Below are 55,267 nucleotides of genomic sequence, written 5' to 3'. Positions count from 1 at the left end.
GCCATCGAGGGCCACTCCGAGCACCCGATTGCCCAGGCCATCCACCGCCACGCCAGCAACCAGACGTCGGGACCCGCCCCCGCGGTCGAGGAGTTCACCAACCAGCCCGGGCGCGGCGTGCAGGCCGTCGTCGACGGGCACCTCACCCTGGCCGGCAACCACGCCCTGATGGAGGCCAATGGCATCGAGCTGCCGAGCGAGCTGGACAGCGCCTTCGAGGCCGGATCTGAGCTCGGCCGCACCGTCATCCTGGTGGCCTGGGACGGCAGGGCCCGCGGCGCCATCGCCGTCAGCGACACGATCAAGCCCACCAGCAAGCGGGCCATCTCGGAGCTGAAGAAGATGGGACTTCGCACCGTCATGCTCACCGGCGACAACGAGCGCGCGGCCCATGCCATGGCCGACGGCCTGGACATCGACGAGGTGCATGCCGGGGTGCTGCCCGCCGACAAGGTACGCGTTGTGGAACAGGCGCAGCAGGGCGGCGGCTCGGCCAATGACCAGGTGGCCATGGTGGGTGACGGTGTGAACGACGCCGCGGCCCTCACCCGGGCAGACCTGGGCATTGCGATGGGCTCGGGCACGGATGCGGCGATCGCCGCGAGCGACATCACGCTGATGCGCTCCGACCTGATGCTCGCCGTCGACTCGATCCGCCTGAGCCGCAAGACCCTGGCGACGATCAAGTCGAACCTGTTCTGGGCCTTCTTCTACAACGTGGTGGCGATCCCCTTCGCCGCAGCGGGTTACATGAATCCGATGTTCGCCGGTGTCGCGATGGCCTTCAGTTCTGTCTTCGTGGTGCTCAACAGCCTGCGGCTACGTGCCTTCCGGCCTCTGGCGGTCCACTGACGAACTCTCACCCCCCCGGTATGGTGGACAAGTCAACTACCCTCACCTGCCCGTCGGCCCGCGTCACCCGGACAATCACCCATTCCTGGCAGGTGGCTGAGGCAATGGGTGACACGATGGATTCAGCGGAGCCTCGAAATTACTCGGGGGAGTGGCGAGCCTCCGGGACAAGGCCGGAAGTCGGCGCCTCGGGCGCTCGGCTTCCGGCCTTTGGGCGTCCCGGGTTGGCCGGGGGCTAGCCGAGCACAGCACGAGGGCCGCAGCTCCACTGGAGCTGCGGCCCTCGTCACGTGCTCGTCCGGGCGGGGCGCCGGAGCCTCACCGGCCGTAGACCGCCTTGGCCCGCTCCAGCGCCGCCACATAGCCTGCACGCTCATAGGCGTCGGCCGGGACATCGGTCGGAACGGCCAGCAGGCCGCGGGCCTGCTCCAGCGTCATCTGCTTGCGGTCCAGCCAGGCCGCCAGGCCACGGTTCAGCTCCCGGGCGTAGCCGGCGCCGTGGCGTACCAGGGCCGAGGTGGTCATCACCACGTCGGCGCCAGCCAGCAGGTACTTCACCACGTCGTCGCTGGTCTCCACACCGGTGGTGGCGGCCAGCGAGGAGGTCACCCGTCCGCGCAGTGCGGCGATCCAGGTGCGAGGCAGGCGTGCCTCCGACGGCGAGGACAGCTCCACCCCCGGCACCACCTCGAGGCTCTCGATGTCCACCTCGGGCTGCAGGAAGCGGTTGAACAGCACCAGGCCGTCCGCCCCCGCCTCGCTGAGGCGCACCGCGGTGTGGCCGAAGGAGCTGAAATAGGGTGACAGCTTCACCGCCACCGGCACGTCGACGACGTCCTTGACCGCCTGCAGGATCTCCAGGTGACGGTCCTCGATCTCGCTGCCCGAGACCGAGACCTCACCGGGCACCAGGTAGATGTTCAGTTCGATCGCGGCAGCGCCCGCATCCTGCATCCGGCGCGCCACCCCGGTCCAGCCGCCGTGCGTGGCGCCGTTCACCGAGGCGATCAGCGGCACGTCCAGCGCGTTCGCGCCCTTCTCCAGCAGCTCCAGGTAGCGGCTGGTGATGCCACCGGTGTTGGACGCCTGCGTGGGGAAGTAGCTCATCGCCTCCGAGAAGCTCTCCTCGTGCAGCTCCTGGATGGCCTCCTGGCGGGCGGCCTCGTGGCGCAGCTGCTCCTCGAACAGCGAGTACATCACCACGGCACCCACCCCGGCCTCGGCCAGCGCCTGCATGCCCTCCACACTCTGCGAGAGAGGGCCGGCCGAGGCCACCACCGGGCTGGAGAGCTCCAGTCCCAGGTAGCGGGTGGTCAGGTCGACGTCGGAGTGCCGGTCGGCGGGGTCCGGCTCGACGACCGAGCCCGATCCCTGTTCCTGGATCGGCACGATGCCGGGGCGCAGCAGGTCGGTGGCATTGGAGCCGGCAGCCGATTTCGCGGCGGCCGAGGCCATGGCGGCCCGCAGCGCCTCACTCATCTGCGGGGACTGGTTCTGGGGCATCTCAGAGGTCCTTCCGGGCGTCGTCGGCGAACTCCTCGGCATGGCGGGTGGCCATCCGCTCGTACTCGGTCCAACGCCGCTCCACCTGTTCCTGCGCCAGCGTGGTCAGTCGCTCGGCCTCGACCGGGTCGGCATTGGCCAGCATCTTGAAGCGCAGCTCGGCGGCGTGGTACTCCTTCAAGGTCAATCGTGGCCGCGGCGAGTCGAGCAGGAAGGGATTGCCCCCGTCCTGGCGCACCACCGGGTTGTAGCGCACCAGCGGCCAGTGACCGGAGTTGACCGCCTTGTACTGCTGGTCCAGGCCCTTGCGCATGTCGAGCCCGTGGGCGATGCAGTGGCTGTAGGCGATGATCAGGCTGGGGCCGTCATAGGCCTCCGCCTCACGGAAGGCCTTCAGCGTCTGCTGCGGATCGGCACCCATCGCCACCCGGGCGACGTAGACATTGCCATAGGCGATCGCCTGCATGGCCATGTCCTTCTTGTGGGTCAGCTTGCCGCCCGAGGCGAACTTCGCCACGGCACCCATCGGTGTCGACTTCGACGACTGGCCGCCGGTGTTGGAGTAGACCTCTGTGTCCAGCACCAGGATGTTCACATTGCGGCCGCTGGCCAGCACGTGGTCGACACCCCCGGAGCCGATGTCATAGGCCCAGCCGTCGCCGCCCACGATCCACACAGAGCGGCGCAGCAGGTGATCCGCGACGCTGCGGAGATCGTCGGCCACCGGCCCCTCCAGGTGGGCCAGCTTCTCGTTGAGCCGCTGCAGGCGCTCAGCCTGGCGGGCCAGCTCGTTCTCGCGCGCCTGCGGGGCCTCCAGCAGGCCGTCGACCAGCTCGTCGTCGCCGATCTCGGAACGCAACTGCTCCAGGCGGGTGCGGGCCAGGTTGGTCTGGAAGTCCGCCGCCAGGCGCAGGCCCAGGCCGAACTCGGCATTGTCCTCGAAGAGCGAGTTGGACCAGGCCGGGCCACGGCCCTGGGCATTCTTCGCCCACGGGGTGGTCGGCAGGTTGCCGCCATAGATCGACGAGCAGCCCGTGGCATTCGCGACGGTGGCACGGTCACCGAAGAGCTGGGTGAGCAGCTTCAGGTAGGGCGTCTCGCCACAACCGGAGCAGGCCCCGGAGAACTCGAAGAGTGGCTCCAGGAACTGGGTGCCGCGCACGGTGCCGAAGTCGACGCGGGAACGGTTGTTCAGCGGGATGGTCTCGAAGAACTCGACGTTCTCCTTCTCCTTGGTGCGGTCCAGCACCGTCTCCAGGTTGATCGCCTTGCGGGTGGGCTGGCCGATCGGGGTGACCGGGCAGGCCTCCACGCACAGTCCGCAGCCCGTGCAGTCCTCGGCATAGACCTGCAGGGTGTAGCCGGTCTGCGGCAGGCCCGCAGCGTCCAGCGCCACCGACTCGAAGCCGTCCGGGGCGCCCTCCAGCTTGCTGGGGTCGTAGTACTTGGCGCGCAGGACGGCGTGCGGGCAGACGAAGGAGCAGTTGCCGCACTGGATGCAGGCCTCCGGGTCCCAGACCGCGATCAGGTCGGAGACATTGCGCTTCTCGTAACGGGTGGTGCCCGACGGGTAGGAACCGTCGACGGGCAGGGCGGAGACGGGAAGGTCGTCACCCTTGCCTGCCAGCATCGGCGCAGTGACCTTCTGCACGAAGCGGGGCGCGTCGTGTGGGACGGGGTGCAGCAGGCCGTGCTGGCTGGAGACCTGCTGGGGGATCTCGAGGTGCACCAGGTGCTCGACCGAGGCATCGACCGCCTTGTGGTTCTTGGCGACGATCTCCATCGACTTCTTCGAGTAGGTCTTGGTGATGGCCTTCTTGATCTTCTCGATCGCCTTCTCCCGGGGAAGCACACCCGAGATGGCGAAGAAGCAGGTCTGCAGCACCGTGTTGGTGCGCCCGCCCAGCCCGACGGCCCTGGCCACCTGATTGGCGTCGATGACGTGGACGTCGATGTCCAGGTCGATGATGCGTTGCTGCATCGGGGCCGGCAGGTGGTCCCAGACCTCCTCGGCGGGATGGGGCGAGTTGATCAGCAGGGTGGTGCCGGGCCGGGCGTACTCGAGCACGTCGACACGCTCCAGGATCGACCAGTGGTGGCAACCGATGAAGCCCGCCTTGCTCACCAGGTAGGGCGCCTTGATCGGATTGGGCCCGAAGCGCAGGTGGCTGACCGTGCGCGAGCCGGACTTCTTCGAGTCGTAGACGAAGTAGCCCTGCGCGTAGGTCTCGGGGTCGGAGCCGAGGATCTTGATGGTGTTCTTGTTGGCGCCGACAGTGCCGTCGGAGCCCATGCCGTAGAAGACCGCGCGCAGGGTCTTGGAGTCCTCGATGTCGAGGTCGGCGTCGTAGTCCAGGCTCAGGTGCATCACATCGTCGGTGATGCCGACGGTGAAGCGGGGGCGGGGACGCTCCGCCGCGAGCTCCTCGAAGATGCCGGCCACCATGCCGGGGGTGAACTCCTTGCTGGAGATGCCGTAGCGGCCGCCGATGACGGTCGGCATCCCGGCGCGGCGACCGTCGGCGACGGCCTCGCCGAGGGCGGAGACGATGTCGAGGAAGAGCGGCTCGCCGCCGGCGCCGGGCTCCTTGGTGCGGTCGAGCACCGCGATCCGGCGGGCCGTGGAGGGGATGGCCTCCAGCACTGCCTGGGTGGGGAAGGGGCGGTACAGGCGCATCTGCACCATGCCGACCTTCTCGCCCTGCGCGACCAGGTGGTCGATGGTCTGCTCGACGGTCTGGGCGCCCGATCCCATCACCACCACGACGCGCTCGGCATCGGGGGCGCCGTGGTACTCCACCAGGTGGTACTGGCGGCCGGTCTTCTCGGCGAAGGTGTCCATCACCTTCTGCACGACCGCCGGCGCCCAGCTGTAGAAGGGATTGGCGGTCTCGCGGCTCTGGAAGTGGGTGTCCGGGTTCTGGGCGGTGCCGCGGATGAAGGGATGGGCCGGGCTCAGGGCGCGGGCCCGATGCTCCTGCACCAGCTTCTCCGAGACCATCGAGCGCAGCACGTCATTGCTCAGCCGCTCCAGCGTGTTGAGCTCGTGGCTGGTGCGGAAGCCGTCGAAGAAGTGCACGAAGGGGATGCGGGTGTGCATCGTCGAGACCTGGCTGATCAGCGCCATGTCGTGCGCCTCCTGCACCGAGGCCGAGCTGAGCAGGGCACAGCCGGTCTGGCGCACCGCCATCACGTCCTGGTGGTCGCCGAAGATGCTCAGGCCTTGGGTGGCCAGGGATCGCGCGGCGACGTGGAAGACGGTGCTGGTCAGCTCGCCGGCGATCTTGTACATGTTGGGGATCATCAGCAGCAGACCCTGGCTGGCGGTGAAGGTGGTGCACATGGCACCGCCCTGCAGGGCGCCGTGCATGGCACCGGCGGCTCCCGCCTCGGACTGCATCTCGATGACGGTGGGCACCTGGCCGAAGATGTTCTCGCGGCCGTGGCTGGCCCAATCGTCGGCCAGTTCGGCCATCGTTGAGCTGGGGGTGATCGGGTAGATGCTGCACAGCTCGTTGAGCCGGTAGGCGACGTCGGCCGCCGCCTCGTTGCCGTCGACGATCAGGCGCTCACCGGGCTCGATCGGCGGCGGCTCGTGGCCGCCGACCTCGGCGAGGATGCCGTGGGTGCTCTCGGGGATCGGCGGGGCCAGGGTGGCGCCGTCCTCCACGCGGGAGGTGGCCGAGAGCATGGCGGGGCTGGCGATGTAGGCGTGCTGGTCGCGCACCGGCTCCTGCGGGAAGGGCTGCTGGTTTCGGGTGGTGGTGGACATCAGTTCCCCTCCGGGATCATCTCGATGGCGTGCACGGGGCACTGGTCGTAGCAGCTGGCGCAGCCGGTGCACTTCTCGTAGTCGAAGCGGTAGCGATGGCCCTCGCCGAGCTTGATCACCGCATCCTCGGGGCAGGCACCCAGGCAGCCGTCGCACTCGAAGCAGTTGCCGCAGCTCAGGCACCGCTGCGCCTCGAACAGGGCCTGGTCGGCGTCGAGGCCGCCCACCACCTCGTCGAAGTCGAAACGCTGCTCGACGGCCAGCTCGGGCTGCTCGCGCTGGGTGTGGTCGTCGCCGAAGTACCACAGGTGCAGGTCATCGAAGGTGACCACCGGGTGCTTGACCCGCTGCCTCGGCGTGGCCCGGTTGAGCCAGCCGTCGATCTGGGCCGCGGCCTTCTTGCCGTGCCCGACGCCGATGGTGACGGTGCGGTCGCTGGGCACCGCGTCGCCGCCGGCGAAGATGCCGGGGACGTCGGTCATCAGGGTCTTGGGGTCGACGTTGACGACGTCGCCGGTGAAGCTCATGCCGGGGATGCCGTGCAGGAAGCCGGTGTCGGCCTCCTGGCCGATGGCGAGGATGACGGTGTCGGCCTCGAGCTTCTCGAACTGGCCAGTGCCGCGGGCCTTGCCGTTCTCGTCCAGCTCCATGATCTCGACGGTCAGGTCGGCCTCGTCCATCGAGCTGATGGTGCGCAGCCAGTTCATCTTGACGCCCTCGCGCTCGGCCTCGACGGCCTCCAGCTCGTGGGCCGGCATCTGGTCCTTGGTGCGGCGGTAGACGATCACCGACTCCTCCGCACCCAGTCGACGGGCGACGCGGGCGGCGTCCATGGCGGTGTTGCCGGCGCCGTAGACGGCCACCTTGCGGCCCAGCACGGGACGCTCGCCGCTGGCGACGTCGCGCAGGAAGCTGACGGCATCCACCATGCGGCTGGCGTCCTGGTTGGGGATGTCGACACGCTTGGACAGGTGGGCGCCGACGGCCACGAAGACGGCATCGAAGCCGCCCTGGGTCTGCTCGGCCAACAGGTCGGTGACGGTGTGGTTGAGGGTGATCGTGACGCCCATCTCCACCAGTCGCGCCACCTCGGCGTCGAGGACGTCGCGGGGCAGGCGGTACTCCGGGATGCCCCAGCGCATCATGCCGCCGGGCTTGTCGCCGGAGTCGCGGATCTCCACCTGGTGGCCCAGACGGGTCAGGTGGTAGGCGGCGGACAGGCCCGAGGGTCCGGCGCCGATGACCAGCACCTTGTGCCCGGTGGAGTGGCGCGGCTTCTCGAACTGCCAGCCGTGCTTGATGCCCTCGTCGCCCAGGAAGCGCTCCACCGAGTGGATGCTCACCGCACCGTCCAGCTCCACGCGATTGCAGGCCACCTCACAGGGGTGGTAGCAGACGCGGCCGTGGATGGCGGGGAAGGGGTTGTCACGGGTCAGCTGGCGCCAGGCGGCCTCGGCCTTGCCGTGCTTGATCAGACGCAGCCATTCCTGGATGTTCTCCCCGGCGGGGCAGCCGGCATTGCAGGGCGGTAGCAGGTCGACGTAGATCGGCATCCGGCTGCGCACCGGCCCGACGCGGCTGGTGCCGGTGGCCAGATCGGGCAGCTCGGTGATGTCACCGCGGGTCTTGGCCGTGACGACGGGGCTGCTGGCTGCAGGCTGGGCCGCGGTGGCCTCGCCTCGGGGGTCGGATCCTGGCTGCTCCATGCTCAATCCCTCCACGCGGGACGCATCCGGTCGCGCCCACTACAGCCGATAGTAACCACGCTGGGGGCCGGAAAAATGGCCAGGGTTGCCCCAAGCCGCCAAGGCAGGGCATCGCCGCAAGCCAACGTGGGATCAGGTGTCGGCCCCGGGGCGCCACATCCTGAACATGGGCCGGTGGAACCAGGTGGGTCCGCAATCCACCTCCAGGGCGCCTGGCAGGCGTCCGTCCAGGTCGTCGTCGACGAAGCCGTGGCGGCGGTAGAAGGCCTCCGCGCGGGGGTTCTCGCGCATGATCCACAGCCAGGCGGCCAGCGGCTCGTCGCTGCCGGGCCGGGCCAGCGCCGTGGCGAGCATCCGTGGCCCCAGGCCGGAGCCGTGGGTGCGGGCGCGTGTGTAGAGGTGGTCCAGGTTGAAGCCCACCGGGGGCTCGGGATTGCTGAAGTACTCCAGCTCCCACGGAGCGACGCCCGGGCCGGAGGCGGCCACGCCCACCACCTCACCGTCGAGCTCGGCCAACCAGTGGCGCCGCACGGGTTGCCTATCGGCGGCCTCGGCCTGCTCGGCCTCGACGAGCTGGACCACCAGCTCGTCCACCTCTGCCCGGAAGCGGTCGCGGCGCTGCTGGGCGAAGGCCGGCGGCATGATGTGGGCATAGGTCTCGGCCAGGCACTCGATGTGGCACTGGGTCATGTAGGGCGCATCCGCCACCGTGGCGGGGCGGATGATGGCTTCACTCATCCGGGGACTGCTCCAGTGCTGCCTCCAGTCGCTCCAGCTTGCCGGTCAGCTCGCCGGTGTGGCCGGGACGGATGTCGGCCTTGAGCACCAGCGCGACCCGGCTGCCGTACTCGCCGACAGCCTCGGTGGCGCGGCGCACCACCTCCATGCACTCCTCCCAACTGCCCTCGATCGTGGTGAACATCGAGTCGGTGCGGTTGGGCAGGCCCGACTCGCGCACGATCCGCACCGCCGCGGCGACGGCATCGTGCACGGAGGCATCGGGATTCTCCCGGCCCCTGGGGCCGGTTCCGGACGGGGCGACACTGAAGGCAACGAGCATGGACCCAGACTAGGCGCGGTGCGCGCCGTGGCAGGGCCGGTCCGGTTCGAGGGGAGCCGGTTCAGTCCGTGCGCGGCCGCAGGCCCATCACGCGCGCCCGGTCGATGGCCTCCTCGCGGTTGGCCACCCCGAGCTTCTTGTAGACCCGACGAAGGTGCGTCTTGAGGGTGTTCAACGAGATGAACAATTCCTCGGCCGTCTCCCCCAGCGTCTTGCTGGCATCCAGGTGCTCCAGGACGTGGCGCTCCGCAGTGGTCAGCGGCACCTCCTGCCGGCTGGCGACGGCCACCGTCGTGTGCCGCGCCTGGGGCGTGTTCAGTCCCAGCCGTTCGGCCAGGACACCGGCGCGCTGGAAGGCGCGCAGCGCCTCGTCGGGGCGGTGCAGCTCGTCGGCCGCCACCCCGAAGATCATCAACGAGTAGAGGGTGTCCTTGGGGTGCTCCAGCTGCACCTGGCCCTCGGCCAGCGGCCGCAGCATCTCGTGGGCCGCGCGTGCGTCACCCCGGGCCAGGAAGATTCGTGCCTGCAGCACCACCAGTCGGCTGCCCATCTCGGGCAGGTCGAGGTGCATCAGCTGCTGGTACTCGTGCTCGGCCAGGGCCACGTCGCCCAAGGTGATCGCGGCGTCGACGGCCGAGACGCCCACCAGCATCGCATGCATCTCGGTGGCCTGGGTGGCCGCCTCGTCGCGGAAGGCCTCCACCAGGCGCAAGGCCTGGGCGGGGTCACCCTGCATCACCGCCACGGCGCAGCGCACGTGGGTGCGGAAGGCGTCGTTCTCCCGCAGCAGTTCGGCATGCTGGTCCAGGGTGTCCAGCCAGCGACGGGCCGAGGCCAGGTCGCCGGTGTCCACTGCGGTCAGCGCCAGCCCCAGGATGGCGAACTCGTCGAGTGAGTCGGTGCTGAAGACGGTGTCGGAGCCGGTCAGGATGGCCTCGTCGGCCAGCCGGTGCGAGGAGTCCACCGCGCCCTGCTCGGCATTGAGGTAGCTCAGGGCTGACAGACAGCAGACCGTCGCCCACGGCACGTTCACCACCCGCGCCAGTCCGAGGCCGGCCAGCAGCTGCTCATTGGCCTCGGCGAGGCGGCCGTGGTGCAGAAGGTAGAGGCCGTACTCGGTGTGCACCGCCGCGAGCAGTGCGTGGTCGAGTTCGTGGATTCCCCGGGCGTCCAGCGAGCCGGCGATCTCCAGCGCGAGTGAGACATCCACCTCGCAGGGATAGCCGACCTTGCGCACCATGCCCAGGGCCAGGGCCACGTAACCCAGGCGTCCGGTGTCATTGCGCTCCACCAGTAGCTGGGGGTCGATCGCGTTCATCTGCGCCACCATCGTCTGCGGGGTGGCCATGCCACGCGAGATCGAGCGCACGATGTCGATCTCCCAGCCCGGCGGCAGCAGCTCCACCAGCTCGGGCATGGAGTGCACCAGGTCGGGGCGGTCCATGTTGATGGTGATGAACTCGCCGGCGATCATCCAGGCCAGGTCAAGCAACCCGGCCTGCATGGCCAGGCCCATCGCCTCCATCGGGCGCTGGCGGTTGCGCAACCACAGGCTGGCGCGTTCGATCAGGTGGGCATGCTCCTCGGGGCGCTCCCGGGCCAGCTGGCGGCCCAGGTGGGCGCGCAGCAAGGGGTTTAGCCGGATGGTGTTCGCATCGTCCCAGGTGATCGGCACCCCGTGGGCCTGGAGCCGGCTCAACTGGGCCGCCGCGTCGCCGCGGCCGGTCATCCAGGCGGCAGCCAGGGGATCGAGGGTGGGCAGGGGGGAGAGCTCCTGCAGCAGGGCGATGTCCTGTTCATCCAGCCCGGACAGCACCTCGTCGACGAGGTAGCTGTCGGCAAGGCGCACCGCCGAGGAGCTGTGGGCCCAGGTGAGGGTTTCGCCGGTGAGCATCTGCACCACAGCCGGCCAGCCACCAGAGCTCTCCATGATGGTGTCGAGCGCGAACTCGGGCAGGTCGGGATTGTCGGGGGTCAGCAGCTGCGCCACCTCGTCGCGGGTCAGTGCCAGCTGGTCGGTCTCGATGTTGACCAGCAGGCCCCGGGCGGCCAGCGACCCGAGCGGGGCGTCGGGGCGGGAGCGCCCGGCGAAGACCAGCCGGATCGAGGGGTCACGTTCGGCGAGTTCCAGGGCGCGGGAGACGAAGGTGGAGTCGGCCAGCAGCTTGGGGCGCGCCACCACCAGCACGCGCAGCTCGGATGGGTTCCGGGCGGGCTCGACCTCGTCGAGCTCTTGTGGGGCGGCGATCCAGCGGGACTCGAGCTCCGGGTGTGCCTCCAGCCAAGCATGGACCAGGCGTTTCTTGCCGTGGCCGGCGGGCCCGGAGACGACGGCGACCCGGGTGCGCAGGACGCGGTCGAGCGCGTCGAGCAGGCGCGGCGGGGTCACGAACGGTCGCGCGTCGTCGCGTGCCTCCCCGTTCCCGCCTGTGTCCATGTTCGTCCCCGGCCGTCGTGTCTGAGCTCGGTTCCGACCCGTGGGAGCCCCGATGCTTCCGAACAGGCTAGCCCGGCGCTGGGGTTGATGTCACCCGTCGGGTCACCCGCTGGACAGGATCGGGTCACCCACTGCCGCGTGTGTGCCAAGGGGCATTGGGTCTGATGTCCAGAAGGGCCCTGGCACGAGCTCCCTGGCGTTGGGGCCGGATACCATGCAGGCATGGCAATCCTTGGTGAACTTGAACTCCAGATCATGGAGATCCTCTGGCAGCAGGAGGAAGTGCTGTCGGTCAGGGATGTTCACGAGGCACTCCTGCAGGACCGCCCGCTGGCCTACACCACGGTGATGACGGTGCTCGACCGGCTCGCCAAGAAGGGGATCGTCTCCCGTGAACGCGGCGGCCGGGCCTGGCTCTACCGGTCCGTCGACTCCCGCGCCGACCTGGTGCTGGAGCAGATGGTGGGGGCCCTGATGCAGTCGGAGGGGTCGGGCGACGAGGTGCTACGGCGCTTCGTCAAGGCCCTCGACGAGCACCAGCGGACTGTGGTGGGCGCCGAGCTGGAGGCCAGCTGAGGTTCCTCAGTCCTCCAGGGTCCGGTAGTGGCCGCGCACGTGGTGCAGCGGCTGGGGATCGGCATCGGTGACGGCCTCCACGACGCGCAGTACCAGGGCCTGGCTCCAGCCCAGCTCGGTGCTGTGCTCGAGCTCCAGCGCGGCCCAGTTGCCCACCTCGTCGAGGCGGGGGCCGTGGTTGGTCTGGGTCCACCCCTTGCCACGGAAGGCGCCGCCGGGCGCCGGGGCCAGGCCTGCGAAGACATCGGCGAGGTAACGGTGCGGCCCCTCCAACAGGTGTAGGACCGCGCGCCCGGTCTGGCCGATCCGCTCGGCCAGGTCGCTGTCCGGGTCCACCATCGCCACCACCTGCCACTGGGGTCCATCCACCAGCAGTAGTGAACTGACCGTCCAGCCCGCACGGGCACGTCCCTCGCCGGCCGTGAGCAGGCAGACCCGGCCTCCGAGGCGTCCGCGCAGGGCACGTGCCTGGTCGCGTTGGTCGTCTGCGAAGGGATGGCTGGCGTGGATCGTCACGAGGCCCATTGTGCCAAGGAGTGCGTGCCCGACGGTTGGTTCGCGTCCCCGGTGGGCCAGCTGGCTGAGCAAATGATGAATTTGTTCTCAGCTTTTCCTCATGAGAGCGTGGGACCTCCACCCCCATCCCAGAAGGATCCGCGTGACCCCGATCCACCCCCTCCTTGCCCTTCCGACCGTCGGCGGACTGCTGCTCGCCGGCGGTCTCGCCACTCCGGCCCAGGCCGCGGGCGACGTCACCGAGGCACAGCTGCGCCAGGTCTTCGGCGCCCGCGTCGACTCGAACCCGCGCGTCGCCAAGAACCTGCCGGAACTGAACCGCCAGATGCGCAAGGCCAGCATCACCACGCCGCAGCGCAAGGCCGCCTTCCTGGCGACCCTGGTCAACGAGAGCCGGGTGGACCCGTCGGCCAGCGAGCGCGGTTCCCGTGCCCGCTACAAGGGCCGTGGCTACATGCAGCTCACCGGCGCCTGGAACTACGGCGCCGCCGGCAGGGCCATCGGTGTGAACCTGCGCAGCAATCCCGCCGCGGCAGCCACTCCGCGTCACTCCGCGGCCATCGCCACCTGGTACTGGACCACGGCCCGTCCCACCAGCAACAAGGCCGCCGATCGCTTCGACATGGGCCGCATCAGCCGCAATGTCGGCTACGCCGCCAGTGCCCGCGAGGACGCCGAGCGCTGCGCCGACTTCAAGCGCGCCTACCAGGCCTTCAGCGGGAAGAAGGCGCCTTCGTCGACCATCTGCTACCGCCACTGAGGCCGTCGAGCCCCTGGGGTCGAGCACCATCGAGGTGCCTCGAGCACACTGGAGGCCACTCGAGCACGTACGAGGGGCGTCGGGCACACACTGCAACGTGTGCCCGACGCCCCCTGCGTGTGCCTCAGGCCTCCACCGGCGCCGCGAACTGGGCCTGGTAGAGGTCGTGGTAGTGCCCCTTGGCCTCCAGCAGCTCGCGATGGGTGCCCTGTTCGACGATCGCGCCGTCCTCCATCACCAGGATCAGGTCGGCGTCGCGGATCGTGCTCAGCCGGTGCGCGATCACGAAGCTGGTCCGGTCGGTGCGCAGGTTGTTCATTGCCTGCTGCACCAGCACCTCGGTACGGGTGTCCACCGAGCTGGTGGCCTCGTCGAGAATCAGGATCGACGGCTCCGAGAGGAAGGCGCGGGCGATCGTGATCAGCTGTTTCTCGCCCACCGACACGTTCGAGCCCTCCTCGTCGATGACGGTGTCATAGCCGTCGGGCAGCGAGTGGACGAAGCGGTCGACATAGGCGGCCTTCGCGGCCTCGACGACCTCCTGCTCGGTGGCGCCCGGACGGCCATAGGCGATGTTCTCCCGGATGGTGCCGCCGAAGAGCCAGGTGTCCTGCAGCACCATGCCCATCTGGCCGCGCAGCTCGCCACGGGGGACGGTGGCGATGTCGACGCCGTCGATGGTGATCCTGCCGCCCTGCAGTTCGTAGAAGCGCATCAGCAGGTTGACCAGCGTCGTCTTGCCGGCACCGGTCGGCCCGACGATCGCAACCGTCTGGCCCGGCTCGGCCACCAGGTCCAACCCGTCGATCAGGGGACGTTCCGGCAGGTAGCGGAAACTCACGTCGTCGAAGACCACCCGACCGGCCAGCGGCGTGGGCAGCAAACCGGCCGCCTCGGCGGACTGCTCCGGCGCATCCAGCACCTGGAAGACGCGCTCGGCCGAGGCGACGCCCGACTGCAGCAGGTTCGACATGCTGGCCACCTGGGTGACCGGCTGGGTGAACATGCGGGAGTACTGGATGAAGGCGGTCACGTCGCCCAGGCGCATCGAGCCGCTGGCCACCTTGAGCCCGCCCAGGACTGCGATGGCCACATAGTTCAGGTTCCCGACGAAGAACATGACCGGCATGATGATGCCGCTGATGAACTGGGCGCCGAAGGCGCTTCGGTAGAGCCCGTCGTTGTGCTCGGCGAAGACCTCCTCCACCTCGCGCTGGCGGCCGAAGGTCTTGACCAGCGCATGGCCCGAGTAGGCCTCCTCGATGTGCCCGTTCAGCTCGCCGGTGGACTTCCACATCTGGGCGAAGAGCTTCTGCGAGCGCTTGCCGATGAAGCCGGCGAGCACCCCCGAGATGGGGATGATCAACAGCGTCACCAGGGCCAGCTGCCAGCTCACCCAGAACATCATCACCAGTACGCCCGCCAGCGTCAGCAGGGCATTGAGCAGCTGCGAGAGGGTCTGCTGCAGCGTCTGGGAGACATTGTCGATGTCATTGGTGACGCGGCTGAGCAGCTCACCGCGCGGCTGCTTGTCGAAATAGCTCAGCGGCAGTCGGTCGAGCTTGGCGCTGACCTCCTGGCGCATCCGGTAGATCGAGCGCTGCACGACGCCGTTGAGCAGCCAGCCCTGGGCGAGGCCGAGCAGGGAGCTGCCGACGAACAGGCCCAGGGCCAGCAGCAGCACACGGCCCAGGTGGTCGTAGTCGATGCCCTGGCCGATCACGACGCCCATCGTCTGCACCATGTCGGCCATGTCGCCCTGCCCGGCGGCGCGCATCTGGGCGATGACCGCCTCGGTCGGGGTGCCGGCCGGGACCCGCTGGCCCAATTGCTGGCCCAGCACACCGGCGAAGATGACGTCGGTGGCACGGCCCAGGATCTTGGGTCCCGCCACATTGGCGGCCACGCCGACGGCGGCCATCACCACCACCGAACCGATCAGGCGACGCTCGGGGCGCAGGTGGCCGAGCAGCCGACGCAGCGAGACGCCGAAGTTCACCGGCTTCTCGACCGTTCCACCCATGGCCATCGGGCCGTGGCCGTGGGCGCGGCCGGGGCCGTGCTTGGGCCGCGCCGGGGCGCTCTGTTCGTCCACGGCGGCCGCGGCGGCCTGGTCGGCATTGAGGGTGACGGCACCCTCGACCGCCTGGGGCAGCGGGCCCTCGGGCTCGGACATGGCGTGGCGGGGCGCGTCGAACTCAGCGTGACGGGGCACGTCGGGCATGGCGTGGCGCGGGGTGACGGGTTCGTTGCTGCTCATGCTGCCTCCTCGGCGCTCAGCTGGGAGTCGACGATCTCGACATAGGTGGGGCAGTTTGCCAGGAGCTCGTCATGGGTGCCGCGGCCCACAATGTGGCCGTCCTCCAGCACCAGGATCTGGTCGGCGCCGCGGATGGTGGAGACCCGCTGGGCGACCACGAGCACCGAGGCGTCTGCCACCTCGCGGGCCAGGGCGGCGCGCAGACGGGCGTCGGTGGCGACGTCGAGGGCGCTGAAGGAGTCGTCGAAGACGTAGATGCCGGGCTTCTTGACCAGCGCGCGGGCGATGGACAGTCGCTGTCGCTGCCCACCCGAGACATTGGTGCCGCCCTGGCTGACCGGGGCGTCGAGCTGGCCGTCCATGGCCCGGACGAAGTCCTCGGCCTGGGCGGTGCGCAGCGCCTCCCACAGCTCCTCGTCGGTGGCATCGGGCTTGCCATAGCGAAGGTTCGAGGCGACGGTGCCGGTGAACAGGTAGGGCTTCTGCGGCACCAGGCCGATCCGGGCCCACAGCGTGTCAGGGTCGAGCTCGCGCACGTCGACGCCGTCGACCAGCACCTGGCCGCCGGTGGCGTCGAACAGGCGCGGCACCAGGTTCACCAGGGTGGACTTGCCCGAACCGGTGGAGCCGATGATGGCGGTGGTGCGGCCCGGCTCCAGGGTGAAGTTGATCCCGCCCAGCACCGGGGACTCGGCGCCCGGGTAGGTGAACTCGACGTCGCGCATCTCCAGGGTGCCGCGGCCGGCCAGCTCGGTGACGCCCTCGGCCGGCGGCAGGACAGTGCTGTCGGTGGTGAGCACCTCCATGATGCGCCGGGCGCAGACAGCGGCGCGGGGCACGAAGAAGACCATCATCGTGGCCATCATCACGCTCATCAGGATCTGCATCAGGTAGGTGAGGAAGGCGGTCAGCTGGCCCACCTGGATGTGCCCGTCGGAGATGCGGTGCCCGCCGAACCACATGACGCCGATCGAACCCAGGTTCATGATCAGGGTCACGAAGGGGAAGAGGCTGGCCATGTGGCGCCCGACGCTGGTGGTGGTGCGGGTGAGGCTGGCATTGGCCTGGTCGAAGCGACGCGACTCGTGGGGCTCACGGACGAAGGCCCGCACCACGCGGATGCCGGTGATCTGCTCGCGCAGCACCCGGTTCAGGGTGTCGATGCGGGTCTGCTGCTGGGCGAACAGCGGGGTGACCCGGGCGATGATGATGCCGATGCCGATGCCCAGGGCCACGACGGCCGCCAGGATCAGCCAGCTCATGCCGGCGTCCTCGCGCACGGCCATGAAGACGCCGCCAACCATGGTGATCGGGGCGCTGATCATCATCACACAGGTCATCAGCACCAGCTGCTGCACCTGCTGCACGTCATTGGTGGTGCGGGTCAGCAGGGAGGGGGCGCCGAAGTGGCTGAGCTCCTGGGAGCTGAAGGCCAGGACCCGGTGGAAGACGGCATCGCGCACGTCACGCCCGAAGCCCATGGCAGCGCGGGCACCGAACCAGACGGCCGCCACCTGGGCCAGCACCTGCACCAGGCTGACGCCCAGCATCCAGTTGCCGTGGCTCCAGATGTAGCCGGTGTCGCCCTTGGCGATGCCCTGGTCGATGATCCGGGCATTCAGGTTGGGCAGGTAGAGCGAGGCGATCGTCGCCACCAGCTGCAGCAGCAGGACGGTGCCCACCAGCCCCAGGTAGGGCTTGATGTAGGTGTTGATGACTTTGATCAGCACGGGGATTCCTTGTCAGACGTGCATCGTGCGGGGGCCAGGCCGCCCAGCAGCAGCTCGGCGAGTTCTCGGGGGGTGGAACTCGGGTGGTGGGTGACGTGCGGGTGGGCGGTGGCGAAGGCCATCGAGCCCACCAGGGCCGCGGCCTCGTCCAGACCGCAGGCCAGGGCGTTGGCATCGGCGGCCAGGACGCGCGCGATGGCCTCCTGGAGCTGGCGCGAGTGCGCCTCGCTGCGCGCCTTGGCATCCGGGGAGTGGTGATGCCCGGGGCTGGTGAGCCCGTCGGCATCGGGCATCTGGAAGAGCGCAGTGAAGACGGCGCTCACGTCGTCGATGGCGCGCTGCATCCGTTCCAGGACCCGGGACACCCTGTCCACCAGGGGCAGCGAGCAATCGATGGCGTCCAGGTCCTCGCAGACATCGGTGGGGTCCATGGCGTCGCTGATCACGGCCTGCATGAGTTCGCGCTTGGTGTCGAAGATGCGAAAGAGGGTGCCCTCGGCAATTCCGGCAGCTTCGGCGACCTGCCGGGTGGTGAAGGTGCCTCCCCGTTCCAGCAGCAGGGGGCGGGCGGCGCGCAGGATGGCGGCCCGTCGCTGGTCCGGGGGGAGGGCTGGTGCTCGGGGTGTCACGGGCCAAAGGTAGTGAGTGAGCACTCACTCACCCAACTGGTCGTGGGGGATTTCCCAGCTGGTTGCCAGCAAGCCGATGCCCGGAGGTCAAGCAGCTCCTGAGCTCTGGGGCCAGACGGGCGAGTCGGCTCGTCATGCCGCGGCCGGCATGGTGAGCATCGTCACCATGCATGACTGAATCTCCCCGCGGTTGCGCCCCTTGGTGGACCCGAGGCCGCGGGCACAGGCCACCGAGCTCGAGCACGTCGCGGAAGTGGCGGCAGACGCCTTCATGGACGACCTGCCGGACGGGTGCAGCGTATGAGCAGCCTGCCGCCGGTCTTCTCGGCGATCGCACGCCAGCAGGGTCGCGGGGGATGGATCGACCTGGTCGAGCGGGACGGCCAAGTGGTCGGGGCCGCCCTGTGGAGCAACGGCAAGCCCTAGGACATGGGCCTGAGGGAGGTGCTCGACCCCGGCCTGCTGCGGCTGCTGGCCACCTGCGGGCTGCGCAGCGCCCTGCACCTGTGGGCGCAGGAACTGGAGATCACCCGGATGCACGAGCGCATGATCACCGGCGATCACCGCTATCTCGTGGTGCTGACCGTCCGCCCGAGCCACCAGGACCAGGGCGTGGCCTCCGAGCTCCTGCCCATCGGTCTGGGCAAGTGTGACGAACTGGGCATGCCCGCCTACCTGAAGACCAATGTGGAGGACAACGTGGCGCTCTACAGACGCCGGGACTTCGAGGTGGTCGAACAGGCCGACAACCATGGCTTCCCCACGTGGGGGATGGTGCGCCAGCCTGCGCGAGCCTGAGCGCGCGATCGCCGGGCAGGGATGAGGGGTGGTGCTGCGTACTGGAAACCGTCAGTTGGTGAATTCCGGTGCCGCCTCGTCGCGGCCGTCCTGGTCGTCGCGCGCCTGCGGGTCGTCGGACAGCTCGGGATTGCGGCCCTCGATGGTGTGCTCGGCGACGCGGTCGTGGCCGTTCTCCTGGTCGAGCCGGAAGGCAGTCTCGTCACCGGGACGGCGCTCGGCCGGTCGGTGGGACGGGTCGGCCGTCACGTCGTCGATTTCCGAGTGGTGGCCGGAACGGTCGCGCGGGTCGTCATCGCGGGCACCATCCTCGACGACGTATTCGGTCTCGACCACCTCGCGCTCGACGACGGTGTGCTCGACCCGGTCCTGGTGCGGGCGGTCGTCGCGGGCCAGGTCATCACGGGCCAGGTCATCACGGGCCAGGTCATCACGGGCGGGGTCCTGGCGGACGGTCTCGCGGATGATGACGTCGTCCTCCTGCACCTGCTGGCGGTCGCCGGTGACCACCCGCTGGTCCTCGGTCGCGGGCTGGCCGTCGACGCCGTGACGCTCCCGGTCGACCTGGTCGCCTTCCTCGACGACGCCTGCCTGGAGTCGGTCATTGTCACCATAGGGATTGACACTCATGGGTCCTCCTCAATTGGGCGGGCACCTGGTGCGCCCGCGCCGTGGGCCGATCACGTGTCGTGCTGAGGCCCACGCTAGGCAGCGGCCGAGGGCGGTGCCAAGGGCTTACGTGCTGGGCGAACAGGCCGCCATCCGGGCAGGCCGGCCTCGTCGCCGGTCAGGATAGGATCGAGCGGTGAGTGAGAAGATCCAAGACACTGCCGCCAACGCCCCCCAGGGGCCGTCCGTCTCGGAGCAGATGCAGGTGCGACGCGACAAGCGGTCCAGAATGCTCGAGCAGGGCAAGCAGGCCTACCCGGCCGACCTGCGCCGCAGCCACAGCCTGGCGGAGGTGCGCCAGGGTTGGGGTCACCTCGAGGCCGGTCAGGAGACCGACGAGGTCGTGACCATCGGCGGTCGCGTGGTCTTCATCCGCAACACCGGCAAGCTGGCCTTCGCCACGCTGCAGGATGGCTTCACCCACGACGACTCCGGCGAGCGCCTGCAGGTGATGCTGAGCCTCGCCGAGGTCGGCGAGCAGGGCCTGGCCGACTGGAAGGCGGAGGCCGACCTGGGCGACTTCGTCTGGGTGAAGGGCCGCGTGATCAGCTCCCGCCGCGGCGAGCTGTCGGTGATGGCCTGCGAGTGGCGGATGGCCTCCAAGGCCCTGCGCCCGCTCCCCACGCTCCACAAGGAGCTCAGCGAGGAGGCGCGCGTGCGACAGCGCTATGCCGACCTGGTGGTGCGCGAGGAGGCGCGCGAGATGGTGCGCACCCGTGCCGCGATCACCCAGGCCGTGCGGCGGGTCCTCGACGGCCAGGGCTTCCTCGAGGTGGAGACCCCCACCCTCCAGCTGGTGCACGGCGGCGCGGCCGCCCGCCCCTTCAGGACCCACCTCAATGCCTTCGACATCGACATGACGCTGCGCATCGCCCTCGAGCTCTACCTCAAGCGCGCCATGGTCGGTGGTGCGGACCGCGTCTACGAGATGGGCCGCATCTTCCGCAACGAGGGCATCGACTCCTCGCACTCGGCCGAGTTCACCATGCTCGAGGCGTACATGAGCTGGGGCGACCAGTTCACCATCGCCCAGGTGATCAAGGACGTCATCATGGCGGCCGCCGAGGCCACCGGCATCCACCAGATCGAAACCCCCGCCGGCACCATCGACCTGGACGGCGAGTGGAAGTGGCTCAGCTTCTACCCGGGCCTGTCGGAGGCGATCGGCGAGACCATCACCGTCCAGACCCCCGCCGAGCGGCTGGTGGAGCTGCTGGAGGAGCGCGAGATCGACCACGACCCGAAGTGGCCCGCTGGCAAGCTGGCGATGGAGCTCTTCGGCGAGGTCGTCGAGCCGACGCTGGTCAACCCCACCTTCGTGTGCGACTACCCGGCCATCGCCCAGCCGCTGGCCCGCCCGCACCGCAGCGAGCCCGGTCTGATCGAGGCCTGGGACCTCATCATCGGTGGCATGGAACGCGGCACCGGCTTCAGCGAGCTCATCGACCCGGTGGTGCAGCGCGAGGTGCTCACCGAGCAGTCACTGCTGGCCGCCGGTGGTGACCCCGAGGCGATGCAGCTCGACGAGGACTTCCTCGATGCGCTGGAGTTCGGCTGCCCGCCCATGGGGGGCCTCGGCCTGGGCATCGACCGCCTGGTGATGCTGTTCACCAATGCCGGCATCCGCGAGACGATCCTCTTCCCGCTGCTCAAGCCCCAGGGCTGAGGGTCCAGGCTGGCCGGGCGATCATTGCCCGGCCGGCTGGGCCGTTGAGGTGGTGGAAACTACTTCCACTGCGTGGCGATGCCGAAGGCAGCTGCCATCAGACCCATGCCGATCAGGATGTTCCAGTTGCCGAGCTCCCGCATGCCGGGCACCAGGTGGCCGGCCACGTAGAAGACCACCAGCCAGGCCACGCCCAGCAGGCCGATGATGCTGAAGGCCCACGGCACCCAGTTCACGCCCCCGGAGGGCGCGGCCAGTCGCTTGTCCTCGCGCCGCTGGGCGGCAAGCTCCTGCCGGTTCGCGGACTTCTTCTTGGCGGCGGTGTGCTGGCGGACCTTGGACTCGGGCAAGACACTTCTCCTGGTGGCGTCGAACGGCCGGGAGGTCGGCCGCTACGGGTAGCCTAGTCGACGCGCACCCACAGCCCCCGCGACGAGTCCGGTGCACCTGCCGGGCGACAGATGACGGGGCGGCGCACCCACGGGAGGACGCGATGGCAGCCGGCCAGGCCTGGCGACGGGCCGCCTCACGCGTGCGTCATGCCCGGCTGCGCCAGGCCAACCGCCCGATCAACCGCGCAACCCGGCTGGCCTCGATGCTGGTGGTGGTCAGCGCGGGCCTCATGATGGCCACCAGCGCCAACACCAGCGGCGGCACTGACCTGCGGCCCACCCGCAATGACGACCTGAACGCCCTCGTGCGCGCCCAGGCCGGGCGCAATGCGGAGCTGACCGAGCGCGTCGGCACCCTGCGGGAACAGGTGGACCTGGCCTCGGTTCCCGGGTCGGGGGACCAGCAGGTCACTGCCCGGCTCGACGAGGCCAGCCAGCTGGCCGGACTCACCCCCGTGAAGGGCCCGGCGGTCAGCGTCGAGCTCACCGACGCCCCCTTGAGCGTGAAGCCCGCCGGTGTGGACGAGGACCTGCTGGTGGTGCACCAGCAGGACATCCAGACCGTCGTCAATGCCCTGTGGGCGGGCGGGGCCGAGGCCATGACCATCCAGGGACAGCGCGTCACCTCGCTGACCGGCATCAAGTGCGTCGGCAACACGGTGGTGCTGCGCGGCGTGCCCTATGCCCCGCCCTATGTGGTGACCGCGATCGGCGACCAGGACCGCCTGGAGAAGGCACTGGCCGCAACGCCGGCCATTGGCGTCTACCAGCAGTACGTCGAGGCCTATGGGCTGGGCTGGAAGCAGCAGCGCCTCCGCGAGGTGACCATGCCCGGTTACAGCGGCGCGCTGGAACTGCACAGCGCCAGCACGGGGGGCTGAGCGGCCGACGCTGGCTCGATGGTCCCAGCCCGGGGACGCCGGGCAGTTCCCGCCGTGGCGTGCGGAAGAATGGGCCCATGGCCCGCATCCTCGTCGTCGACAACTACGACTCCTTCGTGCACAACATCGTGCAGTACCTGGCCCAGATCGGTGCCGAGGTGGAGGTCTGGCGCAATGACGATCCACGCTTCCGCCCGGAGGGCGTCTTCACCACCGACTGGGCCGACGGCTTCGACGGGGTCCTGCTCTCACCCGGTCCGGGCACGCCCGAGGCCGCCGGGGTCTGCATCGACGTGGTGCGGAACCTTGCCGGGCGGGTGCCGCTGTTCGGCGTCTGCCTGGGGCTGCAGGCGATGGCGGTGGCCTTCGGCGGCACCGTCGACCGCGCCCCGGAGTTGCTGCACGGCAAGGTGAGCGAGGTCTTCCACGAGCGGCAGGGCGTCTTCGCCGACCTGGACAGTCCGGTGTGCTGCACCCGCTACCACTCGCTGGCGATCGTGCCCGAGACGCTGCCCGACTGCCTGGAGGTGACCGCCCGCACCGCCACCGGCGTGATCATGGCGGTGCGGCACCGGGAGCTGGCGGTCGAGAGCGTGCAGTTCCACCCCGAGAGCGTCCTCACCGAGGGCGGCCACCAGATGCTGGGCCGGTGGCTCGCCGAGTGCGGCGACCTCGAGGCGCCCACACGCGCCGCCGGGCTCAGCCCACTGATGAACGTGGGCTGAGCCCGGCGTCTCGCGCAGTCACGTCCCAGGGCCGCAGTCCGGGGATCAGGGCGTCTGGGTGGGGGACGGCTCGGCGGTCTGGGTCGGCTCGTAGCGCCCCACGCCGATGGTCACCGTCGAACCCCGCTCTGCCTGGCCGCCAGCCGGGCTCTGGTCGACGACCTTGCCCTCCAGGTTCGGGTCGTTCACCGTCGAGCCGGAGACGGCCACGGTGAAGCCCGCGTCCTGCAGGGTCTTGGTGGCCACGGCGAGGGCCTGGTCGGTCACATTGGGCACCGGCAGGCTCTCCGAGGTCTCCTGGGCCGTCGGCGAGGCGGAGGCAGTGGCCGAGGGAGTCTGGGTGGGCTCCGGATCCCGGTAGCGGCCGACGATCAGCTGGACGGTGCTGCCACGCTCCACCCGCTTGCCGCCGGCCGGATTCTGCTCCAGCACCCGGCCGTCCTTGCCGGGCTCGGTGGTCTCGCGCTCGTTGACGGCCACCTCGAGTCCCAGTGTCTCCAGGGCAGAACGGGCCTCGTCCTGCGCCTGGTCGACGACCTTGGGCACGCGGACCTTGCCGGTGGCCAGGTAGACCTTGATGCCCTGCTTGGCCGACAGCACCACCTCGGCGCCGGAGGCCGGGTTGGAGGTGACCACCTCGCCCTTGTCCAGGTCGGGATGGTCGGCCTCCGCCTCGGCGGTGGCGTCGGCGAAAGTGATCCCGCTGCTCGCGAAGCCGGCGTCGACCAGCCGCTGGCGGGCCTGGTCACGCGAGAGCCCCACCAGGTCCGGCACCGTGACCGTCTTGGGACCGTCATTGATGGTGATCGTCACCGTCGAGCCCCTGCGGGCCTCCTTGCCGCCGGGCGGGTCCTGGTCGGTCACCTGGTTCTCGGTGGCGGCATCCCCGTTCACGTGCTGGGAGGTGACGCCGAAGCCCGCAGCCTTGAGGTCCGCGGTGGCGGCCTGCTCGTTCTGGCCCACCACCACCGGCACGGCCGCCATCTCGGGGTCGTCATTGGGGGTCAGCCACGCCCACAGCGTGAACCCGATCAGGGCCGCCAGCGCCAGTCCGAGGATGACCAGCACCCAGCCGACCAGGCTGCGGCGCCGGGGCTGCTCGTCCTCGACGGCAGTCAGTCCGGCCGTCTCGTCATCGACGGCCACAGCAGAGGGCGGGCTGACCGCGGTGCTGCCGCTGGCAGCCGACTCCGGCACCACGGCGGTCGCGGCCGTCGGCGGGCCGACCGGCGGCACCGGGGCCGGCAGCGGTGCGGTGACCTGCTGGCCGGCGAGCAGACGGGCGATGTCGTCACGCATCTCCCGGGCGCTCTGGTAGCGCTCGTCCGGGTCCTTGGCCAGGCTCTTGAGCACGATGGCGTCCATGGACGGCGTCAGCTGCGGGTCGAGCTGGCTCGGCGGCGCCGGAGCCTCGCGCACGTGCTGGTAGGCGACGCTCACCGGGGAGTCGCCGATGAAGGGCGGACGGCCCACCAGCAGCTCGTAGAGCAGGCAGCCGGCCGAGTAGATGTCGCTGCGGGCGTCGACGGTCTCGCCGCGGGCCTGCTCGGGCGACAGGTACTGGGCGGTGCCGATCACGGCGGCCGTCTGGGTCATGGTGGCCGAGGTGTCGGCGACGGCGCGGGCGATGCCGAAGTCCATCACCTTCACCTGGCCGCTGGGGGTCAGCATCACATTGGCAGGCTTGATGTCGCGGTGGACGATGCCGGCGCGATGGCTGTGGCCCAGGGCGTCCAGGACGCCACGGCTGAGCTCGAAGGCCTGCTCGGGCGGCAGGGCGGTGTGGGTCTGCAGGAGCTCACGCAGGGTGTCGCCCTCCACCAGCTCCATCACGATCCACGGCACGGCGATGGTGGTGCGGTCGTCGATCTCCTCGCCGGTGTCATAGGTGGAGACAATGTTCGGGTGGTTCAGGCCGGCCGCGGCCTGCGCCTCGCGACGGAAGCGCGCCTGGAAGGTGGGGTCCGTGGCCAGGTCGACGCGCAGTCGCTTGACGGCCACGTCGCGCCCGAGCCGGATGTCACGGGCGCGCCACACCTCGGCCATTCCGCCACGGCCGATGACCTCGTCGAGCTGGTACCGGCCTCCCAGGAGGGGACGATCCTGCGTCATCGCGAGCATCCTTTCGGTGGGACTGCGCCCTCGTGCGTCGCCGGCGGGGGCGCAGTCCATTCTTGGGGTCGAATCTGGCAGCTGGACGGTGTCTTGGCAACAGTCTGCGCGTGGCTCATCGCATGGACTCCACGACGGAGGCCAGCACCGGGCCGCCCAGGCGGCCACCGGCGATCTCGCTGCGCTGGATGCCGGCGTCCTCGATGAAGACCGCGATGGCCAGGTCAGGGTCCTTCGAGAAGCCGACGAACCAGGCATAGGGCGGGCGCTCGGGCGAGGTCTGCGCGGTGCCGGTCTTGCCACCCACCTCGACGCCGCTGATCGCGGCCCGCTGGCCAGTACCCTGCTCGACGACGTTGACCATCATCTGCTGCAGCTGCCGCGCATTGTCGGCACTCATGGCCCGGCCCAGGCGCTTGCCGTTGTTGCCGCTGAGCGTGGACAGGTCGGGATTGCGCACCTGCTCCACCAGGTAGGGCTGCATGACGCGTCCGTCATTGGCGATCGCGGCCGCGACGACGGCCATCTGCACCGGGGTGGCGGCGACGTCGAACTGGCCGATGGCACTCATCGCCGTCTGGGCGCGGTCAGGGCTGGCGGGGAAGCGGCTGGTGACGGGGTTGAGGTCGCCCTCCAGCGAGGAGTCGAAGCCGAACTTTTCGGCCTGGGCACGCAGCGCGTCGTCGCCCAGCTGCAGGCCGAGGTTGGCGAAGGCGGTGTTGCAGCTGACCTGCAGCGCCTTGTCGATGGTGGAGCTGCTGCCGCCGCAGTCGACCTCATTGGTCAGCTTCGTGCGGGTGTTGGGCAGGGTGAGCGAGGCGGGGGAGGAGACCGTGGACTGCGCTGTCATCCCCGACTCGAGGGCCGCGGCGGCGGTGACCAGCTTGAAGGTGGAGCCGGGCGGGTAGACCTCTCGGGTGGCGCGATTGGTCAGTGGGCGCGAGGGATCGGCGTTCAGCTTGGTCCAGGCCTTGCGGGCGCTGGCCAGGTCGGTGGTGGCCAGGCTGTTGGGGTCATGGCTGGGGCTGCTGACCATGGCCTTGACCGCGCCGGTCTTCCAGTCCAGGGCCACGACGGCGCCGGTGCGCTTGCCCAGCGCCTCGGCGGCGGCGCGCTGGGCGCGCGGGTCCAGGGTGGTCTGCAGCGAGGCCCCCTCTGGCTGGCTGCCGGTGAGGGTGTTCATGGCGCGGCGGAAGACCTGGCTGTCGTCGGTGCCGGCGAGCTGGGTGTTGTACTGCTGCTCCAGTCCGGAGCGGGCGAAGTCATAGGAGTACCAGCCGGTGGCGTGGGCGTAGAGCGGCCCGTCGGAATAGGTGCGGCTGTACTTGAAGCGTCCCTCGGAAGCCTTGGACTGGGCGATGGCCTTGTCGCCCACCATGATCGCGCCGCGCTTCATCGCGTACTCGGCATCGCGGGTGCGACGGTTGCGCGGGTCGGCATCGAGCTGGGCGTCGCGCACGACCGCCAGGTAGCTGGCATTGAGCAGCAGCGCCAGGAACATCACGGCGGTCACCATGGCGAGGCGACGGATCGGGCGGTTCATGCCTGCCCCCTGACTGCCGGGATCTCGATGGTGTCCTCGTTCTGCAGCTCCGCGCGAACCGTGCTGTGCGGGGTGACCGGTGGGCGTCGGGCCTGGTGGCTGATCACCAGCAGGATGGCGATGATCACCCAGTTGGCCACCATGGAGCTTCCGCCCTGGCTCATGAAGGGGGTGGTCAGGCCGGTCAGCGGCAGCAGCCGGGTGACGCCGCCGATGATGGCGAAGACCTGCAGGGCGAAGGTGAAGCCCAGGCCGCAGGCCAGCAGCTTGCCGAAGGCGTCGTGGGAGGCCAGCGCCATCCGCAGGCTGCGGGCCACGATCAGCGCATAGACCATGATGACGGCCATCAGGCCCAGCACGCCGAGCTCCTCGCCGATGGCGGCGGCGATGAAGTCGCTCTTGGCGAAGGTGGTCAGGCCGGGACGGCCCAGCCCCCAGCCGCGGCCGGTCAGCCCGCCCCAGGCGAAGCCGAACTGGGCCTGGATCACCTGGTAGTTGGCGTCATAGTTCTCGAAGGGGTGCAGCCAGGCACCCACTCGCACCCGCACGTGCCCGGCGAACTGGTAGGCCAGGGCGCCGCCCAGGCCGATCATCAGCAGCCCGAGCACCGCCCAGCCGGCCTTCTCGGTGGCGACGTAGAGCATCATCACGAACAGCCCGAAGAAGAGCATCGAGGTGCCCAGGTCGTTCTGGAAGACCAGCACGGCCAGGCTGGCCAGCCACATGATCAGGATCGGGCCCAGGTCGCGAAGCCGCGGGAAGTCGATGCCGGCGAAGCGCCGCCCGGCCAGGGCGAGGACCTCGCGGCGCTCGGTGAGGTAGGCGGCGAAGGCGATGGCCAGCACGATCTTGGCCACCTCGGCGGGCTGGAAGCTGTAGCCGGCCACGCTGATCCAGATCCGCGCACCGTACTGGGCCCGTCCCAGGCCGGGCACCAGCGGCAGCAGCAGCAGGAAGAGGCCGAGCAGGAAGAGCAGGTAGGGGAAGCGCTGCAACCGGCGGTGGTCGCGCAGGAAGACCACCACGGCCGTGAACAGGGCCATGCCGAGGATGGTCCACAGCAGCTGGGTGGAGGCGTCATGGCGCACCGGGTCGGGGATCTGGTCGATCCGGTGGATCATCGCCAGCCCCAGCCCGTTGAGCAGCAGGACGCAGGGCAGGATCAGCGGGTCGGCCCAGGCCAGGCGCCAGCGCACCACCACGTGCATCGCCACGCCCAGGCCGAACCAGATGGCGGCCACCACCGCGAAGTTCCCCGGCAGGTCGCCGTAGAGGTTCATCTCGGTCAGGGCCCAGCCGGCCAGGCCGAAGCAGAGCGCGAACAGGTCCATCAACAGCTCCACCGTGCGCCTGCGGCGGTAGACGAAGCGGTCCCCGGTGGGGGTGGCTGGCAGCTGGCTCATCAGCAGCCCTCCAGGTCGATCCCGCCGGACCCGGGCGAGGCGCTGGCGGTGGCGCTTGTCATGGCACTGGGCGTCGCATTCGGCGCCGGCGCCGTGCTGGCCGCAGGTGTCCCGCCCTGCCGGCGTCGCTCACGACAGGCCTCGGCGTGGGTGCGCAGCTCCCCGACCGTCCTGCGGGCGGCCTCCAGGCTGCTGACCGGGATGGTGGTGCGCACCTGCTGGCGGTAGAAGGTGGGCAGGTCGTCGACGCGCACACCGGAGCGTTCGGCCACCTCGCCCAGCTCGCGTCCCAGCAGGGAACCGGGCACTCCACGGAAGATCGCCACCTGCTGCTGGTCCTCGCCGACGAAGTACTGGGTGCGGCTCCACTGCCAGGCGCCCCACAGTCCGGCCCCGGCGAGCAGCAGGAGGGCCGTGGTGACCGCCAGCCCGGCCAGGACGGGACGCATCCGTCCCTCCTTCGGGGCATAGCGGCGCGCCTCCTGCTCGTCCAGGACGGCCAGGTCGGGGCCCTCCAGGACGCGTTCGTCGCTGGCCGCCGGCTCCGGCTTCAGGTCGCCCAGCGGCAGACCCTCGATGCCGACGAGGGTGTTCTCCTCGATCTCGGGCACCTCGGCATCGGCCGCGGCACCGACCAGCAGCGGGGCGGCGCCGTCCAGCGTGTCGTCGTGCGGGACGACATCGGCCAGGACGACCGTGATGTTGTCGGCACCCCCGCCGCGGTGGGCGGCGGCCACCAGCTGGGCCATCGCCTCGTCCAGGTCGGGGGTTCCGGTGAGGATGTCCTCGATGACGGCATCGGGCACGAAGCCGCACAGGCCGTCGGAGCAGAACAGCAGGCGGTCGTCCAGGGCCAGCTCGACGCGGTCGGTGTCGGGATCATTGCTGGTCTGGCCGTTGAGCACCTTGAGCAGCAGCGAGCGGTGGGGGTGGATCGCGGCCTCGTCCAGGCTGATCTTGCCTTCGTCCACCAGCGACTGCACCCACGAGTGGTCGTGGGTGAGGCGGTGCAGGCGGCCGGTGCGGGCCAGGTAGCCCCGCGAGTCGCCGATGTGCACCAGGCCCAGCGCGGAGCCGGTGAACAGGGCACCGCAGACCGTGGTACCCATCCCGTCCAGGGTCGGGTCGGCCTTGACCAGGTCGGCCAGCAGGTCATTGGCGCGGTGCAGAGCCCCCGCCAGCACGACGGGCGCGTCCTCGATGGTGTGGCTGGCATCGGCGCGCAGCATCTCGCGGACGGCGACGGTTGAGGCCAGGTCGCCGGCGGCGGCCCCACCCATCCCGTCGGCCACCAGCAGCATGGTGGGCGAGGCATAGGCGGAGTCCTGGTTGTTCTTGCGCACCAGACCCACCTCGGAGTGGGCGCGCACATCGAGGGAGAAGACCATCAGGCCTCCAACCGCAGTTGGGTGCGCCCGATGCGGATCACGTCACCGGGGCCCACCGTGGTGGCCTGTGTCACCTGCACGGCATTGACATGGGTGCCATTGGTGCTGTCCAGATCCTCCACAACCCAGGTGCCCTTCTCGCCCGGCATGATCCGGGCATGGCGGGCACTGGCGAAGTCGTCGTCGATCTGCACCGTCGCACTAGTGGCGCGGCCGATCGGCATGGTGCCCTCGAGCGGGTAGACCGCGCCGCGGGAACGGCCCTCGGTCACCACGAGGTGGCGGGCCACAGGGGTCTTCGAGCGCGCCTCGCGGCGGCGCCGGATCATGCCCAGGCGACCCTGGCGCACGGTGCGGCCGTCGGCGTCGACCTTCTCGCCGAAGATGTCGGTGCGGATGACGCCCGCGGCCAGCAGGATGAACAGCCAGAAGAAGGCCAGGAAGGCGATGCGGCACAGCAGGACCAGGATCTCCGACAAGGTCACGCACCCACTGGGGAGTGCACGAGCATGCGCGTCGATCCGATCTCGATGCGCGAACCGTCGTCCAACTGGGCGTGGGGCACCTTCGAGCCGTTGACCACGATGCCATTGGTGGAGCCGAGGTCCTCGATGGTGATCGCGATGTCGTCGCCGCTGCCACGCACGTGGATCTGCGCATGCCGACGCGAGACGCCCGGATCGTTGATCCGCAGGTCCGCCTCGGAGCCGCGCCCGATCAGCAGACCGGGAGCGGTGAGCGGGTGGCGCACGCCGTTGACCTCGAGGACCAGCGCCGAACGCCGGATCATCGTGGTGGAGGCGGGGCCGTCGGCCTGCTCGATGCCGGCCACGGCGGCGCTGGTCACGGTGAAACGACCGGTGGGCAGGTTCGGGGCCAGCTCATAGGCGATCGAGATGGGGCCGTTGAAGACGTAGTGGCGTTCGGCGGCGTGCTCGCGCAGCTCCGGGACGATCTCGCTGGTCAGCGTCTTGGAATAGGGCACCAGGTGGTCATAGTCGTGCTGGCTGAGCTGCACGGTGAACTCATTGGGCACCAGGCGCTTGTCACGGCTCAGCAGGGTCGCCTCGGCGTCGAGCTCGCGCTGCAGCCGCGCGGCGATCTCGACCGGCTGCACGTCGCCCTTGAAGGCGCGCGCGAAGACTCCGCTGACGGCACCTTCGATCCTGTTCTCGAAACGATCGAACAATCCCATCTGGCCCTCCTTCGGTCGGTGTTTTCCGCTGGTCCGTGGCCCTGGCCGGGTGCGCCCCGGGTGAGGACACGTGACCATGGCCCGTTCGATCCTACCGGCCCCAGCTGTGATGGCCGGCCAGCCTCGAGCCCGGGTCCAGCAATCGTCGCCGCACAGGGGGCCCGCACCCCATGGCGACGACGTCCCGCCATCCTTGGGGGCGGCGGGACGTCGTCGACGAGCGGGGTCGTCGTGGGGCCGTGCTCAGCCCAGCAGCTCGCGCAGGCGCTGCTCGGCCGGGGCCGGGGTGAAGCCGGCGGCGATGATCTTGTCGAGCACCAGCGCGCTGTGCGTCGGGCGCGGCGAGATCTGCTTGCCGGCGGCATATTCCTCGGTGCTCACCGGGGTGACGTCGTCGGCGCTCGCACCCACCATCTCGAAGACCGTCCTGGCGATGTCCGCCCAGCTGCTGACCTCGCCGGTGTTGGTGAGGTTGTAGGTGCCGTACTCGGCCCCCGTGCTGAGCAGATGGACGATGCCGGCGGCAAGGTCCTCGGTGAAGGTGAGGCGGCCGAACTGGTCGCTGACCACGGTGGGCTTGACGCCCTTCTTCGCAAGGTCCGCCATGATGCCGACAAAGTTCTTGCCCCCGCCGATCACCCAGCTGGTGCGCACGATGTAGTGCTCGGGCAGCGTGGCCACCAGCGCATCGCCGGCCGCCTTCGTCTGGCCGTAGACGCCCAGCGGGCTGAAGGCCTCGTCCTCGCGGTGCTCGGTGACCGTGCCGTCGAAGACATAGTCGGAGCTGACGTGCACCAGGCGGATGCGACGCTCGCGCGCCAGCTCCACCAGGTTCTGCACGGCCGTCACATTGGCGGCCCAGCAGTCACGCCGGCCCTGCTCGGTCTCGGCCACGTCCACCGCGGTGTAGGCCGCCGCATTGACGATGGTGCCCACCTGGTTCCAGTCGAAGGACTGCACGGCCTCGCGGTCGGTCAGGTCCAGTTCGGTGCGGTCCAGGCCCACGGCGTCGGGCAGCAGCGCCATCAGGCCCTGGCCCAGCTGGCCCTTGGCGCCCAGCACCACGGTCCGCTTCGCGGGCATCGGCGAGACATCGGCCAGGCGCGGGTGCGCCTTGTCGGCATCGCTGATCTCGGCCTGGTCCAGCGGGATCGGCCACTCGATGGCGGCGGTCTCGTCGGCCAGGTTGAGGTAGGTGTAGCTGGCCCGTGCCTCGGGGCTCCAGTGGTCGTTGACCAGATAGGTGTAGGCGGTGCCGTCCTCCAGCGCCTGGTAGCCATTGGCCACCCCGCGCGGGACGAAGACGGCCGTCTCCGGACCCATCTCCAGGGAGAACTTCGCGCCGAAGCTCTCCCCCTCGCGCAGGTCCACCCAAGCGCCCATGATGCGGCCGGTGGCCAGGCTGACGTACTTGTCCCACGGCTCGGCGTGCAGGCCACGAGTCGCACCCTTGGAGGTGTTGAAGCTCATGTTGTTCTGCACCGGGCCGAAGTCGGGCAGGCCCAGCTCCAGCATCTTCGCCCGCTGCCAGTTCTCCTTGAACCAGCCGCGGTTGTCGCCCGGCATGGGCAGGGTCAGCACGATCATCCCCGGGATCGGGGTGGTGCGTGCCTCAAGCCCCGCCATTCACTGACCTGCCTTCGCGTACTTGGCCTCGGTGGCCTCCTTCATCGGGCGCCACCAGGACTCGTTGTCCTTGTACCAGTCGATGGTGGCCTGCAGGCCGCTCTCGAAGTCCTCGTACTGCGGCTGCCAGCCCAGCTCGTCGACCAGCTTGGTGTTGTCGATGGCGTAACGCATGTCGTGGCCCGGACGGTCGGTCACGTGGTCGAAGTCGTCGGCCTGCTTGCCCATCATCGTGAGGATGAGCTGCATGACCTCGAGGTTGTTCTTCTCACCGTCGGAGCCGATCAGGTAGGTTTCACCGGAGCGGCCCTTCTCGATGATCTCCAGCACGGCGGAGTTGTGGTCGTCCACATGGATCCAGTCGCGCACGTTCTCGCCGGCCCCGTAGAGCTTCGGGCGAATCCCGCAGATCACATTGGTGATCTGGCGCGGGATGAACTTCTCGATGTGCTGGCGCGGGCCGTAGTTGTTCGAGCAGTTGCTCAGCGTCGCGGTGATGCCGAAGGAACGCACCCAGGCGCGCACCAGCAGGTCGGAGCCGGCCTTGGTGGAGCTGTAGGGGCTCGACGGGTTGTAGGGCGTGTGCTCGGTGAACTTCGCCGGATCGTCGAGCTCCAGGTCGCCGTAGACCTCGTCGGTGCTCACGTGGTGGAAGCGCTTGCCGTGCTTGCGCACCGCCTCCAGCAGCGTGTAGGTGCCGATCAGGTTGGTCTTGATGAAGGGCGACGGGTCGTTGAGCGAGTTGTCGTTGTGGCTCTCCGCGGCGAAGTGCACGACGACGTCGCTGGCCGCCACGAGACGCTCGACGAGCTGCGCGTCGCAGATGTCGCCCTCGACCAGCTCGAAGCGGTCGGCGGGCAGGCCGTCCAGGCTCGCGCGATTGCCTGCATAGGTCATGGCGTCAATGACGTTGACGACGTGGTCGGAGTGGGCCAGCAGGTGGTGCACGAAGTTGCTGCCGATGAACCCCGCTCCACCGGTGACAAGAATGTTGGACATGGCGTCGACCCTATCGGGCGGTTCCTGTGGCGGCGCCCAGAGCGGGCGGGGCCCGCAAGCCCAACAGGGACAGGGAAGGTGCCAGACTGGCGACATGCACGGAATCATTCTCGCCGGTGGGTCCGGTACCCGACTCCACCCGATCACGATGGCCAACAGCAAGCAGCTGGTGCCCGTCTACGACAAGCCGATGATCTACTACCCCCTGTCCACGCTGATCTTCGCTGGCATCAAGGACATCCTGGTCATCACCACGCCGCACGAGGCCGACGGCTTCAAGCGCCTGCTCGGTGACGGCTCGCAGTTCGGCGTCAACATCAGCTACGCCGTCCAGCCCGAACCCAAGGGCCTGGCACAGGCCTTCACCATCGGTGAGGACTTCGCCAAGGGCAACAAGGTCTGCCTCGTCCTGGGTGACAACATCTTCTACGGTGCCGGCCTGGGCACCCAGCTCAAGCGCTTCGAGAACATCGACGGTGCCGCCGTCTTCGCCTACTGGGTTGCAGAACCCGAGGCCTACGGCGTCGTCGAGTTCGACGACAACGGCACCGCGCTGTCGCTGGAGGAGAAGCCGAAGCAGCCCAAGAGCCACTACGCCGTCCCCGGCCTGTACTTCTACGACGAGGACGTCATCGAGATTGCCAAGTCGCTGGAGCCGTCGCCGCGTGGCGAGTACGAGATCACCGACGTGAACCGCATCTACCTGGAGCGCAAGAAGCTGCAGGTCGAGGTGCTGCCACGCGGCACCGCCTGGCTCGACACCGGAACCTTCGACTCGCTCAATGACGCCGGCAACTTCGTGCGCACCATCCAGGCCCGTCAGGGCCTGCAGGTGGGTTGCCCGGAGGAGGCCGCCTGGCGTCTGGGCTTCCTCAGCGACGACGAGCTGCGCGAGCGCGGGGAGAAGCTGGCCAAGTCCGGCTACGGCGACTACCTCGTCGGGCTGCTGGACAACCGCTGAAGACGCTGGGCATCGGCTGATGACGCGTGCTGGCCGCTTGGTCAGCACACCATCAGATTCCAGAAGCCCCGGAGAACTTCTCCGGGCCCCCGCCCACACCCTGATCCCCTGAACTCCACCCGGTCCCCGAGCCCCAACCCCGGTCCCCGAGCCTGTCGAAGGGCCTCCCGTCGAAGGAGGACGACGATGTCCGCAAGCACTCGACTTGCCCTCGCGCTGGTGGTGCTGGGAGCCACGGCCTGCGCTCCCGAGACACCCCAAGCGCCCCAGGACCCGGAGCCGAGCCGGACGAGTACGCCGGTTCCTTCCGCCACCTCGTCGGTCACAACCGCGTCGTCCACACCGTCCGCGTCGCCCATCCCCTCCGCGTCGGACTCCCCGACGAGGAGTTCCGCGCCCAGCCCCTCGGGCAGGGTGGTGCGCACCTCCTTCGGCGCCGCCCTGGATCCGTCGAAGTGCACCGCCAGCTCCGAGTACTGGCGGGGAAACCGTCGCTTCTACTTGAACGGCGAGGACTCCCAGGAGGGGTGCTTCACCTCCCCCTGGTTCGGGGGAAGTCATCCGGTGATGCTCTCCTACGGGCGCACGGTGGCGACCTGGTACGCCTCGCACGTGCACCACGGCGTCGACGTCGACATGCCCGAGGGGACCCCGGTGCGTTCCGGGGTAGCGGGCACGGTGCACGTCAGGCCGTCCACGATGGGTGCCTCCTACGGCAGCAAGCGCCTGCTGGTGCGCTCCGACGGCCGGGACCTCGTGATCGGCCATCTCGGCGAGTTGGCGGTGGCCGACGGCCAGCGGGTGCAGCCGGGTGATCTGTTGGGGCGCAGCGGAATGAATGGCTGTGAGCAGCAGGACGGGCCGCACCTGCACTTCGAGGTGCGCCCGTCGGGCACCGGTTACCAGTCGGCCGTCGACCCGTGGGAGTCGCTGCGGATGAGCCGCGCCTGAGGCTGCTTCCGTGGCCCGAGCCCCGTTCCGTCGCCCGAGCCCCGTTCCGTCGCCCGAGCTTGTCGAGGGCCGGCTGTCACGACGACGTGCACAGTCCACTGCGCACCCCCGATCCGCAGGGGCATGCGCTGCAGCGGGTGCCCGTGTCGGCCCGACGTGCGGGGTCGACTGCGCACGTCGAAAGGTCAGCGGAGGTCCGCCGTCGCCTCCCGCCACGCATCTGTCAGGGCGAGGAGGTCCGTCCGGTGGGCGGTGATCCGACAGCCCCGGCCGTTGGCCTTGCCGGTGATCCCCTCGCGCTGCCAGTGCTCGCGGGCCTCGTCGACGAGGTGGGCGGGCAGCTCCCCGGAGGCATTGGTGACCCGCCACCAGCAGACCGATGAACCGTCGCGCGCCACCACGGCGCCCACCTGCCGTGGCCCCGTCCCCACAATGCCGGCGAGGTCTCCATAGGAAGCCACCTCACCCGGAGGAATCAGCTCAGCGGCGCGCAGCACCAGTTCGGTGAGCAGTTCGCCCATCGGTGCTCAGGCCAGCGTGTTGACCAGCGAGTTGGCGGCGCGGGTCAGGTAGTCGCGGAAGGCGGCGTCGTGCTCGGCGACGAGCTGGAGTTCGTCGAGGCTGGTCAGCATGTACTTCAGCCAGGTGTCGCGCTCGGCGGGGGTGATCCGGAAGACGTTGTGGCGCATCCGCAGCCGCGGGTGGCCACGGTTCTCCTGGTAGGTCTTCGGCCCGCCCCAGTACTGCTCCAGGAAGGTGCGCAGACGGTCCTCGGCGGGGCCGAGGTCCTGCTCGGGGTAGAGGGCGCGGAACTCTGCATCCGCGGCCACCTGCTCGTAGAAGCGGCGCACCAGCTTCTCGAATGTCTCGTGGCCGCCCACGGCGTCATAGAAGGTCTCGCTCACCCGTCCAGTCTGTCAGGAGTGGCTGGACGGCTGGGGTCTCGGACGGGGGCAGGGGGTCGTCGTGCAGGCACTCGCCGGAACGTGCCTGCCAGCGCCGATGTGCAAAGCGCCAAGGACCTGTGCTAGCTTTCTCTAGCTGGCTTCGCCGGGCAGAACCGGAAAAGACAGTGATGCGCGAGTGGCGGAATGGCAGACGCGCTGGCTTCAGGTGCCAGTGTCCCTTGGGACGTGGAGGTTCAACTCCTCTCTCGCGCACAATCTCGGAACCGCTCCGACTAGGGAAAACTCCCCGGTCGGAGCGGTTCTTGCTTGTCCGTGCAATATACGTGCAATAGCGGGATCCTGCTCCGGGACGACGATGTCCTGTGGATTGAGCCCGACGGGTGCCGCTCGTGGCTTGGGGAAGCATGAGCGCACAACAGATCCCCGGTGGGGGAACGCACGTTGACTTGGGGGGAGGACGCGAGGTGGATGCCCATGATTCGGAGCGCGCCGAGGGGCAGCGCGTGGGAACGCAGTTCCAGTGATGGGTAACCGCAGCGGGTCTGCTGTTCGTCGAGTGGATGTCTCCGATCCCCGGGCCTGCTGCGGGTCCGAGTTCATCAGCATCAGGGACGCCGCCGCGCTACTGGCCGCCTACACCCTCATCTGTGAAGAGCCAGTTTGCCGCCACCAAATGTATGACGAGCGTGCTAGAATCGTTGCCATGACGGAGGCCTCGACACTGGCGACGTTGCCCCTTCCCACCTACGTTGCCGTGACTCTAGGGAACCGAACCAGGACCGTGCTGGAGCACGGCTTCCCCCGAAAGCAGGTGGGGCCCGAGTGGTGGACGAGAGAGCTTCACCGCCAGGGTCTGGGGCAGTCCGTGGGCACGTTCGAGCACGGCGCTGAGCAGCGGCTCACCCGCGCTAACCTGTTCCGGCTGGGGACATCAGCAGCCATGCCGAATGCGTCGGATGATGCCGTTCTGGAGTTTCTGTGGCACGTCCTCGCCTGGGGTACCGGCCCGAGCCAGCGAGGTAACCGGCGACGGATCGCCGCGTTCGCAACGCCGGAGGCCTCCGCAAAGAACCTTCCGCTGCTCAGGAGCGCCCTGAACTTCGCCGCAACGGGTGACTCGCACTCTGCGTACAGCTCCCTAATCCGCCGTGGTGGCGGCGTGATCCCCTGTCTTGGCCCGGCCTTCTTCACCAAGGTCCTCTACTTCGCCTCTGAAACCACGACCGGTACCCGCTGCCTGATCCTGGACGCCCGGGTGGCAGCCAACTTGTACAGCGCCGGTTGGAAGACCCTTCCCCACCGGGGTGGGAACTTCTCCTACAACTGGTTCACCACCACCTACGTCGACTATTGCGAGCTGCTGGCGCGATGGGCCGAAGAAGTCAGCCAGGAACTGGGCACGACTGTCTGGCCGGACGAGATCGAACGCACCTTGTTCGAAGGTCCCGACGCGTGAACGAGTGGCCGTGGGAAGGCGCCGTGCAGCAGGTGTTCGTAGACGTACTCACGGCTGAGGGATGGGTGATCGAGCGCGCGGCCAACACAGCGACTAGGGAGCACGGCGTCGACGTGAAGGCAGTCAAGGGCGTCCGGCGCTTGGGGGCGGAGGTCAAGGGCTACCCGTCCCCGGGCTACCAAAGCTCGAACAAGCCCGGCCTGAAGAAGCCGTCGACCGTCAAGAACCAGGCACTCACTGCCTACGCCCGGGCGTTGCTGGCGGCATTGAAGCTACGGGACGCCGAGCCCGACCGGGAGTCCCTAGTGGTGCTACCGGAGCATGCGCAGTACCAGCAGCTATTCGAAGCCACCCGGCAGAGCCTGGCTGCGGCGCAGGTGCATGTCGTGCTCCTGGGCCCGGACGGCACCATCACGTGCCCTACGTGGAGGCCATGACGCTCAGGGGCTTCGGGGCAAGAAATGTCAGACCCGTGTGGCTCAATGGGATGGAGACTTCCCTGCGGGAAAACCGCGTCCTCATTGTCACGAACCGAGGAGGGTTCCATGCCCAACCCACTGTCGCCGGGGTCTGCTGCAAGAACTGGTGACGGTAGTTGGGCAATCTGAGCGGTTGCCGGACGCATGATCATCTCGAACTCGACAGGGGTCAACCGCCGGAGTCTCTTCAGGCCACCCGGGCCGCAAGCGTGTCCAAGTCGGACCGCATCCGCGCGATGACCGCCTGTGGATCCTCTCCGGCTCCCTCAAGTTCCCGCAGCAGCAGGTCTCGCGCCAATGTAGAGACCGGGATCCCGCGCTCCTCGGCAGCTCGCGCCAGAGCCGTGAACTCCTCGTAGTTCAGCCTGATCTGCAGTGTCTTGGCCCGTCCATGTCCCCGGGTGATCTTCGTCCCGGGCTGGAGTTCCGCATCCTTGTTCTGTTCGCTCGCCGCGGCCTCCGCGGCGATCAGGTCCTCAATCCTCATCAGTGGCCTCCTCTCGATACCTGCGCTGGTCGGTGCTGTTCGACCGCCACGCGTTCACACCCCAGATCACTCCATCGTCCGGCAGGGCAATCACCGTCACCAGCGTTTGAAGTGACGTCGACCAGCCGATCACTCGGATCGTCCGGCCGGACTCCGATGCCGGGTCGGGGTCGAGCGCCAGGCGATTCGGATCGGCGAAGGCCTTGTCGGCCCATTGGGGCGTCATGTCGTGCTTGGCGATGTGGTCGCCCCGGTGGCGCCAGTCCAGTTCGTCCTGCACACCCGTATCGTAGTACATGTGCAATACGGAAGGTAGGCGGTTGTTGTTCATGAGGCTGCCGCCTTCCGTGCCATCTCGGACAAGTGCCTGGCGATCTCGCGGTCTCGATCCGCAGCCGCATGTTGGTAGATCATCGCCATGGCTGGCGTCGCATGGCCGAGGCGCCCCATCGGCTCCGAGAGCGTCGCACTCGACTGTGCAGCCAGCACCGCGCCCGTGTGGCGCAGGTGATGGAACTTCAGGTCCTCCCGTCCCGCCTTGGCACACGCCCGATGCCAAGCGCGCAAGAACGTCGACGGCCGAATGTTACGTCCGTCAACGGATGGGAACAGCAGCGCGTTCTGCCCGGGCGAGACGTCGGTCGCAAGGTGTCGGCGCAGGTCGGGAATGATGTGCGGCGGAATCGCCACACGGCGCTTGCCTGCCTTCGTCTTCGGCGGGCCGATCACCACCCGCCGGCCACCCAGGCCACTCCGCGCTCCACGCGCACGATCCCGCCGTCAAGATCAACGTCCTTGCGCCGCAGCTCGAAGACCTCGCCGTAGCGCATGGCGCACCAGGCACCGAGCAGGACCGCGGCACGCCACTTGTCGGGCATCTCGATGACGATGCGTGCCAGCTCGTCCAGTGTGGCGGGGGTGATGTCCTTCTCGCGACTGGTGGTGCCCGCGCCCTTGATCCGGCAGGGGTTCGTCGTCACTGTCGGCAGCGTGCGGTCCACGATCGCGGCATTCATGATGCCGCGCAGCAGGCTGTAAGACTTCGACCGGGTGCGCGCAATCTTCTTCTTCGCCATGGCCCGGTGCCATGCCACCACGTCGTCCAGGTCGATATCGTCCAGCCGCATGTCTCCGAGTGCCGGCAGGATGTGGTTGCGCAAGAGCATCTGGTAGTCCTTCTGCGACGAGGGCCGCAACGATCCAGCATCGCCCTGGGGAGTGGCAATCCGGTCCGCCAGCCAGGTCTGCGAGTACTCCCGCAGTGTGGGGCAGGGCGGCCTTGGCTTCTCCCGCGGTGTCGGCATCGTGACCAGCGACGCGGGGTCTGGTTCGCGGGTCTCCGGCGGCTGCCATACGCCGAGGTCGATCAGTCGCCGCTCCTGCGCCAGCCAGCCCTCGGCGTCGATCTTCGACGCGAAGGTGGCCGGCGCCATGTAGAGCTTGCAGTCCGGCCCGATGTAGCCGGCCTGCACCCGACCCGACTTCAACCTCCGTAGCCGCCCGAACCCGCGCCGCTCACGTTTCCCCGCGTCCTCATGTGCGTTCCCCCTCGAATTGCCCATCGTGAACCTCCCTGTCGCGTGCAATATGCGTGCAACAAACAAGCCCAAGACGGCCTCGTCGTGCTCACCTCTACAGGGGCAACGCAACCCCTCGCTGGCTTGCGTTTCCCCTAGTCAACTCGCCCTGACAGTGAATTCCCCCACCCCCGGATCGGAGCCGGCCCCGCGGCTCAACTCCTCTCTCGCGCACATCACGGAAGGGCCCCGATCTTCGGATCGGGGCCCTTCGTCGTGTGCGGGTGCTGCCAGGGGCCTGCCGTGAGTGTTGACTGGCGCCGACTGTCGGGCGGCAGCGGGATGTGCGGCGCCTCCGGTGCTGACCCAAGCAGGCGCTCCGCAGCCTCGTGCCCGCGACCCCAACCCAGGCAGCTCTTCCGCCGGGCAGCCCATGTCGCCCGGGCGCGCAAGGCCTGTGTGGGCACCGGTAGCATGGTGGCCCCTCGGTCGTGAGCATCGCCCGTCAGAGAGAGTCATGTCATGTCGCCAGATCCCACGCTGAAGGCCGTGGTCGCAGCCCGTCGCTCCGTGCTCCAGGCGCAGGACAGGCTGGACGCCGCCGTGGCTGCTGCCCGGATTGCTGGGGCGTCGTGGGCTGCCATCGGAGAGGCCACCGGGATGACCCGGCAGTCGGCGCATGAACGGTGGGGCCATGTGGGCTGCAAGGGCCAGGTCCAGGCTGACTGTGAATGTCACGCCTGGGGTTCCGAGGGCTGCCTGTGCATCCAGGGCCAGGCTCGCAGCCGACGCATGGTGCGAGGCAGTGGCGCGTCCGCAAAGGCCACCCAAGGATCGTCCTCAAGGTAGCTGACCTTCTCCTGACAGCTGCCACGCCGGGGTGCGTGCCCCCTACTGGATCGCCGGTTTGAGTTCGTCGGGTGTCGGGATACCCTGACGTCATGGTGTCTGGATTTCCTGACATCGGAGGACTCGTGGCAGGGGAAAACCGTGGACCAAGTCACCCTCGCTCGGTGGCAGTTCGCCATCACGACCGTGTACCACTTCTTGTTTGTGCCGATCACGATCGGGTTGTCGGCCTTCGTGGCCGCCTATCACACGGCCTGGGTGCGGAGCCACAAGCCGGAGCACCTGCGCATGACGAAGTGGCTCGGCAGCCTGTTCACGATCAACTTCGCCCTGGGGCTCGTCACAGGCATCGTCCAGGAGTTCCAGTTCGGGATGAACTGGTCCGACTACTCCCGCTTCGTGGGGGACATCTTCGGCGCCCCGCTGGCCTTCGAGGCGCTGCTGGCCTTCTTCCTCGAGTCCACCTTCCTCGGCCTGTGGATCTTCGGCTGGGGGCGCATCCCGGAGAAGCTGCACGCCGCCAGCATGTGGATCGTCCACATCGGGACGGCCCTGTCGGCCTACTTCATCCTGGCCGCGAACTCCTTCATGCAGCACCCGGTGGGCTACCGCTTCAACCCGGAGACCGGGCGCGCCGAGATGACCGACTTCGTCGCCGTCCTGATCAACAAGGTCCAGCTGGTCACCTTCCCCCACGTCATGGCTGCCGCCTACATGACCGGCGCGGCACTCGTGCTCGCCGCGGCCCTGTGGCACCTGCGCCGTCCCGGCGAGTCCGCGGATCTGGGCATGTACCGGCGTGCCACGCGCAGCGCCGCCATCGTGCTGCTGGCCTCGGGAGCCCTCGTGGTCGGATCGGGCGACCTCCAGGGCAAGGTGATGACCGAGGTTCAGCCCATGAAGATGGCGGCGGCGGAAGCCCACTACGAAACCTCGTCCCACGCCCCCTTCTCCGTGCTGAGCACCGGCGACCTCAACGGCGAGAATGCCCACCACTGGATCGAGGTTCCCGGCCTGCTCTCCTTCCTGGGCAAGGGCGACTTCAATGCCGAGATCGAGGGCATCGACAACCTGCGGGAGCAGTACGCGCAGACCTATGGTGGGGGAGAGCTCACCGCCGACACGGGCTCGCGCTACACCCCGAACATCCCGCTGGCCTACTGGACCTTCCGCCTCATGATGGGCACCGGCTTCGCCGCCATGGGCGTGGGCGCGCTGGTGCTGTGGATGACCCGACGGCCGGCATCCACCGGCGCACTGCGCCAAGCGTGGTGGCACTGGCTCATCATGGCCACCCCCCTCCTGCCGCTGCTCGCCAACTCCTTCGGCTGGATCTTCACCGAGACGGGACGCCAGCCGTGGGCCGTCTTCGGCCTGATGACCACCGCATCCGCAGTCTCCCCGGGGGTCTCGACGGTGGAGATCCTGGTCTCGATGAGCGCCTTCACCCTGCTGTACGGGGCACTGGCCGTGGTCGAGGTGAAGCTGCTGCTGCGCTATGTGCGCCAGGGGGCCGTGCCGGTGCCACTCCCGTCCGGGCCGAGCGGAACCGGCAGGCCATCCGACCAGCGACTCGTCTTCTCCTACTGAGGAATTGCCATGGAACTGTTCTGGTTCTGCACCATCGCCGTGCTGTGGATCGGCTACTTCGTCCTGGAGGGTTTCGACTTCGGTGTGGGCATGCTGCTGCCCATCCTCGACGGAAAACCTGCCGAGTCCCCCGACCGTCGACGCGTGATGCTCACCACCATCGGGCCGCACTGGGACGGCAACGAGGTCTGGCTGATCACGGCGGGAGGAGCCATCTTCGCGGCCTTCCCCCACTGGTACGCGACACTCTTCTCCGGCTTCTACATTCCCCTGCTCCTGGTGCTGGTGGCGCTCATCCTGCGCGGCGTCGCGCTCGAGTACCGCCCCAAGCGCAGCGACGAGGCCTGGCACCGGTGGTGTGATGCCGGGATCATGATCGGATCCTGGGTGCCGGCCTTCGTCTGGGGAGTGGCCTTCACCAACATCGTGGTGGGGGTTCCGATCGATGCCGACATGGAATACGTGGGCGGCCTGCTCGGGCTCTTCAACCCGCTGGCCCTCCTGGGTGGCATCGCGATGGTGGTGCTGTTCCTCTTCCACGGCGCCCTCTTCCTCACCCTGAAGACCGACGGTGCCCTGCACCACGCGGCCCGCGGCGCGGCCCGTCGCTTCGGGATCCCCGCCATCGGACTCGTGGCCGTCTGGCTCCTCGCCGTCCTCAGCCAGCGTTCGAGCACCGGGGCCTGGGTCCTGTTCGCCATCGCGGCCGTCGCCCTCGTGCTGTCGGTGCTCCTGGCCGGCGGGCGGGAGCGGCCCGCCTTCCTGGCCAGTTGCGTGGCCATCGCGATGGGGGTGGCCAGCCTGTTCGCGGCACTCTTCCCCGACGTGATGCCCTCCACCCTCGATCCCGCATGGTCCCTGACCCACCTCAACGCCGCGAGCAGCCCGCTGACGCTCAAGATCATGACGGGCGCGGCAGTGGTGATCACCCCGGTGGTGCTGCTCTACACCGGCTACACCTACTGGGTCTTCCGGCGCCGGATCAGCGTCGAGGACCTTGCAGAAGCCCACGGCTGAGGGGCCCCGACCGCGCATGGAACCCTTCGACCGGCGGTTGCTCGCCCTGGTGCCTGGAGCCCGACCGCACCTGGCGGCGCTGACGGTGTTGGGGGTGCTCTCGGGTGTCACGGCCATCGCGCAGGCGCTGGCGGTGGCAGGGCTGGTCCTGGCCGTGGTGCAGGGCGAGGCTCTGCACTCCGCGGGACTGCGGGTGGTGCTCGCCTTCGTCGCCCGGGGCCTGGTGGTGGCCGTCGGTGAACTGGTCGCGGCGCGGGCGGGGACGGTCGTCTCCGGTGGCCTTCGCCGGCGGCTCGCGGACCATGCCATGGCTCAGGGGCTGCACCGGGATGACGAAGACCAGCACGAGACGGTGACGCTGCTGACCCAAGGCGTGGGCTCGGTCGAACCCTATGTCTCGCGCTACCTGCCGTCGCTGGTCTCCGCCGCCGTCGTCCCCTTCGGCGTGGTGCTCGCCATGGTCTTCCTGGACCCGTGGACGGCCCTGGTGCCCGTGCTCACCATCCCCTTGCTGCCCTTGTTCGCGGCCTTGATCGGCATGGCGACCCGGGATGCCACCGAACAGCGGTGGCAGGCCCTGGAACAGCTCTCGCACCACTTCCTGGACATCATGCGAGGACTCCCGACCCTGGTCTCGCACTCCCGTGCGCACCTCCAGTCAGGCACCATCCGCACGGTCAGCGATGCCCACCGCAGGGCCACCGTCGAGACCCTGCGCATCGCCTTCCTCAGCTCGGCTGCCCTGGAGCTGCTGGCCACCCTCTCAGTGGCGATCGTGGCGGTGCTCACCGGCATCCGGCTGGCCGAGGGCGGCATGTCCCTGGCGGTGGGGCTGCCGCTGATCCTGCTGGCCCCCGAGGCCTACTGGCCGATCCGGCGCGTCGGCGCAGAATTCCACAGTGCGGCCGACGGGGCGACGGCACTGGGGACGATCGCCACGATCCTCGCCGGCCCCGTCGATGTGCCGGAGGAGGGCCGACGAAACGAGGACCGCGCCATCGTCCACCAGGTCTTTTTCCGGCACGCCCCGACCTCCTCCGACGTCCTGACCGGCCTGTCCTTCACCGCGGAGCGAGGGCTGACCGTGCTCGTGGGGCCGTCCGGATCGGGCAAGACAACGACCCTGGAACTGCTGGCGGGGCTACGTGTCCCCACCTCGGGGCAGGTCCTGGCACCCCGCGCCCACCTGGTCACCCAACGACCCTTCCTCGCCCCGGCCTCCCTGCGGACCAACCTGACACTGTCGTCGCCGCGGCCGGTCAGCGACCGGGAGCTGGGCGAGGTGCTCGACCGGGTGGCGCTCGGCGACCTGCTCGCCAGTCTTCCCCGGGGGCTCGACACCACCCTCGGCGAGGACGGCTTCGGGCTGTCGGCCGGGCAGCGGGCCCGAGTCGCCCTGGCACGTGCCCTGCTGTCCGACGCTCCGCTGCTGCTGCTCGACGAGCCCACCGCGAACCTGGATGCCGGCACCGAGGCCGTCATCGACGACGTGGTCCGGCAGGCGGCCCGGGAGCACATCGTCGTCGCGGCCTCCCACCGGCCTTCCCTGGTCGCCGCGGCCGATGCCGTCGTCGGTGTCGGCGACGGCGCAGCCCTTGCGAGGGGGCGATGATGGGCGCCGGCCGGTACCGCGGGCGACGTCTGGTGCCCGGCATCCTGCCGGCCTCGATCGTGGGAGGGCTCGCCCTGGCCTCGGGTGTTGCACTGACGGCACTGTCGGGCTGGCTCGTGGTGGCGGCGTCCCTGCGCCCGCCGATCCTGACGCTGATGACGGCCATCGTGGGGGTGCGGGCCTTCGGCATGGCGCGCCCGGTGCTGCGCTACCGGGAACGGGTCCGCTCCCACGATGCCGCCCTGTCGGCCCTCGCCGAGGAGCGCGGACGGGTCTACCAGCGCCTGGTTCCGCTGGCTCCCGCACGGCTGGGGCGTCGGGGCCGGGGCGACCTGCTGGCCGGGGTGGTCGACGACCTCGAGGACGTCACCCAGGCCCAGGTCAGGGTGGTCGTCCCCCTGGTCTCGCTGGTGGTGGCGGGCTGTGCGGCGGCCCTCATCGATGCCCTCGTCTTCCTGCCCGCCGTGCCCGTGGTGCTCAGTTCGATGGTCTGTGCCGCTGTGGTGGGCGTGGTGGGCTGGTGGCTCGAGAGCCGCGGCCAGGCCTCGGTGGTCGCCGCGCGGGCGAGTGTGGCCACCCTGTCGGCCGTGGTGGTGCGGGACGAGGCGGAGGTGGCGGCAGCCGGTGGCCAGGCGTGGGCGCTGCGGGCGCTGGACGAGGCCCAGCAGCGGCTGGCCCGGGCCGTCAGCCGCCAGGCGTGGGGGCGTGCGGTGGGTGTGGGGCTGGTGCCCGTCGTCACGGTCGGCCATGCGGTGTGGATGGCAGCGGTGGTGGAACCCTGGCTGGCGCGGGGCATGTCGACCCCGGTGGCAGCACTGCTGGTGCTGACCCCCGTCGCCCTGGGCGAGGTGATCGGTGGCATCCCGGATGCAGTGGGTTCCCTCGCCCGTGCCCAGGCCGCCGGTAGACGACTGGAAGGGCTGCTGGCCATGGAGCCGGCCGTGGCGGGCGCCGAGATCATTCCGGAGGAGGGGTCGGAGCCGGCACGCGAGCTCCCCGCCGATGGGGCGCCGCGGATTCTCGACGCGCACGGGCTGACGGCCCGCTGGGACAGTGAACGTCCGGCCCTGGCACCCACCGACCTCGGCGTCGAGCCGGGCCAGTTCGTCGTCGTGCAGGGGCCCAGCGGCTCGGGCAAGTCGACCCTGCTGGCGGTCCTGGCCCGCCACCTCGACCCAACCGGCGGAAGCTACCTGTTGGAGGGGCGCGATGCCCTGGCCGAGCCGCCCGCGGTGGCCCGTCGGGGGCTGGTGCTGGTCGACGACGAGGTGCACGTCTTCGCCTCCACCGTCCGCGAGAACCTTCGTCTGGCCAGTCCCTCCGCGACGGACCGGGAGCTGCTGGAAGTCTTGCAGACAGTGGGTCTGGAGAGCTGGTTCCAGAGCCTCCCCGGGGGGCTCGACGAACTCCTGGGGGCCGGTGGCAGGCGGCTTTCGGGGGGAGAGCGCGCCCGCTTCGGCCTGGCCCGGGCCGTGCTTTCGGAGCGTTCGGTGGTCCTGCTCGACGAGCCGCTGGCCCACCTCGACCCGGTCACGGCCCAGGTCGTCATGGAAGACCTGGCGAAGGCACTGTCCGACCGGGCCGTCGTGCTGGTGAGCCATCACGACGAGGGGGTCCAGCACGCCAGTGGCCGGGTGGTCCTGGCCGCACCGTAGTATCCGTGCATGCGGAACCCAGTGGCGTGGATGTGAGGGCGGCACCCAGGGCCTCATCCTCTGACTGAGGGACTCCTGGTGCCGGCATGTCACCAGATCGGTGTGCGGCCATTCGCCATGCGTTCGGGCTTCTTGGGGAGCTTTGGGTAGATGTGCGTGGTGGTCGCGATGGTCATGGGCAGCCCGGCAATGGTGCTGCCAGTACTGCAACGCAGTTGGATCCTGCTGCCTGCGGTGGTGACCTGCACCGCTTTCGGGCTGGCCATCATTGCCCGCGCCATCGGCAACCAGTCGCAGGACCTCATCCACAACACGGCGGGGAGCCTCCTGGTCCTCACCTCGGGAGCCCTGCTCACACCCGGCGCTGCACACCGTGGGTGGCTTTCTGCCGCTGCAGCACGCCCTCGACGCGATGCGTGCCAGTCTGGCCGGTCGAAGCCCGTGGTCGGGAGCGGCCGGGGAGCTTCTGGTCGCCCCCGCGTGGCTGACGGTGGCCACCATCGCCTACCGCATCGTCGACCACCGGACTCGGATGTCGGGTCGTGGGGCGATGCAGCGGTGACGCTCTGTCCCCAGTTCGGGTGGAGTGGCCGGTCCTTGGGTCACTCGTCACCCGAGAGCCGGTAGCGGGTTGACCGGGACCCCTGCTGCCCGTCCATGACCACGAGGCCATCCCGTAGTGGCTGGTCCAGGGCATAGCGCACCTGTCCCATCGTCAGCCCGGTCCCGCTGACCAGTTCGTGGATGGTCAGGGGCGCAGTGCTGTTGCCCAGGGTTGAGAGCACGAGAGGTTCATTGCGGGTGGGCGAGGTGCTTCGCAGCGATGCGGTGACCACTGGTCCGCTCTGCGAGGTGACGGCGGGTGGCGAGGCGGTATCGGAACCGCTGCGCGGGCGCCAGAGCAGAGCCTTGAACTGAACTCCGGTGTCGACCAGCTGGGGGCGTGACAGGCCTCGGTCCTGCACAGAGCGGAAGACCTCTCGAATACCCCCGCCCTCGCCCTCGATGACGGAGGCGCCGTCCGAGGTCGTCAGGCGTTTGGCGATCTGGTACAGCCGCTGGTTCACCGCAGCCTGGGCGTGCTCGACGCTGACCAGCTGAGTCAGTGAAACCCCCCGAAGGCCACCCGGACTGTGAATGAAGAAGCTCTTTGCAGTGAGTCGGATCTGGATCTGCTTGCCTGTGCCCAGGGTGCTCGGGCCGAGGTCGCGATGTACCAAGGCGTTGGCGACCAGCTCGCGGACGGCATTGAGGGGCAGCTCCGGGATCTCTTCCATGTGACCGTCGTCACGGTAGCGGTGGACCGTGTCGAGGTTGTTCTGGACCCAGCCGAGGATGTCCTCGAGCAAGGCTGGGACTGGGCCTGTGAAGTCCTGCAGATTGCGGTTACGGGCCTGGCCCTCCCCGCCGGCCAGCTGTACTGCAGCAGTCACCGTGAGCGCGGGGTGCTGGCCCTGGGGGTATGTCCCGAGCGAGTAGAGGCCAGCCACGGTCGGCTCGTCAGAAGAGTTCAGCACATTGGTCATCTGCAGGAGCTGGGCGTCCGTGCAATCACGCAGCCGCCGGTCGTGACGGCGGACGTTGTCAAGGTACTTGGCAACCAGATCCGCATCCAGATCTGCCCGCCCGCGTCCGATGGCGGGAGCCAGGTCGTGGTTCACCTGTTCGTCGCTGTGGAGCTTCGCCACCTCGAGCATCCGGAGCTCATGCGGGTGCATGGGATAGTCGCTGTCCGCCTGACGAAGGTACGCACGTCCGGCCACGGTGGCGGGCTTGTCGGCGATGTGAAGCGGTGCCACGTGGGCGACCAGGACCGAGTGGCCATCGACCTGGAAGGTCTGGAAGTCCAGGAGCGGCGCTGGATGGACTGCCTGACGGGCGATGGAGACGAGGCCTGCCTCAAGAGTTGCGATGTCGGGCACGCCGACCACGTCAAATCGTCCACCCGCCTCGTCGAGGCCGAGGATGACGGTGCCACCGTCGGGCATGTTGACGAATGCTGCAAGGGTTTCTGGCATCACCGGGACGCCACCGGCGGCGCGCTTCACCTCGATGGAGGTCGTGTCTCCACGGCGATCACGCATCTGCGTGATCGCCTCGGCCAGCCTCTCGTCACTCCAATTCTCACTGGCAGACTACAACTCTCAGTGCAACCATGAATGAGAGTTGTAGTGAGAGTTGAAGACTCAGGTCCTTCACATCCAGTCCCTGATTCGCGTCGGTCGGGGCGAGCGGCGCGTTCTGCCAGGGGGTGAAGGGTTCTCGAGGGCGGTGGAACGCTCAACTGCTTGGGTTCATTCACGTCCTGCCGATCAGCCCAGGCTGCGACGCAGCAGGCCCCGGTAGAAGATCCGTCCGGCCACTCGCACGGGCAGCGCCCACGGCATGCCCGTCACCGAGAGCTCCTGCTGCCAGTGCACCCGGCTCCCCCCGCTGGGCATGGCCGCGACATCGATCGTCGTCATGCCTCGCACCACGCGCCCCGTCTTCTCCAGGCGGGCGTGGCGTGCGTCGAGTTCGCGCACCACCATGCTGTCGTCGAAGCCGAGCGGGCCCAGAGCGGTGCGGGCCACCACCGTCGATCCGGGCCGCAGCGGGCGTTGCCAGTGCAGCGTCGTGAGGGGCGGTCGGTGGCGGTCCAGGTCGAGCACGCGAGACAGGGCCTGCTCGGGCGGCAGGCTGCTGGTGGCCTCGACGACGAAGTGGGTGCCCATGGCGGAAATTGTGGCAGACATGGCCGGTGCGAGGGGCTTTTCGGGTACCTCCAGAAACTATTTCTAGGGCTGTGGCTACGGGTTATGCCGTGAAAGTTCACCGACGGGCGACGGATTGGTCAGGGCTGCCCGAAATCCCGCGTAGGCTGATCTCATTGTTCGGCAGTTGGTTTGGCTTCACCGCGGTAGCAACTCGTGAGAGTTGGTAGTTCCTTCTGAAATGTGTGACGAGCAAGTCCCCGGTGGCGACCAAGACGTGGTCGCTCCACAAAACGAAGGAAATATCATGGCTACAGGCACCGTGAAGTGGTTCAACGCTGACAAGGGCTTCGGCTTCATCCAGCCCGACGACGGCTCCGCCGACGTCTTCGCCCACTTCTCCGCGATCAACTCCGGCGGCTTCCGCTCGCTCGACGAGAACGACAAGGTCGAGTACGAGCTGACCCAGGGCCCCAAGGGCCCCCAGGCGTCGAACATCTCCGTCCTGCGCTGATCGCAGCAATGCGTCGCTGAACCGCTCGCCGGTCCAGCATCCACGAAGGCCGTCACCTCACCCGGTGGCGGCCTTCGTCGTGCCTGCAGCCGTTCAGACGGCCCGCACCACCACACTGCGCGGCGCCTGGAAGCTCAACAGGCGCAACCACGGCACCTCCTGGCTGACCAGCTGTGCCCGCGGCAGGGCACGGGCGGTCTCGTACAGGATCACCGTCGCCTCCATCTCGGCCAGGCCTGCTCCGAGGCAGCGGTGGATGCCGTGCCCGAAGGCCAGCGACCAGTCGCCGTCCGGCCCTCCTGACAACTGCACCAGGACCTGCTCGCCGGCTCGGATCGCTTCGTCGCCCAGCTGGGTGTCGCTGCTGGCGACCCGTCGCCAGGTGGGCGTCGAGGAACCGGTCGCGAGCGCCTGGCGCACCACCTCGGTGCAGGCTTGCAGGCCATCCTCCTCATCCCCGCAGGCCGCCCATCGCCCCGGCTCCGACAGGGCCAGGTGCAGGCAGGTGGCGATCAGCATGCGCGTCGTCTCCTGGCCGGCGATCACCAGGAAGTAGCCCAACGAGACGATCCGGTCCTGGTCGATGCCGGCCTTCGCCAACGCCCCGAAGAGGTTCTCGGAGCCAGTGCTGCGTCGCACCTGTTCGCGCAGCCACGGGTGGAAGTCGGCGGCCGACGTGGCCAGCTGCAGCTGGCGCTCGTCGTCGGGCCAGCCCCAGAAGAGCTCCAGCGAGTCGGCACTCCACCGCGAGAGCTCGTCGTGCGGCGGGTTCGGCACCCCGCTCGCGGTCGAGGCGATCTGTGCCGGGACATGGGCGGCAACGGTGGTGGCAAGGTCCAGGCCCTGGTCCAGCTCGCCGGTCAGCCCGTCGAGCTGCTCGCGCACCAGGCGCTGCACCAGCCCGCGCTGGGCCTTGACGCGGGCAGGCGAGAAGAAGGGGGTGAGCACGCGCCGCACGGTGCGGTGCAGCTCGCCATTGGCCGAGGCCAGCACCGGCGGCAGCCGGAAACCAGCACGCACCAGCACCCGGGCGGCCTCCCGGGAGAAGGGACGCAGGGCCTGCAGCGCATTGTCGGCGGCGAAGTCCTCGGGCCTGGCCAACACCTCACGCACCAGCCCCGGTTCCTGGACGAACCGATGATCCTCGCGGTGCTCGACGGGCCGGCCGTCGGCGTGGCGGAAGGGGCACGTGGCTGGCGCTCCCCAGGCCAGTTCCACCACGTCACAGACCTGCGCCAGTGCCAGTTCCAGACGGTCTGGATCGGTGTCGGCATGGCAGGTGAGCCGCAGCCGGGCGATCCGGTCGGGAACACTCGGCGGGCGGAAGCAGCCCACCAGGACCCCACGCTCGCGCAGCACGTCGGCTGCCTCCACCGCGGCGGCCGGGGAGGGCATCCGTACCGAGACCACCGACCCCGCGCCGGGCTCCAGATGCTTGGCCACCAGGGGGCGACGACGAAGCCCCGTGATGGTGCGCTCCCGGGTGGCCGACAGCCGCGCCACCAGGTCGCCGTCGCCGGCCAGCTGGCAGGCGCGTGCCGCCCCGGCCGCGACGGCGGGTGACAGGCCGGTGTCGAAGATGAATCCCCGCGCCAGGTTCACCATGTGTGCCCGCCACAGCTTCGCATCGCTGCCGCCGAACAGGAGGGCCCCGCCCTGGGCGCCCAGCGCCTTCGACAGCGTGGCGGTCACGACCACCGGCGGGGCCTCGGGGTGGTCGTCGAAGAGTCCGTCGCGAGCGGCCCAGCTGCCCTCGGCCAGTGTGCCGATGGTGTGCGCCTCGTCCACCAGCAGGGCGGCTCCTGCCTCTCGGCAGAGGCGGTGCAACTCGGCGAGGTCGGCGGCATCGCCGAGCACCGAGTGGACCGACTCGACAGCGACAGTGGTGCGGCGACCGGTCTGCGCCAGCAGGGCCCGCAGCTCGTCGAGGTCGTTGTGGCCGAAGGTGGCGACCTCGGCATGGGCCAGGCGGGCGCCGTCGTGCAGGCTGGCGTGGGCCTGGGCGTCGAGCAGCAGCCGGCTCCTGGGGCCGGCGAGGGCACCCAGCGCACCCATGTTCGCGGTGTAGCCGCAGGAGAAGACCAGTGCGGCGCGGGCTCCGGTCAGTGCACACAGCTCCTGCTCCAGCAGCTCGTGGGCCGGGTGGGTGCCCGTCACGACCCGCGAGCCCCCGGCGCCCAGCGGGCCGTCCTGCAGGTGGCCGACGGCGGCCCGGCGGACCTCCGGGTGGTGTGCCAGGCCGAGGTAGTCATTGGAGGCCAGGTCGAGGGCATCGGGCGGTGCCGTGCGCGTCCTGCGCTCGATGCCGGTGCGCTCCGCCCGGTGCGCCCGGTGGGTTGCCCATTCCAGCCACTGGTCCATGTCGCGCACCCCGTTCTGCCCTGTCGGGCCGGTTCTGCACCGGCCCCACTGCGTCGTGGGGCCGCGCGCCTGCCTCAGGCCAGCACCGGAAATTGAACACTGTTCAAGAGGTGTGCTCGGCAGTCGTGCCTCCTAGGCTGGGCCCATGAGCTACCTGGCAAGCACCACCTGCGCCGCCGACGGCACCATCACCACCTTCGTCCTCGACGGCGAGGACCTCACACCGAAGGCCACCAGCCCGATCGGCAAGGGCGTCTCCGCGATGGCCGTCGACCACAGCGGCCGACGCGCCTATGTCTCGCTCAAGGAACCCACGGGCGTGGCCACCATCGACCTGGACCAGCAATCCGGGACCTGGACCACCAGCAGCCACCGCGAACTGCCCAGCCATCCCAGCTACCTGCGCGTCAGCGACGACGGCGGCCTGCTGCTCGGCGCCGACTACGGCGCTGGCCTCGGGCTGGTCTGGCCGATCCAGGACGACGGCAGCCTGGGTGAGCCGACCGACCGGATCAGCTTCGAGCGGCTGCACTGCGTCATCCAGCACGACCAGTTCGTCTACTTCGTCTCCCTCGGCGAGGACCTGGTGGCCTGCTACCGCCTCACCGAGGACGGTCAGCTGGAGGCGCTGGCGGACCACACCGTCGCCTGCCCCGCCGGCAGCGGCCCCCGCCACGCCATCACCAGCACCGACGGCCGCAACCTCTACGTCGTCACCGAGTTCTCCGGCGAGGTGCTGCGCTTCGCCCGCGACCCGAAGAGCGGCCAGATCGAGCTGGTGCAGCAGGTGACCGCCCACGCCACCGATCGTGGCCTCAAGCACAGCGTCATCGACGAGGACCCGCTGGAGAACCACTACATCTGGGGAGCCGACCTGCACCTGGCCGGTCCCGAGGGGCGGTGGCTGTTGGTCAGCGAGCGCACCGAGTCGACGCTGGCCGTGCTGCCGGTGGCCGATGACGGCACCCTGGCCGATGCCGTCTCGCTGGCCGAGGTGAGCACCCAGCCGCGTGGCTTCGTCGTCACCCCCGACGAGCAGCATGCCCTGGTGCCCGGCGAGAAGGCCGCCGTGCTGCAGCTGTGGCGCGTCGACGACCGGGGCCGGCTGGCCAAGGTCTCCGAGGTGCCCAATGACGCCGGGGCCAACTGGGCGCGCATCACCCAGCCCTGACCACTCGCCCGTCACGATTCGTCGGCAACTCGGCCCGCTATCCCGAACGGCGAGGCTCAGTGGGGCCATGAAACGTCCTGCAACAGGGCGTCACGGGCACCGTGCCCACGCGTCCTCGCGGCGCTGACGGTCACGGTGCCCTTGCTGCTGATTGCCCCCGCCCGGCCCGTCTGCGCCTGCTCGTGCGCGCAGCTGCCCCTCGCCGAGTCAGTCGCCGGGGCGGGGACGGTCTTCTCCTGTCGCCTGGAGTCCGTCGACCCTGCCAAGGGTGCGGCGAGCTCGAACCAAGTTCGCTACCACTTCGTCGTCCGCATGCTCAAGGGTCAGGCGGCCCACCGGCAGGTCGTCCTGCCACTCGGACTGGCAGTGGCCGTCATCGCGGGTCCTGGTTGCCTGGTGCTCCCGTCGAAGCTGGCGCCGACGGTCGAAGACGTCGCGCGAGCATGTGCACACACGCCATCACTCGAGTGCAGTCAGTGTCCAGCCCCTCGCACGGTCAGCGCAGCTCCTCCGGGATCCACCAGAGGCCATTGTTGTTCTTGGCCAGATAGTCCTTGAACTCCTGGCTGTTGTAGGCCGAGACAATGTCCTTGGCCCACTTCGCGTCCTTGTTGTCCTCGTGGACCACCACCTGCAGCACGAGGTGGGGCAGGATGTCCTCCTGCAGCAGTGCCTTGGAAGGATCCATCTTGGCGTTGTAGACGATCGATCCCGTGATGACGCCATAGTCGAAGTCACCAAGCGTGGTCGGGATGGTGGTGTTCAGGAGCTCGGTGAACTGCAGCTTCTTGGGGTTCGAGACGATATCGCTCTTGGTGACGGTGGACACGTCCTTGGCCGGGTCAAGCTTGATCCAGCCCGCCTTTTGCAACAGGGCGTAGGCGCGAGAGGTGTTGGCTGCGTCGTTGGGAACGGCGATCTTCGCGCCATCGCTGATCTGATCCAAGGATGTGTGAGTCTGCGAGTAGATGCCGGCAGGAACGGTGGGAATCGGTCCCAGAGCGGCGAGCGCCCCGCCATTCTTCTCGTTGAAGTTCTTCATGTAGGCGGTGTGCTGCTCGACGTTGACGTCGATGTTCTTCTCGTTGAGACCCATATCATTCTGGACGAGATCGGAGAAGTCGGTCCTGGTGAACGTGTAGCCCTGCTTCTGCATGATCGGGATGATGGCCTCTTCGAAGAGCACCGTGTACGGGCCTTGGGCCTTGCCGTAGCGAATTTCTGTCTTGTTGGGGTCATCTGCACTACTGGAGCCGCCGCAGGCGGAGAGTGTCAGTCCCAACGTGAGAACGACGGCCACGAGGGCGAAGAGCTTCTTCGTGGTTTTGTTTCCTTTGTGGGGTTGGATGTTGTCAGCGGGTGCGCAGGTGGCGGGAAATGGCATTCCCAATGGACTGGATGGCCTGGACCAAGATGATGAGCACCACCACTGTCAGCAGCATCAGAGGCGTGTTGAAGGCCTGGTAGCCGTAGGTGAGTGCAAGGTCACCCACACCACCGGCCCCGATGACACCCGCCATGGCAGTTGCATTCACCAAGGAGACGGTGCCCGTCGTAAGCCCGAGCACGATGGAGGCGCGTGCTTCCGGCAGCAGGAAGTAGCGGATGATCTGCCAAGTGGATGCCCCCATGGACTGAGCTGCCTCGACGATCCCGCGGGGCACTTCAAGCAGGGAGGTCTCGAGCAGGCGCGCCATGAATGGTGCGATGAAGACTGAGGTTTTCTCACCAGGATCCTCGGGTGGCGGTGGCGATCACGAGTGCTGACCCCCTGCGTGTCAGGGTGAGTTGAGACCAGTGGTTCATAGCAAGTCCGCCTCCGCAGGGCGAGATCAGGAACGACCCCGA

Annotated in this window: 51 protein-coding genes and 1 tRNA gene (1 of these 52 cut by a window edge); 20 read left to right on the top strand and 32 right to left on the bottom strand. The window is 69.0% G+C overall.

Annotated elements, in window-relative coordinates; translation table 11 throughout:
• A protein-coding gene (locus ACYVKA_RS15335; RefSeq protein ID WP_394276116.1) for a heavy metal translocating P-type ATPase crosses the window boundary here: on the top strand, positions 1-852 show its 3' end. The gene continues 1,344 nt to the left of window position 1, outside the view; 852 of the gene's 2,196 nt are visible here — the last part of the coding sequence; the start codon falls outside the window, past its left edge; its stop codon occupies positions 850-852.
• A gap of 318 nt (positions 853-1,170) precedes the next feature.
• Here the strand turns inward: ACYVKA_RS15335 and ACYVKA_RS15330 are convergent, their stop codons facing one another.
• The 6 genes from ACYVKA_RS15330 to ACYVKA_RS15305 form a co-directional block, all read right to left on the bottom strand.
• The gene (locus ACYVKA_RS15330; protein WP_460706743.1) at positions 1,171-2,355 is read right to left on the bottom strand and encodes a dihydroorotate dehydrogenase-like protein; all 1,185 of its coding nucleotides are present in this window, start codon (positions 2,353-2,355) and stop codon (positions 1,171-1,173) included.
• A 1-nt stretch (position 2,356) separates the two neighbouring features.
• Entirely contained in the window at positions 2,357-6,127 is a 3,771-nt protein-coding gene (gene nifJ / locus ACYVKA_RS15325; protein ID WP_460706741.1) for a pyruvate:ferredoxin (flavodoxin) oxidoreductase, read from the bottom strand.
• Positions 6,127-7,833 carry an NAD(P)-binding protein gene (locus tag ACYVKA_RS15320; RefSeq protein ID WP_460706739.1) on the bottom strand — a complete coding sequence of 569 codons (1,707 nt, stop codon included), beginning with the start codon at positions 7,831-7,833 and terminating at the stop codon, positions 6,127-6,129. The genes nifJ and ACYVKA_RS15320 overlap by 1 nt, the downstream gene beginning before the upstream one ends.
• 132 nt (positions 7,834-7,965) lie before the next feature.
• Entirely contained in the window at positions 7,966-8,571 is a 606-nt protein-coding gene (locus tag ACYVKA_RS15315) for a GNAT family N-acetyltransferase (RefSeq protein WP_460706737.1), read from the bottom strand.
• A complete protein-coding gene (locus tag ACYVKA_RS15310; protein ID WP_460706735.1) occupies positions 8,564-8,893 on the bottom strand; it encodes a thiamine-binding protein in 330 nt (109 codons plus the stop codon). Before ACYVKA_RS15310 ends, ACYVKA_RS15315 begins: the two co-directional genes overlap by 8 nt.
• A gap of 61 nt (positions 8,894-8,954) precedes the next feature.
• Positions 8,955-11,282 carry a helix-turn-helix transcriptional regulator gene (locus ACYVKA_RS15305; protein ID WP_460706733.1) on the bottom strand — a complete coding sequence of 776 codons (2,328 nt, stop codon included), beginning with the start codon at positions 11,280-11,282 and terminating at the stop codon, positions 8,955-8,957.
• Between the two features lie 270 nt (positions 11,283-11,552).
• Between ACYVKA_RS15305 and ACYVKA_RS15300 the strand changes: the two genes are divergently transcribed.
• Complete coding sequence (locus ACYVKA_RS15300; RefSeq protein ID WP_394275851.1) at positions 11,553-11,906, top strand: BlaI/MecI/CopY family transcriptional regulator; 354 nt, start codon at positions 11,553-11,555, stop codon at positions 11,904-11,906.
• A gap of 6 nt (positions 11,907-11,912) precedes the next feature.
• Here ACYVKA_RS15300 and ACYVKA_RS15295 read toward each other — a convergent pair whose 3' ends face one another.
• Positions 11,913-12,422 (bottom strand): flavin reductase family protein, encoded by a 510-nt coding sequence (locus tag ACYVKA_RS15295; RefSeq protein WP_394275850.1) that lies wholly within the window; start codon positions 12,420-12,422, stop codon positions 11,913-11,915.
• Between the two features lie 142 nt (positions 12,423-12,564).
• On the opposite strand from ACYVKA_RS15295, the gene ACYVKA_RS15290 reads away from it, so the two are divergent.
• Positions 12,565-13,182, top strand: coding sequence for a glycoside hydrolase family 19 protein (locus ACYVKA_RS15290; RefSeq protein ID WP_460706731.1), 618 nt, complete (start codon positions 12,565-12,567; stop codon positions 13,180-13,182).
• Between the two features lie 124 nt (positions 13,183-13,306).
• On the opposite strand, the gene ACYVKA_RS15285 is transcribed toward ACYVKA_RS15290, so the two are convergent.
• From ACYVKA_RS15285 to ACYVKA_RS15275, 3 genes are read right to left on the bottom strand one after another with little or no spacing between them, the layout of a single operon-like run.
• On the bottom strand, positions 13,307-15,442 hold the full coding sequence (locus tag ACYVKA_RS15285) for an ABC transporter ATP-binding protein (protein WP_460706729.1): 2,136 nt from the start codon (positions 15,440-15,442) through the stop codon (positions 13,307-13,309).
• Positions 15,439-17,172 carry an ABC transporter ATP-binding protein gene (locus ACYVKA_RS15280; RefSeq protein WP_460706728.1) on the bottom strand — a complete coding sequence of 578 codons (1,734 nt, stop codon included), beginning with the start codon at positions 17,170-17,172 and terminating at the stop codon, positions 15,439-15,441. Before ACYVKA_RS15280 ends, ACYVKA_RS15285 begins: the two co-directional genes overlap by 4 nt.
• Complete coding sequence (locus tag ACYVKA_RS15275) at positions 17,166-17,801, bottom strand: TetR/AcrR family transcriptional regulator (RefSeq protein WP_460706726.1); 636 nt, start codon at positions 17,799-17,801, stop codon at positions 17,166-17,168. Before ACYVKA_RS15275 ends, ACYVKA_RS15280 begins: the two co-directional genes overlap by 7 nt.
• Positions 17,802-18,101: 300 nt before the next feature.
• Between ACYVKA_RS15275 and ACYVKA_RS15270 the strand changes: the two genes are divergently transcribed.
• Together ACYVKA_RS15270 and ACYVKA_RS15265 are read left to right on the top strand one after the other, a co-directional pair.
• The gene (locus ACYVKA_RS15270) at positions 18,102-18,227 is read left to right on the top strand and encodes a hypothetical protein (RefSeq protein WP_460706724.1); all 126 of its coding nucleotides are present in this window, start codon (positions 18,102-18,104) and stop codon (positions 18,225-18,227) included.
• Positions 18,228-18,230: 3 nt separating this feature from the next.
• Positions 18,231-18,599 carry a GNAT family N-acetyltransferase gene (locus tag ACYVKA_RS15265; protein ID WP_460706722.1) on the top strand — a complete coding sequence of 123 codons (369 nt, stop codon included), beginning with the start codon at positions 18,231-18,233 and terminating at the stop codon, positions 18,597-18,599.
• A gap of 51 nt (positions 18,600-18,650) precedes the next feature.
• Here the strand turns inward: ACYVKA_RS15265 and ACYVKA_RS15260 are convergent, their stop codons facing one another.
• A complete protein-coding gene (locus tag ACYVKA_RS15260) occupies positions 18,651-19,229 on the bottom strand; it encodes a hypothetical protein (RefSeq protein WP_460706720.1) in 579 nt (192 codons plus the stop codon).
• 238 nt (positions 19,230-19,467) lie between these two features.
• On the opposite strand from ACYVKA_RS15260, the gene lysS reads away from it, so the two are divergent.
• Positions 19,468-20,934: a lysine--tRNA ligase gene (gene lysS, locus ACYVKA_RS15255; protein WP_460706761.1), complete on the top strand. Its 1,467-nt coding sequence runs from the start codon at positions 19,468-19,470 to the stop codon at positions 20,932-20,934.
• A 59-nt stretch (positions 20,935-20,993) separates the two neighbouring features.
• On the opposite strand, the gene ACYVKA_RS15250 is transcribed toward lysS, so the two are convergent.
• Positions 20,994-21,284: a cell division protein CrgA gene (locus ACYVKA_RS15250; RefSeq protein ID WP_394277287.1), complete on the bottom strand. Its 291-nt coding sequence runs from the start codon at positions 21,282-21,284 to the stop codon at positions 20,994-20,996.
• A 143-nt stretch (positions 21,285-21,427) separates the two neighbouring features.
• Between ACYVKA_RS15250 and ACYVKA_RS15245 the strand changes: the two genes are divergently transcribed.
• Both ACYVKA_RS15245 and ACYVKA_RS15240 read left to right on the top strand, forming a co-directional pair.
• Positions 21,428-22,207, top strand: coding sequence for a DUF881 domain-containing protein (locus ACYVKA_RS15245; RefSeq protein WP_460706718.1), 780 nt, complete (start codon positions 21,428-21,430; stop codon positions 22,205-22,207).
• 77 nt (positions 22,208-22,284) lie between these two features.
• Positions 22,285-22,932, top strand: a complete 648-nt coding sequence (locus tag ACYVKA_RS15240) for an aminodeoxychorismate/anthranilate synthase component II (protein WP_460706716.1) — start codon at positions 22,285-22,287, stop codon at positions 22,930-22,932.
• A 45-nt stretch (positions 22,933-22,977) separates the two neighbouring features.
• Here ACYVKA_RS15240 and pknB read toward each other — a convergent pair whose 3' ends face one another.
• From pknB to rfbB, 8 genes are all read right to left on the bottom strand, one after another.
• The gene (gene pknB / locus ACYVKA_RS15235) at positions 22,978-25,044 is read right to left on the bottom strand and encodes a Stk1 family PASTA domain-containing Ser/Thr kinase (RefSeq protein ID WP_460706714.1); all 2,067 of its coding nucleotides are present in this window, start codon (positions 25,042-25,044) and stop codon (positions 22,978-22,980) included.
• Between the two features lie 115 nt (positions 25,045-25,159).
• Entirely contained in the window at positions 25,160-26,587 is a 1,428-nt protein-coding gene (locus ACYVKA_RS15230; RefSeq protein ID WP_394274904.1) for a peptidoglycan D,D-transpeptidase FtsI family protein, read from the bottom strand.
• A complete protein-coding gene (locus tag ACYVKA_RS15225) occupies positions 26,584-27,990 on the bottom strand; it encodes an FtsW/RodA/SpoVE family cell cycle protein (RefSeq protein WP_460706712.1) in 1,407 nt (468 codons plus the stop codon). The genes ACYVKA_RS15230 and ACYVKA_RS15225 overlap by 4 nt, the downstream gene beginning before the upstream one ends.
• Positions 27,990-29,291 carry a PP2C family protein-serine/threonine phosphatase gene (locus ACYVKA_RS15220; RefSeq protein ID WP_460706759.1) on the bottom strand — a complete coding sequence of 434 codons (1,302 nt, stop codon included), beginning with the start codon at positions 29,289-29,291 and terminating at the stop codon, positions 27,990-27,992. Before ACYVKA_RS15220 ends, ACYVKA_RS15225 begins: the two co-directional genes overlap by 1 nt.
• A gap of 86 nt (positions 29,292-29,377) precedes the next feature.
• Entirely contained in the window at positions 29,378-29,863 is a 486-nt protein-coding gene (locus tag ACYVKA_RS15215; RefSeq protein ID WP_460706710.1) for an FHA domain-containing protein FhaB/FipA, read from the bottom strand.
• A complete protein-coding gene (locus tag ACYVKA_RS15210; RefSeq protein ID WP_460706708.1) occupies positions 29,860-30,573 on the bottom strand; it encodes an FhaA domain-containing protein in 714 nt (237 codons plus the stop codon). The genes ACYVKA_RS15215 and ACYVKA_RS15210 overlap by 4 nt, the downstream gene beginning before the upstream one ends.
• 243 nt (positions 30,574-30,816) lie before the next feature.
• Positions 30,817-32,199 carry a sugar nucleotide-binding protein gene (locus ACYVKA_RS15205; protein WP_394274909.1) on the bottom strand — a complete coding sequence of 461 codons (1,383 nt, stop codon included), beginning with the start codon at positions 32,197-32,199 and terminating at the stop codon, positions 30,817-30,819.
• Positions 32,200-33,198, bottom strand: a complete 999-nt coding sequence (gene rfbB / locus ACYVKA_RS15200; RefSeq protein ID WP_460706706.1) for a dTDP-glucose 4,6-dehydratase — start codon at positions 33,196-33,198, stop codon at positions 32,200-32,202.
• A gap of 94 nt (positions 33,199-33,292) precedes the next feature.
• Here rfbB and rfbA point away from each other — a divergent pair, with 94 nt between their 5' ends.
• Together rfbA and ACYVKA_RS15190 are read left to right on the top strand one after the other, a co-directional pair.
• Complete coding sequence (gene rfbA, locus ACYVKA_RS15195) at positions 33,293-34,159, top strand: glucose-1-phosphate thymidylyltransferase RfbA (RefSeq protein ID WP_394274911.1); 867 nt, start codon at positions 33,293-33,295, stop codon at positions 34,157-34,159.
• A 186-nt stretch (positions 34,160-34,345) separates the two neighbouring features.
• Positions 34,346-35,110, top strand: a complete 765-nt coding sequence (locus ACYVKA_RS15190) for a M23 family metallopeptidase (RefSeq protein WP_460706704.1) — start codon at positions 34,346-34,348, stop codon at positions 35,108-35,110.
• A gap of 185 nt (positions 35,111-35,295) precedes the next feature.
• Here the strand turns inward: ACYVKA_RS15190 and ACYVKA_RS15185 are convergent, their stop codons facing one another.
• Both ACYVKA_RS15185 and ACYVKA_RS15180 read right to left on the bottom strand, forming a co-directional pair.
• Complete coding sequence (locus ACYVKA_RS15185) at positions 35,296-35,631, bottom strand: MGMT family protein (protein ID WP_460706702.1); 336 nt, start codon at positions 35,629-35,631, stop codon at positions 35,296-35,298.
• 6 nt (positions 35,632-35,637) lie between these two features.
• Positions 35,638-36,015 (bottom strand): globin, encoded by a 378-nt coding sequence (locus ACYVKA_RS15180; protein ID WP_460706700.1) that lies wholly within the window; start codon positions 36,013-36,015, stop codon positions 35,638-35,640.
• A gap of 172 nt (positions 36,016-36,187) precedes the next feature.
• Here ACYVKA_RS15180 and ACYVKA_RS15175 point away from each other — a divergent pair.
• The 3 genes from ACYVKA_RS15175 (at position 36,188) to ACYVKA_RS15165 (ending at position 37,911) form a co-directional block, all read left to right on the top strand.
• Positions 36,188-36,270, top strand: a tRNA-Leu gene (locus ACYVKA_RS15175).
• Positions 36,271-36,541: 271 nt separating this feature from the next.
• Positions 36,542-37,474 carry an 8-oxoguanine DNA glycosylase OGG fold protein gene (locus ACYVKA_RS15170; protein WP_460706698.1) on the top strand — a complete coding sequence of 311 codons (933 nt, stop codon included), beginning with the start codon at positions 36,542-36,544 and terminating at the stop codon, positions 37,472-37,474.
• Positions 37,471-37,911 (top strand): hypothetical protein, encoded by a 441-nt coding sequence (locus ACYVKA_RS15165; protein ID WP_460706696.1) that lies wholly within the window; start codon positions 37,471-37,473, stop codon positions 37,909-37,911. The genes ACYVKA_RS15170 and ACYVKA_RS15165 overlap by 4 nt, the downstream gene beginning before the upstream one ends.
• 229 nt (positions 37,912-38,140) lie before the next feature.
• Here the strand turns inward: ACYVKA_RS15165 and ACYVKA_RS15160 are convergent, their stop codons facing one another.
• Genes ACYVKA_RS15160 through ACYVKA_RS15145 form a run of 4 tightly spaced genes read right to left on the bottom strand, consistent with a single transcriptional unit; the run spans position 38,141 to position 39,912 of the window.
• Positions 38,141-38,440 (bottom strand): hypothetical protein, encoded by a 300-nt coding sequence (locus ACYVKA_RS15160; RefSeq protein ID WP_460706694.1) that lies wholly within the window; start codon positions 38,438-38,440, stop codon positions 38,141-38,143.
• Positions 38,430-38,771: a BrnT family toxin gene (locus ACYVKA_RS15155; protein WP_460706692.1), complete on the bottom strand. Its 342-nt coding sequence runs from the start codon at positions 38,769-38,771 to the stop codon at positions 38,430-38,432. The genes ACYVKA_RS15160 and ACYVKA_RS15155 overlap by 11 nt, the downstream gene beginning before the upstream one ends.
• Entirely contained in the window at positions 38,768-39,172 is a 405-nt protein-coding gene (locus tag ACYVKA_RS15150; RefSeq protein ID WP_460706690.1) for a tyrosine-type recombinase/integrase, read from the bottom strand. Before ACYVKA_RS15150 ends, ACYVKA_RS15155 begins: the two co-directional genes overlap by 4 nt.
• Complete coding sequence (locus ACYVKA_RS15145; protein ID WP_460706688.1) at positions 39,166-39,912, bottom strand: tyrosine-type recombinase/integrase; 747 nt, start codon at positions 39,910-39,912, stop codon at positions 39,166-39,168. The genes ACYVKA_RS15150 and ACYVKA_RS15145 overlap by 7 nt, the downstream gene beginning before the upstream one ends.
• Positions 39,913-40,947: 1,035 nt before the next feature.
• On the opposite strand from ACYVKA_RS15145, the gene ACYVKA_RS15140 reads away from it, so the two are divergent.
• Genes ACYVKA_RS15140 through cydC form a run of 4 tightly spaced genes read left to right on the top strand, consistent with a single transcriptional unit; the run spans position 40,948 to position 46,680 of the window.
• Complete coding sequence (locus ACYVKA_RS15140) at positions 40,948-42,396, top strand: cytochrome ubiquinol oxidase subunit I (protein ID WP_460706686.1); 1,449 nt, start codon at positions 40,948-40,950, stop codon at positions 42,394-42,396.
• A gap of 9 nt (positions 42,397-42,405) precedes the next feature.
• On the top strand, positions 42,406-43,413 hold the full coding sequence (cydB, locus tag ACYVKA_RS15135; RefSeq protein ID WP_460706684.1) for a cytochrome d ubiquinol oxidase subunit II: 1,008 nt from the start codon (positions 42,406-42,408) through the stop codon (positions 43,411-43,413).
• 16 nt (positions 43,414-43,429) lie between these two features.
• Entirely contained in the window at positions 43,430-45,025 is a 1,596-nt protein-coding gene (gene cydD / locus ACYVKA_RS15130) for a thiol reductant ABC exporter subunit CydD (protein ID WP_460706682.1), read from the top strand.
• Complete coding sequence (cydC, locus tag ACYVKA_RS15125) at positions 45,025-46,680, top strand: thiol reductant ABC exporter subunit CydC (protein ID WP_460706680.1); 1,656 nt, start codon at positions 45,025-45,027, stop codon at positions 46,678-46,680. The genes cydD and cydC overlap by 1 nt, the downstream gene beginning before the upstream one ends.
• A gap of 89 nt (positions 46,681-46,769) precedes the next feature.
• On the opposite strand, the gene ACYVKA_RS15120 is transcribed toward cydC, so the two are convergent.
• Positions 46,770-46,949: a hypothetical protein gene (locus ACYVKA_RS15120; RefSeq protein WP_460706678.1), complete on the bottom strand. Its 180-nt coding sequence runs from the start codon at positions 46,947-46,949 to the stop codon at positions 46,770-46,772.
• A 104-nt stretch (positions 46,950-47,053) separates the two neighbouring features.
• Between ACYVKA_RS15120 and ACYVKA_RS15115 the strand changes: the two genes are divergently transcribed.
• The gene (locus ACYVKA_RS15115) at positions 47,054-47,242 is read left to right on the top strand and encodes a hypothetical protein (RefSeq protein ID WP_460706676.1); all 189 of its coding nucleotides are present in this window, start codon (positions 47,054-47,056) and stop codon (positions 47,240-47,242) included.
• Positions 47,243-47,282: 40 nt separating this feature from the next.
• Here the strand turns inward: ACYVKA_RS15115 and ACYVKA_RS15110 are convergent, their stop codons facing one another.
• Together ACYVKA_RS15110 and ACYVKA_RS15105 are read right to left on the bottom strand one after the other, a co-directional pair.
• Positions 47,283-48,764, bottom strand: coding sequence for an ATP-binding protein (locus ACYVKA_RS15110; RefSeq protein ID WP_460706674.1), 1,482 nt, complete (start codon positions 48,762-48,764; stop codon positions 47,283-47,285).
• A 228-nt stretch (positions 48,765-48,992) separates the two neighbouring features.
• Positions 48,993-49,394 (bottom strand): SRPBCC family protein, encoded by a 402-nt coding sequence (locus tag ACYVKA_RS15105; RefSeq protein ID WP_460706672.1) that lies wholly within the window; start codon positions 49,392-49,394, stop codon positions 48,993-48,995.
• 286 nt (positions 49,395-49,680) lie between these two features.
• Between ACYVKA_RS15105 and ACYVKA_RS15100 the strand changes: the two genes are divergently transcribed.
• Entirely contained in the window at positions 49,681-49,887 is a 207-nt protein-coding gene (locus ACYVKA_RS15100) for a cold-shock protein (protein ID WP_394275514.1), read from the top strand.
• A gap of 93 nt (positions 49,888-49,980) precedes the next feature.
• Here ACYVKA_RS15100 and ACYVKA_RS15095 read toward each other — a convergent pair whose 3' ends face one another.
• Positions 49,981-52,248, bottom strand: a complete 2,268-nt coding sequence (locus tag ACYVKA_RS15095) for an aminotransferase class I/II-fold pyridoxal phosphate-dependent enzyme (protein ID WP_460706670.1) — start codon at positions 52,246-52,248, stop codon at positions 49,981-49,983.
• 145 nt (positions 52,249-52,393) lie between these two features.
• Here ACYVKA_RS15095 and ACYVKA_RS15090 point away from each other — a divergent pair, with 145 nt between their 5' ends.
• Entirely contained in the window at positions 52,394-53,419 is a 1,026-nt protein-coding gene (locus ACYVKA_RS15090) for a lactonase family protein (protein ID WP_460706668.1), read from the top strand.
• 496 nt (positions 53,420-53,915) lie between these two features.
• On the opposite strand, the gene ACYVKA_RS15085 is transcribed toward ACYVKA_RS15090, so the two are convergent.
• Positions 53,916-54,719 (bottom strand): MetQ/NlpA family ABC transporter substrate-binding protein, encoded by an 804-nt coding sequence (locus ACYVKA_RS15085; RefSeq protein WP_460706666.1) that lies wholly within the window; start codon positions 54,717-54,719, stop codon positions 53,916-53,918.
• 52 nt (positions 54,720-54,771) lie between these two features.
• Entirely contained in the window at positions 54,772-55,128 is a 357-nt protein-coding gene (locus tag ACYVKA_RS15080; RefSeq protein WP_460706757.1) for an ABC transporter permease subunit, read from the bottom strand.
• Positions 55,129-55,267 lie beyond the last annotated feature (139 nt).

The organism is Luteococcus sediminum (genome assembly GCF_054783495.1).
Note: the sequence above shows the minus strand (reverse complement) of the source record. Positions and strands in the feature narration are given on the sequence as shown.

What these genes read in the sequence shown, in the direction of transcription:
- ACYVKA_RS15330 (WP_460706743.1), bottom strand. Translation starts at nt 2,355, where the DNA reads ATGCCCCAGAACCAGTCCCCGCAGATGAGTGAGGCGCTGCGGGCCGCC.
- nifJ (WP_460706741.1), bottom strand. Translation starts at nt 6,127, where the DNA reads ATGTCCACCACCACCCGAAACCAGCAGCCCTTCCCGCAGGAGCCGGTG.
- ACYVKA_RS15320 (WP_460706739.1), bottom strand. Translation starts at nt 7,833, where the DNA reads ATGGAGCAGCCAGGATCCGACCCCCGAGGCGAGGCCACCGCGGCCCAG.
- ACYVKA_RS15315 (WP_460706737.1), bottom strand. Translation starts at nt 8,571, where the DNA reads ATGAGTGAAGCCATCATCCGCCCCGCCACGGTGGCGGATGCGCCCTAC.
- ACYVKA_RS15310 (WP_460706735.1), bottom strand. Translation starts at nt 8,893, where the DNA reads ATGCTCGTTGCCTTCAGTGTCGCCCCGTCCGGAACCGGCCCCAGGGGC.
- ACYVKA_RS15300 (WP_394275851.1), top strand. Translation starts at nt 11,553, where the DNA reads ATGGCAATCCTTGGTGAACTTGAACTCCAGATCATGGAGATCCTCTGG.
- ACYVKA_RS15285 (WP_460706729.1), bottom strand. Translation starts at nt 15,442, where the DNA reads ATGAGCAGCAACGAACCCGTCACCCCGCGCCACGCCATGCCCGACGTG.
- ACYVKA_RS15270 (WP_460706724.1), top strand. Translation starts at nt 18,102, where the DNA reads ATGAGCAGCCTGCCGCCGGTCTTCTCGGCGATCGCACGCCAGCAGGGT.
- ACYVKA_RS15265 (WP_460706722.1), top strand. Translation starts at nt 18,231, where the DNA reads ATGGGCCTGAGGGAGGTGCTCGACCCCGGCCTGCTGCGGCTGCTGGCC.
- ACYVKA_RS15260 (WP_460706720.1), bottom strand. Translation starts at nt 19,229, where the DNA reads ATGAGTGTCAATCCCTATGGTGACAATGACCGACTCCAGGCAGGCGTC.
- lysS (WP_460706761.1), top strand. Translation starts at nt 19,468, where the DNA reads ATGCAGGTGCGACGCGACAAGCGGTCCAGAATGCTCGAGCAGGGCAAG.
- ACYVKA_RS15245 (WP_460706718.1), top strand. Translation starts at nt 21,428, where the DNA reads ATGGCAGCCGGCCAGGCCTGGCGACGGGCCGCCTCACGCGTGCGTCAT.
- ACYVKA_RS15240 (WP_460706716.1), top strand. Translation starts at nt 22,285, where the DNA reads ATGGCCCGCATCCTCGTCGTCGACAACTACGACTCCTTCGTGCACAAC.
- pknB (WP_460706714.1), bottom strand. Translation starts at nt 25,044, where the DNA reads ATGACGCAGGATCGTCCCCTCCTGGGAGGCCGGTACCAGCTCGACGAG.
- ACYVKA_RS15230 (WP_394274904.1), bottom strand. Translation starts at nt 26,587, where the DNA reads ATGAACCGCCCGATCCGTCGCCTCGCCATGGTGACCGCCGTGATGTTC.
- ACYVKA_RS15225 (WP_460706712.1), bottom strand. Translation starts at nt 27,990, where the DNA reads ATGAGCCAGCTGCCAGCCACCCCCACCGGGGACCGCTTCGTCTACCGC.
- ACYVKA_RS15220 (WP_460706759.1), bottom strand. Translation starts at nt 29,291, where the DNA reads ATGCTGCTGGTGGCCGACGGGATGGGTGGGGCCGCCGCCGGCGACCTG.
- ACYVKA_RS15210 (WP_460706708.1), bottom strand. Translation starts at nt 30,573, where the DNA reads ATGGGATTGTTCGATCGTTTCGAGAACAGGATCGAAGGTGCCGTCAGC.
- ACYVKA_RS15205 (WP_394274909.1), bottom strand. Translation starts at nt 32,199, where the DNA reads ATGGCGGGGCTTGAGGCACGCACCACCCCGATCCCGGGGATGATCGTG.
- rfbB (WP_460706706.1), bottom strand. Translation starts at nt 33,198, where the DNA reads ATGTCCAACATTCTTGTCACCGGTGGAGCGGGGTTCATCGGCAGCAAC.
- rfbA (WP_394274911.1), top strand. Translation starts at nt 33,293, where the DNA reads ATGCACGGAATCATTCTCGCCGGTGGGTCCGGTACCCGACTCCACCCG.
- ACYVKA_RS15190 (WP_460706704.1), top strand. Translation starts at nt 34,346, where the DNA reads ATGTCCGCAAGCACTCGACTTGCCCTCGCGCTGGTGGTGCTGGGAGCC.
- ACYVKA_RS15185 (WP_460706702.1), bottom strand. Translation starts at nt 35,631, where the DNA reads ATGGGCGAACTGCTCACCGAACTGGTGCTGCGCGCCGCTGAGCTGATT.
- ACYVKA_RS15170 (WP_460706698.1), top strand. Translation starts at nt 36,542, where the DNA reads ATGGGTAACCGCAGCGGGTCTGCTGTTCGTCGAGTGGATGTCTCCGAT.
- ACYVKA_RS15160 (WP_460706694.1), bottom strand. Translation starts at nt 38,440, where the DNA reads ATGAGGATTGAGGACCTGATCGCCGCGGAGGCCGCGGCGAGCGAACAG.
- ACYVKA_RS15155 (WP_460706692.1), bottom strand. Translation starts at nt 38,771, where the DNA reads ATGAACAACAACCGCCTACCTTCCGTATTGCACATGTACTACGATACG.
- cydB (WP_460706684.1), top strand. Translation starts at nt 42,406, where the DNA reads ATGGAACTGTTCTGGTTCTGCACCATCGCCGTGCTGTGGATCGGCTAC.
- cydD (WP_460706682.1), top strand. Translation starts at nt 43,430, where the DNA reads ATGGAACCCTTCGACCGGCGGTTGCTCGCCCTGGTGCCTGGAGCCCGA.
- cydC (WP_460706680.1), top strand. Translation starts at nt 45,025, where the DNA reads ATGGGCGCCGGCCGGTACCGCGGGCGACGTCTGGTGCCCGGCATCCTG.
- ACYVKA_RS15120 (WP_460706678.1), bottom strand. Translation starts at nt 46,949, where the DNA reads ATGATGGCCAGCCCGAAAGCGGTGCAGGTCACCACCGCAGGCAGCAGG.
- ACYVKA_RS15110 (WP_460706674.1), bottom strand. Translation starts at nt 48,764, where the DNA reads ATGCGTGATCGCCGTGGAGACACGACCTCCATCGAGGTGAAGCGCGCC.
- ACYVKA_RS15105 (WP_460706672.1), bottom strand. Translation starts at nt 49,394, where the DNA reads ATGGGCACCCACTTCGTCGTCGAGGCCACCAGCAGCCTGCCGCCCGAG.
- ACYVKA_RS15100 (WP_394275514.1), top strand. Translation starts at nt 49,681, where the DNA reads ATGGCTACAGGCACCGTGAAGTGGTTCAACGCTGACAAGGGCTTCGGC.
- ACYVKA_RS15095 (WP_460706670.1), bottom strand. Translation starts at nt 52,248, where the DNA reads ATGGACCAGTGGCTGGAATGGGCAACCCACCGGGCGCACCGGGCGGAG.
- ACYVKA_RS15090 (WP_460706668.1), top strand. Translation starts at nt 52,394, where the DNA reads ATGAGCTACCTGGCAAGCACCACCTGCGCCGCCGACGGCACCATCACC.